Genomic DNA, 57,671 nt, shown 5'->3' with positions numbered 1-57,671 from the left:
GAACAAAAAGAATTCCAGTGGGGTAGGGCCTTCATTGGTACCACCACCTGCCTGTGGCTGATCGATCACAACTTTATGATCACGAATATCAGCATTAATCGCCCAACCGGCTGCCATATTGGCAGTCACTGAGATCGTTTTTAAACCCATCGATAGTCCTCACCGATCAATTAAATTAGAGCAAACTAATTTAGATGTTTTTTTGACAATCAACAAGAACAGTTAGCAATAAAAAAGGCTGTTCTAAGAACAGCCTTTTTCTAACTTAGATACAGATAAGATTATCCGACCTTTTCACCTTTAGCCTGCAAATCAGCATGATAAGAGGAGCGCACCAACGGACCACAAGCGGCATGTTTGAAGCCCATCTCTTTCGCCAATCGACTGAACTCATCAAACTCTTCCGGCGTAACAAATCGTTCAACCTTGAGGTGACTGCGGCTTGGCTGCAAGTACTGGCCAATCGTCAGCATATCCACATCATGAGCTCGCAGATCTTTCATAACCTGAATAATCTCTTCATTAGTCTCGCCAATACCCACCATCAAACCGGACTTAGTCCGTACATCAGGGTTCTTAGCTTTGTATTTTTTCAATAACTGCAAAGACCATTCGTAGTCAGAACCAGGGCGCACAGCTTTATACAAACGCGGCACCGTTTCCATATTATGGTTGAATACGTCAGGTGGCGTCTCTGTCAGAATATCAACCGCAATATCCATACGACCGCGGAAATCGGGCACCAGTATTTCCATCTCAATGGTTGGTACCTGCTTACGGGTTTCAGTGATACAGTTGGCAAAATGCTGAGCACCACCATCCCTTAGGTCATCGCGATCAACCGAGGTCACAACGACATAGCGCAGCTCCATGTCGGCAATAGCATCGGCCATCTCTTTCGGCTCGTTTTCATCCAGCGCATTTGGACGACCGTGAGCAACATCACAGAAGGGGCAACGTCGGGTACAAATATCACCCATAATCATGAAAGTGGCGGTACCGTGGCTAAAACATTCACCCAGATTAGGGCAGCTTGCTTCTTCGCAAACGGACGCCAATTTGTGCTTACGCAACTTGTCCTTTATACGCTTAACCTTAGCATTCGATCCCATGCGCACTCTCAGCCAGTCCGGCTTACGCGGCATGTCTTCTTTTTCGGTCGGTATTACCTTGATAGGAATACGATCGACTTTATCTGCACCCCGGAGCTTAACACCTTGCTCCACTCTCTTCTTCGCTGTTTCTTTGTTGTTATGTTCTGACATCTAGGATCAATCCAGAGTTTGCGCCCGGGTTATTTGGGTATACCCAAGCTTAGTGATCAAATGGTCGAGAAGTCGCTCTGTCGCTTCGTTCTGATCAAGATCCGAAACCAGCATTCCCAACTGTGTCATTTCCATTCCGGCATAGCCGCATGGATTAATTCTTAGGAAGGGTTCAAGGTCCATAGCCAGGTTGAGTGCCAGACCATGAAAAGAACATCCCCTCCTTACCCTTAGCCCCAAAGATGCAATTTTGCTATTCGCAACATACACACCGGGAGCATCAGGTTTTGCATAAGCCTCTATCTGAAAATCAGCCAGCGTTTCCACAACGGCATCTTCCATAATGGAGACCAGCTCGCGAACCCCAAGTTTCTTACGCTTCAGGTTCAATAACAGGTAAACAATGGCCTGCCCCGGACCATGATAAGTTACCTGCCCCCCACGATCGACCTGCACAACCGGAATATCACCTGTACCTAACAAGTGCTCCTCTTTACCCGCCTGCCCCTGAGTGAAAACGGGTTCATGCTGTAATGACCAGATTTCATCGAGCGCGTTTTCATCACGCTCATTGGTGAAAGCCTGCATCTTTTGCCAGGTTGGCTCGTAGGGCTGTAAACCCAGATTACGTACAATCAGCTGTTCAGTCAGCATCAGATAACCATCTTCACTCGATCAGATGCGATCAGTGCTTCATGAATAGCACGTAGTTGCTCCACACCCTGCGCGGTGATTTTGAAGCGTACTGACTGAAATGTGCCGTTGCGGCTATCCTGCACAGACACGGTTGCCAGATCTAAATCCGGCGCATGCAACTTAACAATCTCGATAACAAACTCGCGAAAGTTATCACTGTTGGTACCCACAACCTTGATTGGGTAGTTAGGGCATGGAAATTCAATCTTAGGTGGTTCTTTCTGAGTATCGGTCATACTGTTTATTTCGGTTATTTACTTCCTGTCATCAGTGCTCGCTGAAAACCGGAAAAAAGAGTGAACATTCGCATCCAGACTGGGCCTTTATTGCCCTCTCCTATCTGCTGACCATCAATTTCCACTATTGGAATTACACCGCGGGTTGAGCTGGAAACCCAAACCTCATCGGCGGCCAATAAACGTTCATAGTCTATATCTATCTCTTGATATTGAATGCCGTGCTGATCCGCAAGCTCCAATATCAATTCCCGGGTGATACCACCCAGAATTTCTGAGCTTCGCTTAGGTGTATAGATGACTCCACGCTTCACCAGAAAAAGGTTACATGCAGAACCTTCAGTTAACTTTCCATCACGTGAAAACAGCGCTTCCTGAACACCCTCATCCTTCGCCTGCTGTAAGACCAGAATATTGGGTAACAAACAGGTCGATTTGATATCACAACGATGCCAGCGCAGATCCTCTGTTACGATCGCTTTTAAGGGCACAACTTCATCTACCCCCGCCTGCCAGACATCTTTAATATCTGTACAGCACGCAAAGATAGTTGGTTCCAGTTCATCACCATAAGCATGGCTGCGTTTACCGGCACTGCCTCGGGTCACCTGTAGATAAACAGACAGATTACCTCCTCCATTGAGGGCAACCAGCTTATCCATTATAGCCTGCCAATCCTGTGCATTTTTAATGCTCACAGCTCTCAGGCTGTGAGCCAGACGATCAATATGCTCCTGCAAACGAAAGCCAACACCCTGATAATAAGGAACAACTTCGTAAACACTATCACCAAACAAGAAACCTCGATCAAAGACCGAAACCTTTGCTTCCTCTTCGGGGATAAACTGACCGTTGAGATATACTGTGCTCATATCACCTAAACACAAATGCCCACATCTAGTGATTATAGATGTGGGCATCCTTGCAAATTTAAAGGCCTGACAGCCAAGTAATCACTAACCTAGCAAGCTGCTAAAAAATAGCAAAATGGCATGCCAGATACGTTTGAGAAGACCTGCTTCAGGTATAGCTTCCAACGCAACCAGTGGCACCTCTGTCACAAGCTCACCATCCAATGTCACTCTAACCTGACCTAGTTCCTGACCTTTCTCTATGGGTGCTTTAATCACTCGATCAACATCCATCGTCGCCTGAAGCTTATCAGCCTGACCACGCGGAATCGTTACAGAGAGCGACTCATTAATGCCAATTTTCAGTTGATCTTGAACACCCGACCAAACCTTGGTGGTATTGAGCATGACTCCTGACTCATAAAGCTTATGAGTACGGTAATAACGGAAGGCATAAGAGAGCAGTTTCTGACTTTCACGTGCACGCGCTTCTTCATCTTTAGTCCCCAATACAACAGAGATCAAACGCATGCCGTCACGCTTTGCCGACGCTACTAAACAGTAACCTGCTGCATCGGTGTAGCCGGTTTTCATGCCATCAACCGTTTTATCTCTCCAGAGCAGCTTATTTCGATTCGGCTGGCGAATATCGTTGTAAGTAAAATACTTTTCAGAGTAGATACTATAAAGGTCGGGGAAATCATTAATGATCGCTTTTGCCAGTGTTGCCAGGTCAGCCGCAGATGACTCATGCCCGTCGGCTGGCAACCCCGTAGCATTTAAGAAATTAGTATTTTTCATACCTAACAGATCAGCATGCTGATTCATCAGGTCCGCAAAAGCGGGTTCACTGCCAGCAATATGCTCCGCTACGGCTACTGAGGCGTCGTTCCCGGACTGGATGATAATCCCCTTCATCAGATCACCCAGACGTACTTGAGTGCCTTCACGAATAAACATACGCGAGCCCTGAGTTCGCCATGCTTTCTCGCTGATAAGTACCAAATCCTCTAGACCCACATTTCCTTTACTTAGTTCATATTCAAGAATGTAAGCCGTCATCATTTTGGTCAGACTCGCCGGTGCGAAAGGCTTATCCGCATTTTTGGAGGCGATAACCTTCCCCGTATCGGCATCCATAACCAGATAGGCAGTGGCGGCAATTTGCGGCTCGGCAGGAATAAGACGCGCAACGGCATGAACCTGAATAGCAAAGAGCGTTAGTACTAACGCGTAGAAATATTTAGAAACCTTATTAAACATTGTCATCCAGTATTACTGTATTGATTTAAAGTGAAGTCCACATATCGCCGCGAACAACTGTACTTAAGCCCTTATGGGAAGTCTACCAAACGTGAGCCCGGATAGCCCATCTGCTCAACCTGATTAACTAAATCAGGTACGGAGGTAGAACTTTTCAATGGTCCTACTTGCACTCGGTACAGCGTTCGACCGCTATTCGTTGTTGGTCTCACCTGAACGCTGAGCCCCGCCAATAAAGGAGATAACTGACTCTGAACAAACTCTGCGGTATTGCGGCTGGAATAAGCACCTACTTGCAAATAACGCCCAGAGGCCGTATCCGGTAACGAATTTTGTACTACCACGGCGGTTGTACCCGCAGCTTTATGCCAAGCGTGTGGATCTATTGCTTCCAGGCGAACACGTGCCGTGCCTTTCTTTAGCATATCCAACTTAGAAGCAGCAGCATAAGACAGATCAATTAATCGGTTGCCATGAAAAGGGCCCCGGTCATTAACCCTAACGATAACCTGACGGTTATTATCCAGGTTGGTCACTTTCAAATAGGTAGGAATAGGCAAGGACTTATGCGCGGCCGACATCTTATACATATCGTAAACCTCACCATTAGAGGTTTTATGACCGTGAAATTTCTTCCCGTACCAGGAAGCGGTTCCCACTTCCCGGTAACCCGCGGCACTATTCATTATATGATACTGCTTGCCTAAAACAGTATAGGGGCTTTTATTCCCGCCACGGCTTTTAGGCTCAACCTTTGGAACAGCATCTTTGACATGCGAGACATCAACAGGCTGGTCCGGCGCTTTATCATGACGCATCGAATAGCGGCCATTATTCGTACTGGTTGACGAACAACCTACAATAACTAGCGAAATACAAAGTACAACTAACTTGCGCAACATAGCACCGTCTCTTAGTTACTCTTAGTCTGCATGGCCACTGATTTAACAGTCGCTTTCTCATAAGCGTCTTTGATCTGTTGACTTAAGCGATAAACAGCCATGGCATACAACTTACTGTGGTTGTAACGAGTTATAACATAGAAGTTATGCAGACCTAACCAGTATTGCTTATCATCACCGATCTCCATTTGCATCAGGATCGCTTTCTCTTCCGGGGATAAGTTCAGTTGCGGTTCTACACCACGATCGACCCATTCAGCGAGCGTATTTTGCGGAATCAAACCCTTGCGACCAACGCTGTACCAAGCTTCATCAGCGGCCTTAGTGAAAGAAACTCCACTGATGACAGGCTGCCCGGGTTTCCATTTATGTTCAGCAAAGTAATTGGCCACGCTACCAATCGCATCCGTTTTATTGCTCCAGATATCACGCTTACCATCCTGATCAAAATCGATGGCAAAATTACGATAGCTTGAAGGAATAAACTGTCCAAAGCCCATCGCTCCAGCATAGGAGCCTTTTAGAGAAGTAAAATCGACCTTCTCCTCTTTGACGAGATGCAGGTACTCTTTCAGCTGCCCGAGAAAGAACTTACTACGGCGAGGATAATCAAAACCCAGTGTTGCCAAGGCATCTAAGACACGATAGCTACCCATAATCCGACCATAGCGGGTTTCCACACCGATAATCGACACAATGATTTCAGCTGGAACACCGTATTTTTGTTCCGCTTTAGCAAGACTCTCTTGATTGTCCTGCCAAAACTTAACGCCTTGCTTGATACGCTTAGGCTCAATAAAAATCTTACGGTACCCCCCCCAGGTCAGACGTCGTTCTGCCGGACGGGAAATCGCTTTCAGAATTGAAGTCTGGCGCTTTGCTTCGCCAAGCACTTTTCTCAAATAGGCTTCATCAAAGCCTTCTGCTTTCATCTCTTCGATAAACACTTTGGCTTCAGGATAATCCAGATAAGAACCGCCCCTCACTGAAGCCAGTAGTTCCTCTTGAGTCATCCGCTTTGATGCAGCAGGCATTGCGGCTTTCTTCTGAGCAACTGAAGTGTCAGCCTTGTCTGTTTTGACCTGCGGTTTAGCAGATGACGAGGCCACTTCTTTTTCAGCGGTTGCTGTACAACCCATAAGTAAAAGTCCGGTAGTTACTAAAACCGATACAACTGAACTACGCTTCATCCCTGATCTCCTTAATTTCCAATACCAACATAAACATCTCCTCAAGCCAGAGCATACAGATAAAACTCAGACTCAAAAGTTCAAAAATTCGTTACTTGAGCAACATCGTTCGATAACTGTGAACCGACATAATAATACCAAACCCGGCCATCAAGGTTACGATAGACGTCCCACCGTAACTCACCAATGGTAACGGCACTCCCACTACAGGTAACAAGCCGCTCACCATACCGATATTAACAAACACATAGACAAAGAAAGTTAAAATCAAACTGCCCGCCAACAAACGCCCAAAACTATCTGGAGCACGTGCAGCAATAACTAACCCACGAGCAATAATCAACAGATAAAGTGTCAACAGAACTAATACACCAATCAGTCCCATCTCTTCAGCCACCACCGCAATGATAAAATCCGTATGCGATTCCGGTAAAAAGTCCAACTGTGACTGCGTACCGCTTAACCACCCCTTACCAGAAACACCGCCAGAGCCGATTGCTGTTTTCGACTGGATAATATTCCATCCTGAACCTAAAGGATCACTTTCCGGGTCGAGAAAAGTAAGTACCCGCTGTTTTTGATAATCTTTCATCACGGCCCAAAGGCCTGGTAAAGCTGCCGCTGCAACACCTAAAGCAGAGAAGATGTAACGCCAACGTATACCCGATAGCAACAATACAAAAATACCCGAAGAAGCAATCAGTAACGAAGTTCCCAGATCCGGCTGTTTCATAATCAGAACGGTAGGCAGTCCTACTAACACCAAACTGATAATGATATGCCTGAAACCTGGCGGCAAAGGTCTGTGAGCTAGATAGAATGCAACGGTAAGCGGCAGCACAAGTTTCATGATTTCAGAAGGTTGGAAGCGAAAGCCCGGGAGCGCGATCCAGCGCTGTGCACCCTTTGCACCTACACCAAAGAGTATGACCCCCACCAGCAACGCGACACCTATCACATAGAGCCAGGGTGCCCAACGACCCAGAAATCTGGGGGTTAATTGTGCCAAAACGATCATGACAAAAAAACCGGCACCCATACGGATCGCCTGACGGGTCACATAGCCCATATCCTGACCGGAGGCGCTGTATAGAATAAATAAGCCAAAACCACATAATGCAATTAACAGAAGCAGTAGCCAACCATCCAGGTTCGTATAGCTCCAGAGGCTTGGCCGTTGGCGCAGATGATCATGCGCTTCCGGCATGTAGCGCTCAAACTCTCTTCCCATCATCGTAGCGCCACCTCACCCTCAATCTCCTGCTCAGGGTCTTTACCCAGAAGGTAGGCATCCATAACTTTTCGCGCAATAGGCGCGGCAGTACTGGACCCACCACCGCCATTTTCTACGATGACAGCAATGGCTATTTTAGGGTCTTCAATCGGCGCAAATGCGACAAACAACGCATGATCTCGATGGATTTCAGCCAGCTTTTCCGCATCATATTCTTCATCCTGTTTGATGCCGACAACCTGAGCAGTACCGGTTTTCCCAGCAATCTCATAGGCTGAATTGGCACCAGAGCTACGTGCAGTACCTCGCTTGCCGTGCATTACTTCACGCATCCCTTTAATGATGTCGTCCCAATGCTTCTCATTATTCAGTTTCACATCAGCCAAGGGACGCTTTACCCCGCTGATATCAGGCATAGACAATACTTCCGCCCCGGCATCATCTAATGACTTAATACCTTTCAGCATCCTTGGCGAGTGCCATTTACCACGATTTGCCACTACAGCAGTGGCCGTTGCCAACTGCAATGGGGTCGCGACAAAGAAGCCTTGCCCGATACTCATATTCAGAGAATCACCGGTATACCAAGGCGTTTTACGGGCCCGTTTTTTCCATTCTCTTGAAGGGAGAATAGCCCCAAGGGCTTCTGGCAAATCCAGACTGGTTACCTGACCAAAACCAAATTTACCCAGATAGTCAGACATAGGGTCGACACCCATCTTATGTGACACATCGTAAAACCAGACATCACAAGACTGCGCGATTGAATCATACATATCCACACGGCCATGCCCGGTTCGTTTCCAGTCGCGGTATTTCCGTCCACCTTTAGTCAGGGTGTAAAAGCCCGGATCAAAGATGGTGTAGCTAGGCTTCACCACCCCCGTATCGATAGCCGCCAGCGCAACAATCTGCTTGATCGTTGAACCTGGAGGATAACCGCCACGAATCGCCCGGTTAAATAAAGGCAGATCTCTGGATTCCCTCAACGCTTTATAATCTTTCGATGAGATGCCTGTAACAAACAGGTTAGGATCATAAGCAGGTGTAGAAACCATGGTAAGAATTCCCCCGGTTTCCGGATCTATTGCCACCACGGAGGCACGCCGGCCTTCCAAAAGCTTCTCAGTAATCTGTTGTAGTCGAAGATCCAAATGCAAAACCAGATCCTCTCCGGGTTTAGGATCAGTCCTTTCCAGAACGCGCATAACCCTGCCCCGGGCATTGGTCTCTACCTTCTGAAAACCGACCTCACCATGCAACTGATCTTCATAAAACTTCTCAATACCCAGCTTCCCTATGTAATGGGTTGCCGCATAGTTGGTTTCATCAACACGCTTCAGCTCTTTTTCGTTAATGCGCCCTACGTACCCCATAGCATGAACCAAAGACCGCCCGTAGGGGTAATAACGAATTAACTCAGCTTCAACACGTATACCAGGCAGGCGATGATAATTCACCGAAATTTTGGCGATCTCTTCTTCGGTTAAACGGAATCGGACGGGCACCGACTGGAATGGACGACGGCGCTGTTTTAAGCGTTTTTTGAAACGGCTGATTTCACGCTCGGTTATCGGAATCAGCTCACTAAGATCCGCCAGGGTTTTATCCAGATCTTTCATCTCCTCTTTAAGGAGTGTCACTGAATAACTGGGACGGTTGTCAGCTAATAAAATCCCGTTACGGTCATAAATCAGACCCCGTGTAGGGGGAACCGGCTGCAATTGAACCCGGTTATCTTCTGACATAGCTGAAAATCGTTCATGCTCAACCACTTGCAGGTAATACATCCTGCCAGCAAGTACGCACAACATCAGAACAACCACTATAAACGCTAGAGTCGCACGAAAACGAAACGTACGACTCTCTTTGGAATGGTCTTTTAGGCGCTCTGCAGCCATATCCTATCTGATCTTCTACTTGTGATAAGGGTGTCCCTGAATGACTGTCCAGGCCCGATATAATTGTTCCGCCAACAACACTCTAACCAGAGGGTGAGGCAAAGTTAACGCGGACAACGACCATTTCTGATCAGCCATAGCCAAACAACGACTATCCAAGCCATCAGGACCACCAATCAACAGGCTGATATTGCGCCCATCCATTCGCCAGTCCTCGACTTGAGCTGCCAGCTTTTCGGTCGACCAGTTCTTACCCAGCACCTCAAGAGCGATCACACGATCACCTTTAGGAATGGCCGCAAGCATCTGATCCCCTTCCTGCTTTTTCGCCCGGGCGACATCGCTACTTTTTCCACGATGCCCCAAAGGGATTTCGATCATGTCAATCTGAAAATCCGACGGTAAACGTTTAGCGTACTCGTTGTAGCCTTCGTTTACCCAAGCAGGCATTTTTCCGCCAACAGCTATGATCCTGATTTTCATAGAAAGTTCTATGCGTCTGCATCAACGCCCCAAAGGCGCTCTAAATCGTAGAAGGAGCGGGCATCTGGCATCATGACATGAACAACCACATCTCCCAGATCGACCAAAATCCAATCACTTGCGCCTTGCCCTTCTGAGCCCAGAGGCATTAATCCAGCCTCTTTCACTTTAACAACAACTTCTTCAGCAACTGCTGCGACATGTCGTTTCGAGGTGCCAGAAGCGATAATCATATAATCGGTAACCGTAGAACGACCACGTACATCAAGGTCAGTGATTTCTTTGGCTTTCATATCTTCCAGTGCACCATGCACCAGTTCTAAAATTTTCTCAGTTTGCATTAGTTCGCTTCAATTGACGGGCTGATAATTCAACCCTGTTTGTCATCTAAACCGTAAAGACGGTTTTCAAGAATAAATTGGTAAACACTGTCTGGTAGAAGATAACGGGCAGATTCACCCCGGGAGATAATTCCCCTAATCTGCGTCGCTGATATCCCCAGCGGTGTTAGTTCATGAAAAATCACTCTACCTGCAGCGGTGGAGAACAGATCTTCCAGTTTCTCGGTCTTATGTTGCTGCGTGAATTCAGCTATTACCTCTTCCTCAGGAAGTTCATAGCCAGGCCGTTTAACGACAATTAAATGCGCATAGTCAGTGAACTGATGCCATCCATGCCAACTCGGTAAGGTCTGGTAAGAATCCATTCCCATCACCATGCAAATCGGCCTGTCTGGACCGAACTCCTCTCGCAGAGACTGCAAAGTTAGCAATGAGTACGAGGGCTGTTCAGTTCTTATCTCACGTTCATCAGCGTTTAACCCAGCTTCATTTTGCACCGCCTGCTTGACCATCATCAAACGCTGTTCAGACGTACGCCCTGGCGCTTGTTTGTGAACCGGGGCACGCGCAGGCATTAAGTATACCTGCTCAACCCCAGCCCACTCTTTTATCTCAAGGGCCGTGCGCAGATGTCCATTATGGATAGGATCAAAGGTCCCTCCCATAAAAATGAAAGCGTCCGCACTCATATCAGTATCACTGACGGATGTGCCCGTCCCCAAGCACCACATACTTCTCAGATGTCAGACCATCCAGCCCCACAGGGCCGCGTGCATGGATCTTATCGGTAGAGATACCAATTTCAGCTCCCAGGCCATACTCAAAACCGTCGGCAAAGCGCGTCGATGCATTGACCATGACCGAACTGGAATCCACTTCGCGCAAAAATGCACGCGATTTAGTGTAATTCTCAGTAATAATGGAATCTGTGTGATGCGAGCCGTAACGGTTGATATGCAAAATTGCTTCATCCATTGTATCGACAATTTTCACTGCCAAAATTGGCGCTAGATACTCGGTAGCCCAGTCTTCGCTGCTCGCTTGATTCGCAAATGGAACAAGCTCACAGGTACGTTCGCAGCCACGCAGCTCAACACCTACCGCCTGATAACGTTCAGCCAGTTCTGGCAATACTTCAGCAGCGATCCCAGCATTAACCAGAAGCGTCTCCATCGTATTACATGTTCCATAGCGATGAGTTTTGGCATTCAACGCAACATTAATCGCTTTACCTTTATCCGCCGCATCATCGATATACACATGACAGATACCATCAAGGTGTTTGATAACGGTCACTTTGGCATCGCGACTAATTCGTTCAATCAGCCCTTTACCGCCACGAGGTACGATAACATCAACATATTCAGGCATGGTGATCATCTGTCCAACCGCCTCACGATCGGTAGTTTCTACCACCTGAACTGCATTTTCAGGTAAACCGGCAAGTTTAAGGCCTTGCTGGATACATTCAGCAACAGCTTTATTTGAGTTGATCGCCTCCGAACCACCACGCAGGATAGTTGCATTTCCCGATTTCAGACAAAGGCTCGCCGCCTCGACTGTTACGTTCGGGCGTGATTCATAAATAATGCCAATCACCCCGAGAGGCACTCGCATCTTCCCAACCTGAATGCCACTTGGAAGAAATTTTAGATCATTAATGGCGCCAACCGGATCAGGAAGAGCAGCTACCTGACGCAAGCCTTCGATCATTGTATCGATGCGAGCATCAGTGAGTTCAAGGCGATCCAGCATCGCGGCATCCAAACCATTGTTACGACCATTTTCCAGATCGATAGCATTAGCTTCACGCAGTGCCGGTCGGCTGTTATCGATTGCATCAGCCATTGCCAGCAACGCCTGATTTTTCAGGTTAGTGTCTGCTTTTGCTACTAAGCGAGCTGCATCACGTGCATTCTCACCCAGTTCGATCATATATTCTTGTACGTTCATAGCCGTCCTTCCTTCGATAAGCCGCCTATTATAACCCCGTAAACTATCTGAACCATAGCCTCGGCGTAATAGATATTCACCCACCCCCTAAACTGCTGTTATTATCTGCTCCTGCATATCTTTTTGAGCCGACCCAATCCGTGAAAAACGACAACAAAAACCACAACTCCAACTTCAGACGTAACCTGACGGTGTCTGTCGGTTTGGTATTGCTTGCGGGCTTTTTGTTGAGCGTGTTTTACACGTCCGTGGCCTCTTCCCGCCAGGCTAAAGCCGAAACACTCATAACTGGGCAGCAACTTAGTAAACAAAGTGAGCTACTAATCCGGCCGCTGCTCCTATCTTCCGACCGCGTAAGCCTTAACTACCTACTCAATGAACTTAATGAGTTGGAGCAGGTTGCTGGTATTGAGGTCGTCGATGCGAAAGGTTTCGTAGTGGCACGCGCGGGTATTAGTTCAGAGCTAACCATTAAAACTCGCCTGCTACAGCAGGAAAAAACTATTGGTAGCACAACACTCTGGCTTGATTCATCCGTATCTAAGCAAACACTTCTCCGTCAGCTATGGCCAATTGGCATCATTTCGCTATTCACCGCTCTGATCGCCTTATTAACCTTGTGGTTTAGCTGCCGTCAGTTTGAACTTAATGCGGGAAGTGAGACTGAAACCATTCAGCAAGAGCAGGTCAGCTTTAAAGAAGCCCTTGCCCAGCAGGCAAATGATTATTCTACTGAAACAGAGAATCACACCACTGATATCGAAGATGAAAAGCAGTATTTCGAGCGGACTCCCCCACCCTCCTCACCAGAGAATGAAAGTAGCCCGCCACACTTCGACCAGCAACAAGAAGAACAAGCTGAGCAAGAACAGCCTCAAGATCTTCTGCAGACAAACGCATTAGTTGATCTTCTTAAGCCTGAGGCGTCCGCAAACCCGCAGATGCCTAAATTTGAGCATCATCCTGAAGACCTCCCAGAAGATGAAGCCCAAAAGCCTGACGAGGCGCCACTGGTCATTGAGGAAGAGGAGATTCACGACAACAGCATGGCTGAGCAAGCCTCTTATCCTCTTTCCGAAAACCCTCTACTGAAAAGCCTCAACGATAGAGAAGAGGTACAACTTGACCTGTATTCATTTGAGCATGAGTTAGAACTGATCCTTGCACCTCAGGATGCTATTTATCTGTTCTACATCGACAGCCATACCGCAAGCTCTGAGAATATGCATGCCGATGAAAAAGCGACACTGCTAAATGTCTACCACCATCTGGCTAAACAGGTTGCGCGGATCTATAACGGTGACGCTGAGTTACTGGACAATAAAGACATCTTATTACGGTTCGAATTAAGAGATGATGGAGATAGCCATGGAGTCAACGCGGTTTGCGCAGCCATGCTCTTCAGCCTTCTCTATAAAGGTTTCAATCAGTCCAGAATTCGCGGTTTCCAGCCTGTTCTTAGCTTACAGATGTCACTGGCAAGAGGACATCACGATAAGCACAACCTAGTGCAGGAAGAAGCACATTTTCTCACCCGTACGACATCAAGTAATGAGCTGATCAGCCACACTGCTTTAACCGAAGCACCAAAGCTGAAAGAAGCCATGTTTGAAGAGGCCGATATCCGTCGGGAAGATGAAGACAAGGTACTGCTATTAAAAGTAACGCCTAAACACCAGGCCCTGCTTCAGAAACAAGCAAACCATTTGTTAACCAAGATTTTTTCTAGAGGCTAGAGGCTAGAGGCTAGAGGCTAGAGGCTAGAGGCTAGAGGCTAGAGGCTAGAGGCTAGAGGCTAGAGGCTAGAGGCTAGAGGCTAGACAATTATTGGTAGCTTATAAGTCATTTCTACAATTAGCTTTCATGAAGAAAAACCCCGTTTTTACCGCTTTTCTTCACCCGGTACATACGCTCATCTGCCACCCGAATCAACGCAGCCAAGTCTTCTCCTTCCTCAGGGAATACCGCTCCACCCACTGAGCAGCTTACACTTAATCCTTCAGCCAGGTGTTCATAGCTTTGATTCATTACATCCAAAAGTCGCTCAGCTAATCTTTGCGAGTTAGCCCCTGACTCGGGACACTGGACTATCATGGCGAACTCATCTCCACCAATACGTGCTACAAAGTCCCCCTCCCTGAGCGCCACAGTCAACCGATTAGCCACCTCAACAAGCACTAGGTCTCCGGCCTCATGTCCAAAATTATCATTAATCGCCTTAAAGTCATCCACATCGACAAAAAGGACTGTGAGACACTTGCTCTTACTGGCAACATCATCAAGAATCTGCTGCCCTTTTTTCATGAAAGCCTTACGATTTGGTACACGGGTCAACTCACAATGATGCGCTTCGTAGGCCATTGCCAGATGCTTCTCCTGAACCTCCGCAACCTCAGCAGCAGTATCCTCAAGCACCCTTTCAACCTGGCGCTTTTCAATCATCAGCGCAACAAAGCGGTTCATTACCCTGTGATAATGAAAAGCCGCTAGCACCACAAACGGCATAGCCAGCAAACCAATCAGCAGCGTATTCATCAGTTGATTAATTCGCTCCTGCATAACCTGCCCAACGCTCTCAGTATATTGTTTGTTCTGCTGCTGCATTATGCCAAAGGCCGCTAACGCAGGCTGATCATCAACACGAACATAACGATCTATCTCAGCTGGACTTTCACCTCTGTGAATTGCCTCAGTCGCAACCTCAACATTTTCTTTGTATTGGGATAGAGTTCCGCTGATGACACTGAGTGCACTAAGCTCTTCAGCATTGAGATCGAGATCTGAATACTTATTAATAACCCGCGAAGACTGTTCCAGATCCTCCCCCAGCTCCTGGAGAAGTGTCGTATCTTTACGAAGTACATAATTCTTGAAATTATGGATAAACCCACCGTAACCAATCGCCCGGTGAAGTTCAGAAAGAGTAGAGGAGCGTGTTTCAGAGACAGAGCTATATTCTTTCCAGGCGTACAATACCCCAGAAGACAGGTACAGTAACACACCGCCCATGAGGAGAATTCCTATGGACAATGTGCTTGCTAAAGCTGCGATCCGCCGACCATACCGCTTGCGCAGTAAACGTCCATCCATGACGCCAAAACCTATCGTTTTCAATAAACCACAAATTTACTACGGCTTATTATAATAAGCCGTTTGAATTCAGCTGCAAGGATTAATTTGTAACAAGGTTATTCTACCGCGCAATTATAGTAAGCCAGATTCAAACCTTCAGAATCTACGCGGCGTTGCATACCTGCATTTAAACGCATAACCCCTTCAGCCTTACCCCCTAAGACATGATAGAGTTGCGTATCACTCGTTTGAATCGGAACAACTTCCTTATCACCCGGGACCACAAAATCGGCCCAGCAATTGATTTTGGTTTGTCGGGTCGATTCATCTTCAAAAGTGACGACAAACGAGACATCCAGATAACAGAGCGAACCAATCCCCACAACCGTTCGATCTGTGCAAACAGGTTTGAGTGCCGACACATCCAACTGATAAGGCTGTTTCTTCTCCGAACCATCAAGTTGTTGTGGCGTAAGAAAAGCGTTAAAGATCCATCCCTGAAACTTTCGATTACTGTTTTTAACGAAGAATATTTCTGACCACTGCCCTGCCCTTTGGGTTTCAAGCACCAACTGACCGGCATCCACTTGCGCCACCACTTTCCAGTTTTGCCCTGGCCCCTTTCGGACATTGACCTTATCGGCGTTTACATTGAAGTAATCTAGCGCACTAGCATTAGCACTTAGGATACAAAACAATGAAAAGAGCAGTGGCGCAAAATTCTTCATTCCTTATTCCTTATTCCTCAGGCTGCTCAGCCTCTTGCTGTTTGGAATCTACTTCAAGACTGTCAACACGCTGATATCCACGTGGCAGCTTATTACCTCGTCTGCCACGTTCGCCACGATAATGTTCAATATCGGATGGTTTAAGCCGTAAATGCTGCTTACCCGCATGCACCATCAACGTATCATCCTTACTCAAAGTCGCTAAAGCTACAACCAGTTCCTCACGTGCCGCAGCGCGTGCCGACGGGATATTGATTATCTTATTCCCTTTACCTCTGGCAAGCTCCGGAAGCTCGGACACAGGGAACACCAGCAAGCGCCCCTCATTTGTTACCGCAGCCAGCAGATCAGTTTCAGGGGTAGCAACTTTAATCGGCGAAATTATGTTGGCGTTTTTAGGCAAGGTAAGCGCTGCTTTACCGTTTTTAGTTTTACTGGTCAGGTCACTGATTTTGGCAACAAAGCCATATCCAGCATCTGAAGCCATCAGTATTTTATCTGCATCTTTCCCGGCCACAGCCGCATCAATAGTCGACCCTTTTGGAAGGGTTATCCTACCCGTCACCGGCTCGCCCTGACCTCGGGCAGATGGAAGATTATGTGTTTCGATTGTAAAACTTCTTCCTGTCGTATCTAGCAGAATAGTCGGCTGATTTGTTCGCCCCTTGCAGGCAAGTTTGAAGGCATCACCAGACTTATAATTAAGCCCCACCGCATCAATCTCATGCCCTTTAGCCGCACGAATCCAGCCCTGCTTAGAGATCACTACGGTTACAGGATCCGAAGACAGAAGATCTTTCTCACTGAATGCCTGCGCTTCTTCACGCTCTACGATTGGCGAGCGACGGTCATCTCCGTACTCTTCAGCTGCATCTTGAATCTCTTTTTTGATCAGCTTACGCATCTTCGCGTCAGAACCCAGAATACCTTCCAGCTTCTTACGCTCTTCTTCCAACTCGTTCTGCTCAGACTGGATCTTAAACTCTTCCAATTTTGCCAAGTGACGAAGTTTAAGGTCCAGAATCGCATCTGCTTGAATTTCAGTCAGGCCAAAACGCTTAATCAGCTCCGCTTTCGGGTCCTCCTCATGGCGGATAATCGCAATCACCTCATCAATATTGAGGTACGCGACCATCAAACCTTCAAGGATATGCAGGCGATCCAGAACTTTAGCTAAGCGGTGGTTTAGGCGCTTGCGTACAATCTCTGTGCGCCAGCTCAGCCATTCAACCAAAATCTGGCGAAGATCCTTAACTTGTGGCTTACCATCCACACCGATCATATTCATATTCACACGGTAAGTGCGCTCAAGATCAGTAGAGGCAAACAGGTGAGCCATTAACTGCTCAACATCAACACGATTCGAGCGCGGGATAATCACCAAGCGGGTTGGATTTTCATGATCCGATTCATCACGCAGGTCGCTTACCATCGGCAGCTTTTTCTGCTGCATCTGAGCCGCAATCTGTTCCAGAATTTTAGCGCCCGATACCTGATGAGGCAGCGCCGTGATAATGATTTCACCCTGCTCTTTCGTGTACACCGCACGCATACGCACCGAGCCACGCCCGGTTTCGTATACTTTTTTCAGTTCTCTACGGGAGGTGATGATCTCCGCATCGGTTGGCATATCAGGGCCAGGAACGATCTCGGTAATCTCATCCAGATCAGCACGCGGGTTATCTAGCAAGTGAACACAAGCCTTAGCCACTTCACGGAGGTTGTGCGGCAGAATATCGGTCGCCATACCTACGGCAATACCCGTTGTACCATTCAACAACACATTTGGTAAACGCGCTGGCAAAATCGCCGGCTCACGCATAGTGCCATCGAAGTTAGGCACCCAATCAACCGTACCTTGACTGATTTCAGACAGTAAAACTTCGGCATAACGGGCTAAACGGGATTCGGTATAACGCATCGCTGCGAAGGATTTAGGGTCATCCGGAGAACCCCAGTTACCCTGACCATCCACCAACGGATAGCGATAACTGAACGGCTGAGCCATCAACACCATCGCTTCATAACAAGCTGAGTCACCGTGCGGGTGGAATTTACCTAACACATCACCCACAGTACGTGCTGACTTCTTGTATTTAGCAGACGCTTTCAAGCCAAGCTCGGACATCGCATAGATGATGCGACGCTGAACCGGCTTCATGCCGTCACCGACATGAGGCAACGCACGATCCAAAATTACGTACATGGAGTAATCCAGATACGCTTTCTCGGTAAAATCTTTTAACGCGAGGCGCTCAGTGCCATCTTCGAAGGTTGTTTGTACCGTCATAATTCACATTACACTCGTAATAAGCTCAACTCGCTGCTGTAACGCAAACCTAGCAACCAGCTGTAAAAACTATCCTGTTTCTCTGCCTACAGTGTTTCATCACAGAGAAAACTAATACCACTTTCAACGTCTAAACGTCTGCCAAGTTACCTTTGCTCTGCAACCAGTCTTTACGGTCACCTGAGCGTTTCTTAGCTAACAGCATATCCATCACTTCATTAGTGCCATCACCTGGCTCTACCGTTAACTGCACAAGACGTCGAGTATCCGGTGACATGGTTGTCTCACGTAGCTGAAGTGGGTTCATCTCACCCAAACCCTTGAATCGCTGTACGCCGATTTTGGCATTCTTACGATCCGCTTTAATGCGCTCGATAATGCCATCTTTCTCGGCATCATCCAGTGCGTAAAACACCTCTTTCGCCACATCGATTCGATACAGCGGCGGCATAGCCACATAAACGTGACCCGCAGTTACCAGCGGCTTGAAGTGACGCACGAACAATGCACAAAGAAGGGTGGCGATATGCAGACCGTCTGAGTCCGCATCGGCCAGAATACAGATCTTGCCATAACGCAGACCCTCGAAGTTTTCTGAAGCAGGCTCCACACCAATCGCTACCGAGATATCATGGATCTCTTGTGAACCTAGCACCTCAGTTGGATCAACTTCCCAGGTATTCAGGATCTTACCGCGTAGCGGCATAATTGCCTGAAACTCGCGATCTCGTGCTTGTTTAGCAGAACCTCCCGCAGAGTCACCCTCTACCAAGAACAGTTCCGATTGCATCGCATCGCCACCGGAACAATCGGCTAACTTGCCTGGAAGTGCCGGCCCCTGAGTGACCTTTTTACGTACCACTTTCTTGTTAGAGCGCATGCGACGCTGAGCATTAGAGATAATCACTTCAGCAAGCTGTTCACCCTCTTCTACATGACGGTTCAGCCATAGAGAGAAAGCATCTTTAATCGTACCGGAAATAAAGGCCGCGATTTCGCGGGAAGACAAACGCTCTTTAGTCTGACCTGCAAACTGCGGGTCCTGCATTTTTGCAGAAAGGACGTAACAGCATTTATCCCAAACATCATCTGCGGTTAACTTCACACCACGAGGCAGAAGATTACGGAATTCGCAGAACTCGCGCATCGCTTCTAGCAAGCCTGTGCGTAAACCGTTTACATGGGTACCGCCTTGAGCCGTAGGAATCAGATTGACATAACTTTCACATGTCATCTCGCCACCTTCCGGCAGCCACTGTACGGCCCACTCGACCGCATCGAGCTCACCCTGTAGAGAACCTGAGAATGGTTCAGCTGGCAGCACTTCAAATACCTGGGTTGTACCTTTCAGGTAATCAACTAAACCATCTTCGTAATACCACTCTTCCTTCTCACGTTTAGCGCCGGTCAGATCGGTAAAAGTCACCTTCAGCCCTGGACACAGAACCGCTTTAGCACGCAGATTATGCTTTAAGCGCGAAACGCTGAATTTATGGGTATCAAAGTATTGCGGATCAGGCAGGAAACGTACCGTAGTACCAGTGTTACGCTTACCGCAGGTATCAATCACTTCGAGATCAGATACTTTCTCACCGTCCGCAAAGCCAATACGATAAACCTGACTGTCGCGACGTACCTGAACTTCTAACAACTTAGATAAGGCATTTACAACCGATACACCAACACCATGCAAACCACCGGAGTAGTTGTAGTTATCATTATTGAACTTACCACCCGCATGCAGTTTACACAGGATCAGCTCGACCCCGCTGACACCTTGCTCCGGGTGAATGTCCACCGGCATACCTCGACCATCATCGGTTACGCTTAAGGACTGATCTTTATTCAGAACCACATCAATCTGTTTAGCGTGACCGGCAAGCGCTTCATCCACCGAGTTATCGATGACCTCTTGCGCCAAATGGTTTGGACGATCCGTTTCCGTGTACATACCCGGACGACGTCTAACCGGGTCTAGACCACTAAGAACTTCTATGGAACCAGCGTTGTATTGCTTGGACATCAAATACTTTCCTGTCGCAAAACTTTATCTATGAATCAACGTTTAACGATATTTAAATCGGTTGTGCTTCGGGCAGATCAATACGCCCTTCTGCAAATGCCATAATGGCAGGAATCAGGTTTTCAAACTGTTCAAAACCGTGACTACCACCAGGCTGAACAAATTGCGGTGATGCAGAAAATTTCTCGACCGCTTCTCGGTAATCTAATGTTTCATCTGCCGTTTGGGTTAATAGCAGATAAGCTTCTGGCCGCTCGATCTCTTGGCAATTTAATGCCAACAATTGCGTCAAATGTTCTTGGGTAAGCTCGTACTCTTTACCAGAATACAGATTCACATTAGGCCCAAGATACTGAGGCAACAGTTCAAACGGTCTTACCGATGGATTAATTAAAACCGTACGGACATGATCATAATGCTCAGTTAGCCATGTACTGTAATAACCGCCGAGCGAACTGCCTAATAAGATGACGGTTCGCTGTTGGTTTTGCTCTACAAGAGCGCGTAACTGCTGCATAGCCTCTGCGGGCCAATGGGATAACTCCGGTATCATCACCTGATCGCCAAGACTTTTACCCTGCAGATATTCGACAAACAACCTCGCCTTCATCGATTGCGGCGAGCTGTTAAAGCCATGAACATAAATATAAAGCGGTGTATTCATTCTCTTCCTCTGGAAAAGAACTTACCGGAGGGGAAAGCTAGGCGCAATAGCCAGTAAAGCTATGCGGGTAATCTAATCACTTGTTGGCTAATTTTCCCGCAAGAATGGAGCTGATAGCGGCCATAAGCAGGGCCCGCTAGCTTAGGATCATTTTCTACTTCGGAGCTATCTGTCTGAGCTTTAAACTGCGCGGCAGTTGCTGGTACAGAGAAGAGCTGAATATCTCCTCTCTGAAGCTCCCAGCTTTGATGCACATGGCCAAAGATAACGCCTTTGACCTGTGGATAAAGATCAACAATCTGCCAAAACTGCTCAGCATTAGCCAAACAGATCTCATCCTGCCAGCGGCTTTGCACAGGCACAGGGTGATGATGCAGAACTAAAAGCACATGTTGATCGGCCGCTGTCTGACTTAATTCGGCTTTTAAAAAGCTCAATTCTGTCTCAGAAAGCGAACCACTACCTTTGCCGTCGGGATTGGAACTGCTATCTAGAAAGATCAGTTTCCAACCGCCAAATGTTTTAACTCTCTGAGCTAATTCTGTACCGGTAAAGCGCGCCATCTCCTCTGGCAGGTCGTGATTACCCGGGATCCAATAGGCAGGGTACGGAAGACAATCAACGTAAGAGACTAAACGTTCATAGGCTCGAGGCGCATGATGAGTAAGGTCACCGGTGAGCAGCAAGGCATCTGCAGATTGAGATTCAATCTCCACCAGTACTTGCTGAAAACGTTGCTCGACATTGACTCCTTTCAACAACATATCGGGTTCTTGTTGCAGATGCATATCACTGACTTGGAGCAATAAGATAGGCGCAGTGTCAGCCACTAAAGACCGTCTCCATTGAATAACCATGACTCAAACACTCACTCAGCCACTCACCCAAATATTCGTTTAACTGAACTTTCTCATCCGGTTGATGCATATTACGGTTTGGATAAGGATAAACACCGGATAACTGTTTACGCTTCTGCATACAGATCACTTCGGCCATCGCAGCGTCATGATAGAGGCGAACCACCAGCCCCGGACTATCCAACCAGGGAGAGCTTTTCTCATAACTATGACTCACCAGGAGTGTCGATGTGTATTTGAAACGTTCATCAACCCGAAGACGTAAGTAAGCCTGATGTTCAGGCCAGCTGACCTTGAACTCACGCTCATCACAACTATCCAGATCCGGCAACAGCTTCATGATGCGATGATAGTTCGCCTCACATTGTGACATCTGCCTTGTCAGATCAGGTATATACTTACGCTTCATTACTCACTTAACTCTCTATTTCCAAGCTACCTAGCCCCAGCGCTGATCCAACTCAGCCTGGTTTAACTCTAACCACTGCAGGGCAATAATTGCAGGTGCATTATTAATTCTACCACTTCGAACCAAAGCATAGGCTTCCTTTACAGGTAGGGTATGTACTTTAATATCTTCCCCCTCTTCCTCTAGTCCATGCAAGCCACCAATTCCCTCAGAATCGACCTGAGCACAGAGAAGGTCGATATACTCACGGGTGGCGCCCGTACTCGGTGAAAAGCGAGTAATATGCATAATCTCGCCCAGATCAGCCCCCGCTTCCTCAACAGCTTCCCTTCGGGCTACATCATGAGGTCCTTCACCCGGCTCAACAATGCCTGCAACCAACTCCAGCATCCAGGGGCCTTGTGGATCATCATAAACGCCCACCCTAAACTGCTCGATCAACACAACACTTTGTCTGCGAGCATCGTAGAGCACCACACAAACAGCGTCATCACGCCAAAACAACTCCCTTTGGATGAGAATTTCCTCACCGGCAAACGTTTTATGCCGAAGGTGAAGCTTGTACATCTTGAAGAAACCATCGTACAAGGTTTCCTTCTTCTCTATGCTGAAATCTTTTTGACCATAATCCGGTTGCCATTGTTCAGACATATTTTTGATCCCTGTCAGGCCGATTAGAAAAACCAACTATAGCAACGACTGGAATATGCACCAGCGCCTCGTTTATAATTGGTTGATATATTATTATTCTTTAAAAGAATACTTGGTTTTTCAGGAATAACAAAAAGCAGATGCGCCCCCTGGCTGAATACTTCCCACTGCTAGGCTGGCTCAAGGACTACCAGCGAGAAACATTCATCAGTGATCTGATGGCCGGAGTCATTGTAGCCATCCTACTTATCCCGCAAGCAATGGCCTATGCTCTTTTGGCAGGCTTACCCGCGGAGTATGGGTTATACGCCAGTATTGTACCTCTCTATCTTTACTCATTATTAGGTAGCAGCCGCTCCCTTGCAGTAGGCCCGGTTGCTATTGCTTCGTTAATGGTAAGCACAGCAATCAGCCAGGTTGCTGAACAGGGCAGCGCTGATTATCTGAATGCGGCTATTAATCTTTCATTTTTAGTTGGCATTATTTTGCTCGTGCTTCGCAGCCTTAGGCTCGGCTCTGTCGTAAATTTTATTAGTCATTCGGTTTTATCAGGCTTCACCAGCGCTGCCGCCATTGTGATAGCCGTAAGCCAACTCAAACATATTGCAGGCCTTGATACTCCTCGCGCATCGACCTTAGACCAGAACATTGAGAACCTGCTACAGCATAGCCAAGACACGAACTTAACCACTGTTTTACTGGCCGGCTTTGCCTTTTTCACTCTTTGGTACTGTAAGAATAGCCTTTGCTGCCATCTACAAAGAATGGCGATGCCTGATTGGCTGGTTCAACCGATCTGTAAAGCAGGCCCCATGTTTGCCGTACTATTCGGCACCCTGATTGTTTGGCAACTGGATTTAAAAACTCAGGCTGGTGTGACTACCGTCGGAATGATCCCGCAAGGATTGCCTGGGCTTAAAGGTATCCACCTTGATCTGGAGCTTTGGAAACAGCTCTTCACCCCTGCCCTGCTAATCGCGCTGATAGGATTTCTGGAAAGCGTATCTGTTGGTACAGCACTCGCCAGTAAGCGCCAAGAAAGGATTGATCCAAATAAAGAATTGATTGCTCTGGGAGCCGCTAATATTGGCTCCGCATTAAGCGGAACCTACCCTGTCGCAGGCGGATTTGGCCGTTCGATGGTTAACCACAGCGCAGGCGCGCAAAGTACGGTTGCCTCGCTTGTCAGTGCTACACTGGTGGCAATTACCGTGGCTTTTTTCACCCCTCTATTCTATTACCTGCCGAACACAGTATTGGCAGCAATCATTATCATGGCTGTTATTCCGCTGGTGGACCTACAAGCCTTTAAAACCAGCTGGACCTTCAATAAAGCGGATGCTTTGACGCTATCGACAACCTTTCTGATGGTGCTATTTCTCGGTGTAGAACTCGGAATACTAATGGGAATAGCCATATCCATAGCCTTACTTCTGTACCGCTCCAGCCAGCCACATATTGCGGTTGTCGGCAGGGTCGGCGCTAGCGAGCATTTCCGTAACGTTACACGTCACGATGTTGTGACCGATACGAGCACTCTGGCATTGCGTGTTGATGAGAGTCTGTATTTCGCCAATACACGGTTTGTTGAAGAATTCATACTGAAGCACTGTGCGGATAACCCCGAAATCAAGCATGTCGTGCTAATTTGCACAGCAGTGAACTTTATCGATGCCAGCGCACTGGAAACTCTGGAGCAACTGGTAAAAAACCTTAGAGATGATGAAGTTGTTCTGCACTTGTCAGAGGTTAAAGGCCCTGTGATGGACCAGCTTAACAGCACCCGCTTTGTCGAGCAGATGGGTCAGGGGAAGATCTACTTCACAACAGACCAGGCGATGCGTGAACTGGCCGGCATTTAAGCCTGACGCTTATCGTCCGAGCCAGATACCGATAAACCCGTTGTTCTTCTTCTCGATACAAACAACGCGCTATGAGTATGTTTTTTTGCCTCTTTCTTAGCCATCGCAGCGAGCTCTGCAACTTCATGGAAACTACCACAACGGTATGGGTCAGGATGGACAACACCGATAGCAAGGCCCAACAATGGAAAAAATGAACGTACCCCTTTACGGTCTGTGGACCACAACCCCTCATTTTGCAGATCTTTAGGTGAGTAGAACCCTCTGACCTCTTTATCAAACTCGCGCAGAATTCTTTCGCAACTCATTTGCCAGTCAGGGCTTCTAAAGATCACCACAAAGTCATCACCGCCTATATGCCCGATAAAGTTATTCGCATGCGAAGCGTGACAAGTTAAAAGCTCACCCAACAGACGAATAACCTGATCCCCTTTTGAGTAACCATAGCTGTCATTAAATGGCTTAAAGTTATTCAGATCAAAATAGGCAACATAGAAATCGGCAGTCCGTTTTAACAGGGCTTCGAGCTCCTGATTAATAGGGACATTGCCGGGCAACAAAGTCAATGGATTCGCATAGCGGGCATTCTGAATTTTCAATTCGGTTATGCGTTTCAAAAGATCTCTTAGGTTACCCATCCCAAGATAACAGCCGTCCTGAGTAATAATGATATCCTGCTGCAGTGCACTATGTTCCTGCCCGGTAACTAATCGCGACACATCAACCAGGCTCATATCGTTTTCAACCAAAAGGACATCGTCAGATAGAATTCTGGAAGCCGGTTTTTTCTCATAGAGCGCGCGACCATATTGCGTTGAGAACAACTCAAGTAGGTCTGATTTGCGCACAACACCTAAAGGGATCCCATCCTGAACAACGGCTAAAGCACTCATATCTGAGTTTGCCCTGAACAACTCGCTAACCGCCAGTACTGTGTCGTCGGGAGCGACGGCTGGCGCCTGTCGCAATAAGGCCAGAGCCGTTTCGTTTGTTTCCGATTCAGCGATGGATTCTGCAACCTGAATTTCATTGATCGCCAGTGGTGTCCAGGTAGGCTGTGGTTCAGGACTAGGATAACCAAGATAGAAGCCCTGACCGATGGATATGCCTAACTCCATCAGGGTCTGGACCTCTTCCCTTCGCTCAATCCCTTCCGCAATGACTTTACAACCCATTGCACTACTGATGTTGCAGATGGAGCGTACAAATTCCCGCTTCACAGCATCAGTATCGATACGGGAAACGAAATGCCGGTCGATCTTTACATATTCAGGGTTTAACTCTGACCAAAGTTTGAGTCCGGAGTATCCGGTCCCCAGATCGTCAACAGCAACCTGGAATCCCATATTGCGATAATACTGGACGGCACTGTTTGTCAGCCCATGTTGATCAAAAGGGTGCTGCTCGGACAGCTCGATAACAATATCCTGGATCGAGATACCCAGCTCCTGAAGAAGTTCAGACGTAAACCCTTCTGTATGCTCGGGTGTACCTAGCAAGGAAGCGCTGATATTGAGGAATAATTTCCCACCCGGCTTTAACTCTGCAAATTTTTCTATCGCAAACCGACGACAAAGCAATTCGAGCGTATGAAGAAGGTTATTTTCTATCGCTGTTTGAAAGAGCGCGCCAGGCGATGCCATAACACTGCCAGCAGGGCCTCTAATCAGAGCTTCATGCCCTATCACCTCATTTTTTTTCATATCCACAATGGGCTGGAAATGAGGAAAAAGGGATTCTGTTTCCAATATTTCTAACAGCAACTGGCGACGAGTATCGGCACCGACTTCATCAGTTGAAGGCAACATTACAAAACCTAGCGGGTATCATTACTATCCCGGTAGCCTAGCTTTTGTATATTACATTTGAGTGAAAATGTTTATCTAAGCAGCAGGCAAACTACCAAAACCTATAGAGCCTAGGTTTGCTCGGCATTAAAGAAACGAAGCATCTGAATCTCTTCGGCCCATATCGTCTCATCAATGGTTTCCAGTACTAACGGAATCCCACGAAAACGATCATCACGCATAATAAACCTAAAGACTTCTAAACCGATCTCTCCCTGTCCAAGGCTATGATGACGATCCAGATTGGAAGACAAACCACCTTTGGAGTCGTTCAGGTGCATACCTTTTAGATATTTGAATCCGACAATCTCTTCAAAGCTTTGAAAAACTTCTGCACAACTTTCTTGAGTACGAATATCGTAACCCGCTGCAAACATGTGGCAGGTATCGATACACACACCTACCCGGCTTTTATCTTCTACTTGATCAATAATTGCTGCTAATTGCTCAAAGCTAAATCCCAGATTACTACCCTGACCCGCCGTGTTTTCAATGACGGCGATTACAGAATCAGTTTGAGCAATTGCCCAGTTCAGGGAATCTGCGATCCTCGAAATACACTCATCTTCACTAATCTTGCGCAGATGGCTACCCGGATGAAAGTTGAGATAAACCAACCCTAGCTGCTCGCAGCGCTGCATCTCATCGAGAAAAGCATCACGAGATTTCTGCAAAGCTTCCTCTTCAGGATGCCCTAAATTAATCAGGTAGGAATCGTGCGGAAGGATCTGTTCAGGAGTAAACCCCAAGGCCTGGCAATTTTTCTTAAATGAACTGACCGTCTTGTTATCTAACGGTTTGGCTACCCATCTACGCTGATTGTTAATTGTTATGGCAAAGCGTAGAATGTCCCCATTAACAACCGACAGGGGATAGCCAGAATGAAAGCTTATTCATACATCCGATTCAGTAAACAATCACAAGCTCAAGGAGATTCACTCAGGCGACAAACGGAAGCTATCCGCTCTTACTGTACTAAGAATAACCTAACCCTATCTACTCAAACCTTCGAAGACTTAGGTATATCAGCATGGAAGGGAGCTAACGCTGATACTGGTGCTCTGGGTGCTTTCATCAAAGGGTGTGAGAGTGGAGCTATCCAAACCCCCTGCTCATTGCTTGTAGAAAACCTTGATAGGTTATCCAGAGAGCATGTACGTAAAGCATTCGGCCTACTACTACAGCTTCTGGATCTTGATGTAACTATCATCACCTTGATGGATGAGAAGGTTTACTCCCCTGACTGTGATCAAATGGACCTCATGGTTGCTTTGACCTACATGAGCCGAGGGGCTGAAGAATCACAAACTAAGTCAGATAGGGTTAGGAAGGCGAAACAAGCTAAGAGGGAGAAAACCTTAGCAGGGGAAGTTAAGTTCACTGGTAATTGTCCTAAGTGGTTAAAGCTGAATAAAGACACTCAAACCTTTGAAGAGATCCCAGAATTTGTGGAAACCCTTAAACGTATCTACGACATGAGATCAAAAGGCTATGGAATAGTTAAGATCTTGAAGACTCTCAATGAAGAGGGAATCAGAGCATTCGGTTTGAAGATAGTTAAGGATGAGAATGGTGAACCCGTCAAGGATAAGACAGGGAAGGTTAAAAAAGTTCCTTCAAAATGGTCACAGACTACCGTTGTAAATTATCTTAAGTCTAGAGCTGTTATCGGTGAATACCAACTGAAAGAGAGGGGTGTACCTGTCGGTGACCCTATCACTGATTACTTCCCTACTGTGATTGATCCTGAGCTGTTCTATCGAGTTCAAGACACCTTCACCAAAGTAACTAAAGGCAGGACTACAACCTTCAGAAACGCTCTCACAGGCCTCCTAAGCTGTCATGTTTGTGGAGGTCCAATTAAGTTTGATCATGTACCACCAAAGAAAGGAAGGAAACACGCTCCTAATCAATATCTACGCTGTAAGTCTACCTATGAAAGAAAGACTACCTGTTTCAAGGGAATGATTAATTACTCTGGTGTTCTTAGCTCTGTGATAGCTATGACAGCTTACCTGAACTTCAATAAGATCAATTCAGAAGATTATGAAGCCCTTACAGCTAAACTTGCAGAACTGGAAACAAACAGGATAGATACAGAAGCCAAACTTAATAACCTATCTGCTGTTATTCAGGCTGGTGTTACTGCTCCCAACTTTGTTAAAGATGCCAACAGGCTATCTAGTAGTCTAGATGAGATCAAAACAGATATTGATAGCACTAAAGCTAAACTATCTAGCGTTGAACCCTCTGAAGCTATGAAATCGATTGATTCATTAGATCTAGAATCAGAACAGGGAAGGCGTGATTTAAACTTATTTTTAAAGCAGTACATTAAGAAGATTGAAGTTACGAAAAATGATGTTTACGTCACCTTCCTGTCACAGCAAATCCCCGACCCAATACGCGCTCCTTTAGGGGCAAACTATAACAATCCAGAACTTCTGTCTGACTATATTGATAAAACTGATTTAGCTCTGAACATTGAAGATTATTTCGAATTCGATCCAGAGTGAAATTAGTATAAAAACACCTAAAATCTATTAAAAACTTATTGCGAATGATTATTATTTACTTGACAAATCGCAATATCCATTGTACAATATATTATGACCTATTAATTTTAATCTTTATTAATGGGTTGTTCCTATTAAGTCATATTTAGGGATTAACATACCCCCTCTTAGCATTCATCATCAAATATCTTTTATAGATATCCTCAGCTACTGAGGGGGATCTTTTTACACCATTCTATTCAACTTACCTCGTACCTACGGGGTATTTCCGTTTCTATTTTAATCAATCTATTGCGAGGTTATAACCATGACAGATAAACGGACATATCAGAAAGAGTACCAAGCCAAATACGCTATTGGCACAACAGTTAAAGCTGAAGATAAAAAATTCATCTACAAGATAGCTGAACTCTCTAATACAAGTAGCTCTGAGATTATCAGATCAATTATTGAGAAAGGGCTTAAAGAATTAAGAGGTAATCAATAATGGCACGACAGAACTTATACGTACGTATCAAACCTGAATTAAAAACCTTCCTAAAAGAATATGCAGATTCACAAGATATCAGTTCATCTCGATTAATCGAAAACATGATTGAACTTCTTAAAAATGCAATAGATAAAGAGGAGGAAGAAAACAATGGAAAAACCTAGTCGTGAATTTACTTACAAAGGTAATACTTATTCTCTTTCTGCTCCTGTTCCCCGTGTAGGAACACAAATGGTTAACAACAAATGCCAGGAGTTACTTGATAAATACATCAACGGAGTCTCTGAGATATCACAATATGGGAATGAATCCTTTGGTGAAATCGGTTCTACTCAATACGTAAGATTTAAGACTGACAATCCCCATTCACTAATAGAATTTGTTCGATCTCACTCATACCTAGAACCTATCAACGGTGAAGCTATCTTTGCAGGTACAGGACTAATCAATCAGGTCAAATTAATCAAACCTAATGACCTTGTGAAGAAGGAAGTGGAAGCCCTTCAGACAGAAGCAGAGGCTCTTGTACGTGAAGACGTAGAAGGTTTTAAGAAAGCCCTATCAGAGGCTAAGAAAGCCTATGTGGAAGACTATGAAGCTTTCAAAGCATACCAACGTGAACAAGAACGTTTAGCTATTGAAGCAGAAGCAGAAGAAGACGAATTCTTAAGGAGTTTACAGTGATGAATTACAGAGAAAGCATCAAACAGCATTTACAGGAACAAGCAGAACAGTATGAGAGGGATCTTCAGAAACAGATTACAGAAGCTAAACAAGCTGAAACAGAACGTAAGAGAGTATTTAAAGCTAAAGCTGAGAGAGCACGTTCAGAACTTCTTCATAAAGAGAGATTACAAACGCTTCTTTCTGATAACTTATCTTCTTCTAGAACTGACCTTACTTCTGATAACGATATATCTCAGCGCATAGGCCAAGAGGTCATGAAGCGAATTCGTAAGAATAAACATATCACTCCTGACAACAAAGAATCTGAGTTACCTTTAATTATTGAAAGCTCTAAATCTACTGACCTGATTAAGTCAAAAGGCCACTATCAAGAAGTTAAAGTAGTTAGAGCAAATCCATATCAGCAATATAATGATTTAGAATTACTGTCTCAAGATCAATTAAAATCCCTGATTGAAGATCTTAATGGTGATAAAATTATTAACATGAATTCAAAAGCATTCAGAGAAGCTGTGAGAGCCTCCAAGAAAGCCTCTTAATTTAAATTAGATAGATTCATTAGGTTTAATTAAAACCTCTTATAGAGCCTTACAGAAGCTCTCAGAACACCTGTTAATTTCCTATTAAATACTCCTTTATTGATTTAGCTGATCCACCCTTTCTTAGCTATTCAAAATAAAAAATACCTGATCGAGGTTGAAAACTATAACTTATTCAGTATTCATGCACCTTTCAGAGATACTAAACAATACCAGAAACAATTAACATATTAATTAAATCACATGTAATAGCCATAAATAACAATCTCCTTACATTGTGCCAAAAGCCCTCTTAGTAGAACTCGCAACTACTTTGGGGGCTTTTTTATTTGTCTTAAATATTTTCCTATAGGCATAAAAAAAGGCCACCCATATGGCAGCCTATTCACATTAGGGAGGTGTAACGATATTATAATTTAGCTTCCATCTTCCTCATCTTAATCAGCTTGTACCCATAGGCTCTGGAAATATCTGCGACCTTGGCGCTATCTGCCACATTATTTCCAAGATCTATCTGCTGATAAAACTTCTTAACCTTCTTGGCCCCTTCCTCAGTCTGTTGACGACCATTGTACTTGCCAGCATCCTGTGCTCTTTTAATTCCTTGTCTCTGTCTACGAAGCCTATCTTCCTGATCCTTGCGGGCGGTGGTAGCAAGAATATCCATCAACATGCGGTTAACCGCTTTCAGAATATCGCCTGTAAAAGATTGATCATCAGCTTGTAGTGCTGCAAAGCTGGTAGGTAAGTCCAGAGACACAACCAACAGCCCCTTATCCTCAATAGTACGTTTCAAAGTACTCCAATCTTCAGCCGTTAACCTTGTCAGTCTGTCCACTTGCTCAACTAACAGTACATCTCCTTCTCCGGCTGTATTAATCAGCTCAATTAGCTTTGGTCTATCTAGCTTCGTTCCTGAAGCATTCTCAACAAAGTATTCAGCAATTTCGAACCCTTTCTCCTGAGCAAACTTAATTAATACTTCTGCTGCTCTAGTTGCATCTTGTTCTTCTGTAGAAGCTCGTAGATATGCATATACTTTCATGAAAATGTCTCCCTTAAATCTCCTAAGCTATCTATAGTATAATGTGTCTACTTAAGATTGCAATGCAATCTATAAAATACATATTTCTGGTGAATTCTATCTGTACACTAATGGTATACCCATGGTGACAGGTGATTTGGTGTAACCTAAGCTGATACACCTTCCACAAATACTCCTGAAGCTTCTACCAGCCATTGAGCAGTCCACCAGCAATAATATTGAAACTGGATCAAGTAACACTCAGAGAAGCTCAGGAGGTGATACAGGAAGATCTGTGAAGGCTGGTGTCATCTTTTTGATTTTGTATCTAATTTCACAAAGACCGTATGCAAGGGCTAAACACCCAAACACGTAAGAGGGTGATTATCTTTTTTGAACAAGGGAATTATCAGGAATCTGAAAAGGGGGGTGTAAATTTTGGGGGAGATTTGGGAATTTGAAATATGGGGAGATTGTAGTTCGAACTACTTTTAGAGAGGTATTCTGGAGTAACTATACAAGAATTGTACAAACTTGATCACACATAACAGAGGATCACCAAATAACTGTACAATTTATAAGGATTTAAGAAATAACGTTAAAAGAGAATAGATCAGGAGAGAAGAGTAGTAGTGACCCGAAACCGTATTCTTTAAAATATGTTATAGAAGCTTTATAAGATATTTCAAAGGACTCGAATGTTTTATTTGGTTACTATGACTTTACCTACTTGGCTTGAGGAAAGCTGTTATAAAATCTTTAGGAAAGATCTTTGAAATAGAGTAGATCAGAAGAGAACCATAGTAGTGATCCAAAACCGTATTCTTTAAAATACGTTATAAGATATTTAATAAATATTTAATAAGAACTTGAATGTTTTATTTGGTTTCTATGTGTTACTTACTTGGATTGATTAAAGACGTTATAAGTATTTATTAAGTAGTCCTTAATATAGTTTAAGCCTATTTCCGACCCTTGTCAAGCTTTTTTTAGTCTTAGTCCTGAGGCCTCCTGTAAGGCCCTGTAAGAGGTTTTCGCCTTCACCTATACAAACACTAGGGTAAAACACAAAAACTCCTCAGAGAGGCTTACAGGAGCTTACAGAGGCTCTCAGGGGTATTAGAGACCCTAATCGGAGCTGTCAGAGGCCCTCAGAGGCTCTCTAAGGGGTTTTGAGAGGTTTTCATGTCTTAGGGGGTCTTACAGCGGCTTACAGGAGCTTAGGGTGGAATCACCCCCTGCATGTACTGCCTTGCTAAAACAACCAAATACGCTGGTTCTTTGTGAACAAGGCAAACGCATTTGCGCCAATATGGTTCGCATTGATAGGGGCATTTTGCACGCCACCGCTGGCACTTACATGAGCACCTACATAGTATGGTTTTAGATCGGTCATCACTTTTTAGCCTGATTATTAACGGCGCAACCATATCAGCTAAGAAGAATGACCGAAAGTCATTAAGCCGCAGAATCAGTGAGTTGATGTTGATAGTTTAGATTAGGCAGTGACTCTGTTGTCTTAACCTCAAGCACGGGGAGTGTTTGATACCAGTGCCTGACTGCACGTCTTCCCTGAGCCAGAAACCGCTCTAGCTCAGAGTAATATTCCACAGGAATAATGGCATGAAGATATTGGGTACCTTCGGGGCTCTTTAAAACGACAACACTCTGAGGCTCTGATCGGGAAGCATCCAACAATAATTTCAGATGCTCAGTTGATATGTCTGGCGTATCACAGGGCAGCACTAAGAGGTGAGTACAGCAAGCACCAAAATAATGCATAGCCGATTCAATTCCGGCTAGCGGGCCCTTTTCCGGAGCATGCAAATCTGCACAAGTGGGATAACCTAAGTTTGCATAAATCTCTTCATTGCGATTACAACTCAGCACAATATCCTGTGTCAGGGGTTTTAAGCAATCCAGTGTCCAGCACACCAATGGACGCCCTTTGTATTGCTGAAGGCCTTTATCAAGCCCCTCCATTCGCACCGCTTTCCCACCAGCCAAAGCGACTGCAGCGAGCTTGTATTCACTGACAGTTGTTCCCATAGTCTCCACCTTAATACTGATATCGCTGTTATCAGCAGCAAGATATAGACCAACAAACCTTAACCCGGGCTTTGCTCTTGCAAGATTAACATCAGGACATTCAGCAAATCGTGACTATATTTGTGCAGATCAGTCTGATGTTTTTTTATCGCTTTCACATCCCCTTTTAAGGCCGCTTTGCATGCTAACTCACCGCTTACATGGACTTTCTCATGAAGATCATCCAGATTGATAAATGCTTTCGCTTCCCCATACTGCTCTCTACCATGTTTATCCAACCATGAGCCAAAGCGACATTTGCTTACATCAAATTCAGGTAGTTCTAACTCTTCCGGTTCCTCTGCAGCGACAAAGCGGTCAACCTTATGCAACCAGGCTCTATGTTCTATTTCGGCGAACAGTAAAGAGATATCATCGCGACTAATCGGCCCTTGCTCTTGCCACTCTTTTGGCGGATTCCAACTACTGATCCAGTCAGGTATTAATGCTGCCTTCATCGGTTTAGCAATCGCAAAACCTTGAGCAAGATTGCACCCTAATTTGATCAACATTTCCCCATGGGCAATCTCTTCAACACCTTCAGCAATAACGCCACGACGAAACGCTGTCGACATTCCAACAACACCCTCAAGGATTGCCAGGTCATCCGGGTCATCCAGCATATCCCTCACAAACGTACGATCGATTTTTAAATTAGCCGCCGGCAAGCTCTTCAGATAAGTCAAAGAGGAATAACCGGTGCCGAAATCATCTAAAGAGAAGCTAACGCCTAGTTCATTACATCGTTGCATAACTTTGGAGACCAGCTGGATATCCTGCAGGGCGCTACTTTCCAGAACTTCAAGTTCAAGACATTCAGATGCGACGCGCGGGAACTTTTTCAAAAGGGCTTCTAGTCGCTCTACGAAATTGTCTTGCTGTAATTGCAGCCCACCAATATTGACACTGACTGATAGGTCATGACCCTGAAAACTCCAGGCATCCATCTGGCGTAAAGCATCTTCGATTACCCATTCGCCAATCTCAATGGCGACAGGTTTATCCTCAATAACGGGCAGAAACTGCCCCGGCATCAACAATCCATCTTCAGGGTGATTCCAGCGAATCAGCGCCTCTAAGCCGATCACATCTCCACTATGCATATTTACTTTGGGCTGGTAGTAAAGTTCGAACTCCCGTTGACGCAAACCCAGCTCTATTCTTTCTACTGTTTCTCTTTGTCCACGGAGGCTTCGATCATGCTCCATATCAAAGAAGTAATAGCGATTCTTACCTTCCAGCTTGGCCTGATACATCGCCTGATCAGCTTGTCTTAATAATTGATCACCATCAACATCCTCAGCCTGGGGATAAAAAGTCACTCCCAAACTAGCAGATACCTGCAGGACAACATCATCAACAAGCACCGGAACAGAAATCGCGTGCAGAATTCGTCGTAGCAGAGGGATTGAATCCATACTTGAGTTAATATCGAGCATTACCGCAACAAACTCATCCCCGCCCAAACGCGCGATCGTATCCCCTTCCCTTAAAAGGGTTTGGAAACGCTGACCAATCTCGACGAGTAAAACATCACCCACATCGTGACCATACTGATCATTAATCTGTTTAAACCCATCCAGGTCGATATACACCACAGCCAATGTCTGTCCACGGCGTTTTTGCTGGTGCATTGCCTGGCTTAAGCGATCTGCCAGGAGCACACGGTTAGGAAGGTTGGTCAACTTATCATGGTAGGCATTAAACTCGAGAAGCAGTTGCTGCTCTTTCTGAGTAGTGATATCGGTGCATACCCCAATCCAACGATAGGGGCGACGGTTTTCATCCAGTAAAGGTAGGGCATGATCACTCAAATAGAGGTAGTGACCTTTCTTATGCTGGATCCTATATTCATATTTTATTGGCTGGGTAGAAGTCCGATGCCTTTCAACGGCATCGCCTAACAGATCTTTATCTTCTGGATGAATAAGATTGAGCCAGGCAGAAATATCCTGGGAAATACTGCCTTTGGGATAGCCCAAAAGATCATCTATATCGCCGAACCAATGCAGTGAATCGGTCTCTACATCCCATTCATAGATCAGATCATAGGCTGCCTCTCCAGCAATTTTGAAACGCTGTTCGCTTATGCGGAGGGCCTTTTCAATATTTTTTAGCTCTGTAATATCAACAGAAATACCGCATAAAGCGTAGATATCCCCGTCTTCTGAGCGTAGGGGTAATTTAGTTGATTGATAAGTTGTAGTCCCCCCTCCCGGCAGCGTATTCACCTCCTCAACTTTGAGAGTCTGACCATCATCCAGCACCAAACGGTCATTGTGCTGAATATTTTTCGCGGTTGGGTGATCAAAAAACTTATCATCCCCAAACCCCACGATATCTTCCATGGCCGCGCCCCATAGCTCTCGCACCTTGCGATTTGCAAAGAGGTAATGCCCCGCTTTATCTTTCAGATAGATATAGGCATCGACGCTATCCAGTATGGTGCGAAACTTTTTCTCACTGATCTCCAATTGCCGCTGGGCTTCAACAATTTCAGTAATATCTTGTGCGATAACTAGAATCTGGTTATTTCCATCCGCATCCTTGAATGGTTTTTTGATCGATTTAAAATGCCTGACTTCTCCAGAAGCTGTATCAGTACTATCTTCCATAACTACTTCAGGCTCGCCCTTTTCCATTATGGCCAGGACATTTTCACGAAAGAAGTCTGCCATCTCTTGAGGAACGCCAAAGTCAGCATCGTTTTTACCGACCATCTCTTCCGGAGTGGTGTTATATAAACGCGCTACCGTATTGTTACCTAAGAGAAAATTACCTTTGTGATCTTTAAGTACAAGCACATCTGGCATTTCATCAATAACTGTTCTCAGTAAAGTCTCACGCTCATTCAGACTCTTAAGCGATGCTTGCAATTCAGACTGGGCTGTTTCCGCTCTTTCCTGAGCACTGACTGTTCGTTTTAAAGCAATGTTCATCACAAAAAACGATAAAAGAATAGCAAAAGCGCTCAAGGCGTAACCGATCCGCATGGGCCAGACAAAAGCCCCCACTTCAGGTAAAGAACCGGTTGCGATCGCAGCTAATTGCCAACTGCCGACGGGCAGTTGTAACTCAGCAAATACTGCCGCATCTTCAAACAAATCAGCACGACCGAAGAAGGTCTCTCCCTCTTCACCTAAAGCATCCCTGCCTCTGATAGCAACCTCTACTGGCAGATCAGTACCGATGAGCTGGCTGTTAATGTACAGACTTTTCTCATCGATCAGCGCACTGACCAACCCCCAAAACGTGTTTTTACCTTGAGGGTTTTCAATAAAAACGGGCATTCTCGCTATAAATGCCGATCCCCCCTGCACCAAATCAACAGGGCCACTCAATACAATCTGGCCGGTCTTTTTAGCACGCTCTGCGGCAACAAACTGTTCAGGAACCTTCTTCAGGTCCAGCCCCAGAGCAGTCTCATTGCCCTCAAGGGGATAGATCATCTCCAAAACCATCTCTGGGGCAGCAGACACACTCAGAAGCTGGTTGTGTTTATACAAAATAGATTTTGCGGCCTGAGCAAACTCGCGCTGACTTAGCTGAGGCTTAGTCGCAACAGCCGCCACTAACCCTTTAGCGAGCTGCAAATCACTTAGCAGATTGTTTTCTATACGATTTTTTACGGTATAAAGATGATTTTGTAAGGTCGCCCGTGTTTCAGTTTCCAGACGTTTAGCGATCAGGGACTCTACATAGACAGCACCTGCCGCAAGAATGACAAGCAAGAACAGCGACAGGACATTAATGACAGGAAACAACCGTTTCATAAGATTCCTATTCGAGTGGGGCTTAGCAATACAAGTGTAGATTCTGCTCAGATAAAATCGAATATCGCCTTAATCATCCTTTGATTTTTTGAGCAGCCTCACAACAATAACTTTAACTAAGTAAAGGCTCACTGATCCAGATTAATCATATTGTTCTTTAGTGCCTGTTTAAAAATCCTGACGCAATAGCAATAAAGCTTGCATCGTCGTTTCTGAAACATTGTAATTCCACTCTTACTTTTAATAGTTGAAAGATTAAAAAATGCTAATGCATGTTCTACTAGTCGAAGATGACCCCCTTCTCGGCCAGGTCATTGAGATTAAATTACAAGAACGCCAATACCAGGTTGACTGGATTCAGAGCGGCTCGGCAGTACTTAGTACCGTACGTAACTTACATCCAGACATCATTATTCTGGATCTTAACCTTCCCGATATTGACGGTCTGGAGATACTCAAAAGGCTCAGAGCCGAAAATATTTCAACGCCAGTACTGATCCTTACTGCGAGGCATGCCGTGGAAGAGCGTGTCAACGGATTAGACCTGGGCGCTGATGACTATTTAACAAAGCCTTTTGAAATGGATGAGTTAGAAGCGAGACTCAGGGCAGTTCAACGTCGATTACATGGCAGAAGTAAAGAGGAGATTACCTTCGGTGATATCAAGATAGATTCTGCAGCTCGCCAGGTATTCTTTAAGGGAAGTCCAATAGAAGCCAGTCGACGCGAATTCGACCTGTTAGTTCTTCTATTGAATAACACCGGCCGAGTTATGACCCGGGCAAAAATTGAAGCAACGCTGTACGCCGATGATGTAGAAAGCAACGCACTCGAAGTCCACATCCATAACCTTCGTAAGAAACTTGGCAAAGAATTAATCTCTACTGTAAGAGGGGTCGGGTACTATGTTGCCGAACGCTAGAAAATCAATCCAGAAGACCATTCTGTGCTGGACGATCGCCGTGATTATTTTCGGTGGAGCCTTATCACTTCTTAGCGCGGTCTATACAACCAAGCACGAATCAACCGAGGTTTTTGACTCGACCCTGATTCAGGCCATTTCGCTTTTGGACAAATTGCTCCCCCATGAACCAAACGATTATACGGCAGTACTGAATAAATGGGTTGCTGAACAAAGTCAGATACATACGGCAACTTTGACCGATTACCTGAGCAAGAATCTGGATGATGATGAAGAGGAGGAGTCGCTCACTTATTTTAGTGAAGGCTTGGCCATCATCATTCAGGACCAACAGGGCAATCTATTGTTCAGTTCCCTACCCGACCATAGCGTACCGAAGGATTTAACGGTCGGGTTTTCACAGCACGTTTCCAATGATGAAGAATGGCGGGTTTTCTCACTGTTTGATGAACAGCGGCAACTCTGGTTCTCCAGTGCACAAAGTATGCCCTTAAGAAAAATGCTAGAGATGGAGATTAGTACTAGCTTTATCTCCCCTCTGATCATCGCCGGAATCATTCTTACGTTACTGGTGATTCTTATCGTTAAGAAGAGCCTGGTGCCACTCAATATACTTGGCCGTGATTTGCATCTGCGCGATGCAAACGACCTCACCCCTATTCCAGAGCAGGGACTTCCGTTTGAGCTACAAAGCCCGGTATCGTCACTCAACATGCTATTTCAACGGGTAGACACTTACATTGAGCGAGAAAAACGTTTTACCGATAATGCCGCTCATGAACTACGTACACCGTTAGCAGCTTTTAAAGTCAACCTTGATCAGGATGATCCAGGCCGCCAAAGTGTCATCAAGATGGAACGGCTTATCAATCAGCTCTTAGAACTCGCACGGCTAAACCCCAAGAATGAATCGGAACTCAATTCAACCCTATTTTCTCTGAACGACAACATCACCAATGTTATCGCAGAGCTTTATCCGATTGCAGTCAATCGTCAGATGGATATTGAGCTAAAGTCAGAAACTGAAGCACCGCAGAATATGAAAGGAGAGCCCGTGCTGGTTAGCCTTCTGTTACGCAACCTGATTGAAAACGCAATTAAGTACAGTATTGCTGGTGATAATATTGTTGTGACTTTAACTGCAACCGACTCAGGTAATTCCATCCAGATTGTGGATCATGGCAAAGGGCTGTCCGATACCCAGAAAGAGCAGGTGTTTGAGCGTTTCTATCGGGCAGACACCAGTGATAGCTCTGGAGCAGGACTTGGCATGACGATCGTGCAAAACATCCTGGATCTTCATAATGGTTCTATCCGGCTTAGTGACACACCTGGCGGCGGACTGACAGTCTCCCTTCACTTCCCCATATAGTCATTTCTACCATCTGAGGATTCTTAAGACTCTCTTAAGAATCCTCAGTAATACTCTACCCAGCTCCGGATTGATGCGGATTCAGGTGCCCCTGTCCACGCAACTGAAGGATCAGCATAAAGAGTTGGAGACTCTCAATCCGGCAGCTTTGCACTTCTCTTTTCTCAGTATTATTACTGTCAGCTGATCAAGATTATTTCCCAATTTGATTGAGCGCTGAAATGAAGTCCTGCACATTTCCTTTAGCAACACTGTCTGTATTTGCCCTGTCCATAACATTTACAGAACATAGCCTGGCATCCAGCGATAAGTGGGATCCCTGGCTTGAAAGCGGTGTTTCCATTGGCACCGACAATTCCAGCCGAGGCGAAGCAGCATTACTCCTGCCGATATATCAAACTGATAGTGGTCTTTTATTCACTGAACTGCGCGGCAAACTTTTCGACGCTGGAAGCAAAGAGGGTAACCTGGCCCTGGGCTACCGAAAGATGATCAACAATAGGTGGGCCATAGGCATGTGGGTCGGAAGAGACATTCGCACCTCTGAATACGGCAACCGCTTTCATCAGGAGGCCTGGGGCCTGGAAGCTCTGCACCCCAACTGGGATTTTCGCATTAATGCTTATAACGCCCTCTCCTCTGCGCAAGCCTACCCCCAACCCGTAGAAGCTGAGCTTATTGGTAATCAGCTTTTTATAACCAGCGCTGCTGAAGTGCCTTTATCAGGGTATGACTTTGAGCTGGGACACAGGTTTTCAGTTTTATCTGATCAGGATATCTGGCTGTATGCAGGGGCGTTTAGTTTTGATGATGAGCTTGTAAGCACTCCCGTTGAGGGGCCCAAACTGAGAGCTGAATGGCGCTGGAATAATATTCTTAATGATATCCCCGGATCTTCGCTTACCGCCGAAGCCGGATATAGCCACGATAAAGTTCGGGATGACAAGTGGGAAGCGGGCCTTAAGCTCACCATCCCGCTTGGAGGAAAGGCCAAGCGTTCGATCCCCCTTTCGGCTCTGGAAAAAAGACTGCTCTCGGCCGTTGAGCGAGATACAGATATTGTTGCCGCGCCTTCAGGTACCGAGTCTGTAAAAGATAAAGCCACCGAAGTGGCATTAAACTCCGTTGAGTTTACAGATGACGACACCAGCTTCCAGCAAGCGATCACTAACACACAAAACAGCCTGATAATTCTGGATGGTAGTAAAGGCCCTATTACAGGGGGCCAGATCACTGGCGCTCACCAAACCATTTTGGGCGGAAGCGGCTCCGTAGCATTACGGGGCTCACGCTCAGGCGGTTTCGGTTATTACAACGCACCGGGGTCCAGACCACAGATACAACATACCGGTAACACCCCCATTTTTCAGGTTGATAACGGTAACCACTTTATCGCTTTGGACTTAACCGGTGCGGGTAAAGCTTCAGGTTTAACCTTTAACCAAGGCTTTAGCGATCGGAACAATGCCGACCAGACGGCAGGAACGATCATTACCAGCCCGCAAGCTTTAGCCTTCAGCAACCTTTCCATTGCCGATACAGGTGGTGCTGGCATCTATTTAGGCGGAGCGTCGACATTGAAACTTCGCGCTGATCAGATCGCATTCAATCGTATTGGCGGTAACGGCATTGATTTCACTGGCAACGGTGGCTTAAGAAACGTCGACAATATCATCTTTGATAGCTCTTTCAGTAACATCACAATGGACGAAATCACAGGCGCAGGTTTTGATTTCTCAGGAAATTTGAAAGGCTTCAAACGTGGGGACTTAAAGCTCAAGTTTGATGATATCGATTTAGCGAATATAGGAACGACTGGCATTCGCATGAGCGGTTCGCTAGATAATTTTTTCAATGGCTCTGCTTTAGCCTATGTGAGCTTTAAAAATATCACTATCAATAATACGGGCGATCAAGGCATGGACATAGGCATATTAGATGAATTTGATAATGGTAGTTCAGATGCCACTGTAATTTTCGATGGAATTCGTATTAGTAATACCGGTAGCGATGGTATCGATCTCCGTGGCTCATTTGATGAGTTCGATAATGCAACATCAAAGCTCAAACTCTTCATGAATAATATCCAGCTATCCAACATCGGCACTAAAGGCTGGGGGACAGGTATTGATTTTGGTGCTTCCACCGACGAGTTTATTAACAGCAGTCTGGACGCAGAAATAACCCTTTCAAATATCACAATCGATCAGGTAGCAGATTATGGGATCAACTATAACTTGCTGCAGGACTTCTCTAGCAGCAAAGTAAAATACAGCCTAGCTTTAGATAATATCAGCATTAAAAATACAGGCACTGTGAATAACCTGGCAGCGGCCATCGACTTTTCGGGTTCGAGTGATGACTACAGCAATTCCGATGTTGAATACCGCTTAGCTTTAAGCAATGTACAGATTGAGAATGCTCAGGATGCAGGTATAGATTTTGGTTTCTCTTTTGACGATCTCAGCAATAATACCGGCAGTACAACCCTGGTTATGGAGAATATTTCGATCACCGGTGTAACAAATGGACCTGGAATCGATTTTAACGGTTCATTTGATCGCTATACCAATATGGCCAACGGTGTTTATACGACGGACGTTTTGTTACGGGATATCTCTATCAGTAACACATCTCAGGCAGGCATTAGCTTTAACAACGCAGGGGACAGCTCTGACACCATCCGCAATATAACTCTAGAAAATATCAGGCTTAACAATACGGCAACGCCAGCACTAGATCTCACAGGCATGACTGGCTTAAATTTCAGCCAGTAAAATAGAGCTCTATTTTATAGGTAGGTACCCTACCATCCACTTTTGGCTGTGGGTGGTAGGCATAGCTGAAGCTATAGGAATGGCATTAATAGGTTTACAGCTTACAAGCACCACCTAAACAATCATCAAACTCCATGGATTCAAGCTCCTGGCGATTTTCTTGAGCCGCTTTCAGCCGTTTGAGCATCTCACCCTCTTCACCAGCACTCTCTTCTACACCAGCTTTCTCAAAGACACCCAGCAGCAGGTTCAATTCTTCTAATGTAAATTCGTTCACGTTATCCCACCTGTGTTTGTATACTTATTCTGGCAACAAATGCTCAACCAACATCTGTACATTACGCTGCCCTCTGAACTCATTCACGTCTAGCTTGTAAACCACACGCACCTGAGTCCGGCTTTCATCTGGCCATAAACCCATGTCAGCATTAAACTGAATGGCATCGATAGCTAGCCCTGAAGATGGTTCCATCAATACCATTTTCAAGTGCCGCTGCCCAACAACTCTTTGTTGCAATAATGAGAACTGCCCCTCAAAAAGAGGTTCAGGGAACTGATGCCCCCAAGGGCCGGCATCCCTGAGCATTTCAGCTAACTCCAGCGTCATTTCCTCTGAAGTTAATAATCCATCGGTCAGAACCTGCTGCTCGAGATCCTGCTCTGATAACTGTCGTTTAACTTCCTCATCAAAAGCAGACTGAAACAACTCAAGATCTGAAACCCTTATTGTCAATCCAGCAGCCATTGCGTGACCACCAAATTTTTTCAGCAACTGAGGATATCTGGCTGCGATCGCATCTAAACCATCCCGGATATGAAAGCCAGAAATTGAACGTGCAGAGCCCTTAAGCTCGCCCTCATCACCTTGAGCAAATGCAATGACCGGGCGATGGGTTCGTTCTTTGATCCGCGACGCAAGAATACCTATCACCCCCTGATGCCACTCCTCCTCATAGAGGGACAGACCGAAAGGTAATTGCTGCTCATCTAGCTGGAGCCTTGCCAATAACTCGAGAGCCTGCTGCTGCATCTCTTGCTCGATACCTTTCCGTTCCTGATTCAGCTCATTCAGAGTTATAGCCAACTCTTTTGCCTTTTCCGCAGAATCGGTGAGGAGACATTCAATACCGATGGACATATCTTCTAATCGCCCAGCCGCATTAAGCCTCGGAGCGATAGCAAAGCCCAGATCAGAGGAGGTCGTTTTATGTTGCTGCCTACCCGACACTTCGATTAAGGCTTTGAGGCCTGGGCGGCAGTAACCTGCTTTTATCCTCTGTAACCCTTGATAAACAAACACTCGGTTGTTTTGCTCCAACGGTACAACGTCCGCAACCGTACCCAAGGCAACCAGATCCAGAAGAGACGCTAAATTCGGGGCTGGCCTGGCAATCCGTTCAAACCAGTTCTGGTTCTGTAAAGCCCGTCGCAAGGCGATCATCACATAAAAAATGACCCCCACCCCACAGGTACTTTTCGCGACAAATCCGCAATGGGGCTGGTTCGGGTTTACAATCGCACACGCCTCTGGTAACTCAGATCCAGCTAAATGATGGTCAGTCACAATCACATCAATTCCAGCCTGATTAGCCGCGGCTACGCCTTCGATACTTGAGATACCATTATCGACGGTAACGATCAGACCTGGGCTTAGCTTTTTCGCTTCTGCAACGATTTCCGGACTTAATCCATAACCATATTCAAAGCGGTTTGGTACCAAATATCTGACATCGTCTAGCCCCATCATACGAAGCGCTAAAACCGCAACAGAGGTACTGGTCGCCCCGTCACAGTCAAAATCACCAACAATAAGAACCGATTCCTGTTGCGTTACTGCTGCAACCAGCCGGTTAACAGCCTGATCAATACCAGCCAATCCTTGATCAGGAAGGAGCTCACTGAGCTTTCGCCCCAAGCTATCCAGATCCGTGATACCTCGACTCGCATAAATTCGGGCCAATACGGGATTGACCTGATTAAACACCGGAAGTGAAGGGTCGACGGACGTTCGTTGGGTAATCTGGATCTGTTTCATTCAGTTAGCACATTCATTTTAGAAGGTAGAGGCAAAATCTGGTCTGTCTTGTCGGTATAGTAATAAGCCAACAAACCAATCCATTCTCTGACAGCTAGATTTAAATCCGCCATATTTCGGTTCAGGCTAGGTCGCCAACGATTCTCCGCAACACGATAATCAACAGGGTATGGAACCACATCGATACCCGCCTTTCTGAAGACCCCGACAGACCTCGGCATATGAAACGCTGAAGTGATTAGTAGCCAGGAGCCTTGTGAATCAGCTCCAAGCTCATTAATAAGTTCACGGGTGTAAAGCGCATTCTGATAAGTGTTACGTGAGTCACGCTCAATAATCAAACGTCCAGCCAAGCCCTGCTCGCTCAACCAGTTCTGAGCCACATCCGCCCCACGATAACCCGGGCGAAATATAGAGCCTGAACCTCCGGTATAGATCACTTGCAGTTTTGGGTTTCTAAGCATCAACGCAGGGAGGACCATCAGTCGCTCAGCGCCACTATTAAATTCGTTACTACCGTGTATCCCCGATAGCTCAGCATCCTCACCTCCTCCCAGCACAATAATACCTGCCAAAGGTTGCTCTAAAGAAGATAGATTTGGTTTGGAAAAATAGGATTCTAGTGGTTCCAAAGCATGATTAGCTACCGGATACTGGCTAACCACTATCGTGAGAAGAACACTACACCAGACTAAAAAAACACCTAGGGCTTTCTTCCATAAAAACAAACCCAGAGTCAGCATCAGTAGTAATAAATGATCAGGCTGCACGATAAACCATAAGAGCTTAGATAGATAAAAGAACAGATCCGTCACGCAGCCTTCTCCTCAGATCATAAACAGATACAAAAAACCCGACTTAAGCGTCGGGTTTTTAGACTAACATAAGGGTTTATTCTGTGTGAACGTGCGAAGCAACAAACTGTTGAACGGTTGCCAGATCATTATCCAGAACCTCCACTTGCTCTTCTCGCTCAAAAAGGTCAACCATATGTGCAGGCAGTTGTGGCGATTCCAAGCCCGCTTTAACAACCGGCTCTGGGAATTTCACAGGATGCGCAGTCGAAAGTGTAATCATAGGAACTGACTTATCACGATTACATTCACGCGCAGCTTTCACACCGATGGCTGTATGCGGATCCAGCAGGTACTCAGTTTCCGCAAATACCTGTTTAATGACATCACAGGTTGTTTCATCATCTACTGCATAGCTATCAAATAGCTCGCGAACCTTTTCCCAGCGAGCAGGATCAAGTTCCACAGACTCTTTTGAGAAACGACTCATCAGATCAGAGATCTCTTCACCATTACGATCATATACATCAAACAACATACGTTCGAAGTTTGAAGAGACCATGATATCCATCGAAGGAGACAGCGTGTGTACCAGATCCCCTTTAGACATATCGTTACCAGCAATAACACGATGCAGAATATCATTTTTGTTGGTTGCGACTACCAGCTGCTTAACTGGCAAGCCCATCTGTTTTGCCAGATAACCTGCAAAAATATCGCCGAAGTTACCCGTTGGAACAGAGAAGCTTACTTCTCGGTGCGGTCCACCTACAGCCAGGGCTGCAGAGAAGTAATAAACGATCTGCGCCATGATACGCGCCCAGTTGATCGAGTTAACTGCACCAAGCTTCATTCCATTCAGGAAATCCTGATTGGCGAAACTGTCTTTAACCATCTGCTGACAGTCATCAAAATTGCCTTCAAGGGCAATATTAAAGACATTGTCTTTAATAATGGTTGTCATCTGACGGCGCTGGACTTCTGATACGCGGTTGTGCGGGTGAAGAATAAAAATATCCAGATGTTTACTATGGCAGCAGCCTTCAATCGCCGCTGAGCCTGTATCACCAGACGTTGCTCCCATAATTACCAGGTGCTCACCGCGCTTTTCAAGCGCATAGTCCATTAGACGACCGAGTAACTGCAAAGCAAAATCTTTAAACGCCAACGTAGGGCCATGGAACAGCTCGAGTACCCATTCATTGGTGCCGAGTTCTTTCAGGGGTGCCACCGCGATGTGATTGAAACCAGCATAGGTTTCATCGATCATTTTCTTCAGATCCGCATCATCGATGCAATCTGAAACAAACGGTTTAATCACATTGTAGGCCAACTCGTTGTATGGCAGACCTGCCCAGGATGCGATTTCATCCTGGGAGAATGTTGGCAGCTGTTCTGGAACATAAAGGCCACCATCACTCGCCAAGCCTGCCAGCAAGACTTCTTCAAAGTTCATTGCTGGAGCTTTACCACGGGTAGAAATATATTTCACGAGCTCAACTCCTTAGCTGTCAAAGTGCTCAACGCGAATACGAGTCACGCTGCCACCGATTTCAGCTAGCGCTTCAATTTGAGCAATAGCGTCGTTTAATTTCTGCTCCAGGACAGACTGCGTCAGGATAATCACAGGCACCTGATCTTCAGAAGTTTCTTTCTGGATAATCGCTTCAATATTGATTCCCTGTTCACCCAGAATACTGGTAATTTTCGCGAGCACTCCCGGCTTTTCTTCTGCATTCATACGCAGGTAGTAAGCAGATTCTGTTTGCTCAACCGGTAAGATTGCTGCATCAGATAGCTCACTAGGCTGGAACGCAAGATGAGGAACACGATTATCGCGATCAGCTGTCAGGGTACGAACCACATCAACGATATCAGCTACAACCGCAGAAGCCGTTGGTTCTGCACCTGCTCCTGGGCCGTAATACATTGTCTGTCCTACAGCATCACCGTCAACAAGCACAGCGTTCATCACACCATTAACATTAGCGATCAAAGCAGTTTCTGGAATCAAAGTCGGGTGTACACGCAGTTCTACACCGTTTTCTGCACGGCGCGTAATACCCAGATGCTTAATGCGATAACCTAGCTCTTCAGCGTACTGAACATCATCACGGGTAATTTTACTGATCCCTTCAGTAAACGCTTTCTCAAACTGCAGAGGCATGCCAAATGCCAGAGAAGCAAGAATAGTCAACTTGTGGGCTGCATCAATACCTTCAACATCAAAGGTTGGATCAGCTTCAGCATAACCCAGCTCCTGCGCCTCTTTTAGCACATCATCAAAGTCGCGGCCTTTATCGCGCATCTCTGTCATGATGAAGTTGCCAGTACCATTAATGATACCCGCAAGCCAGTTAATCTTGTTCGCAGACAGACCTTCACGGATCGCCTTAATGATCGGGATTCCGCCTGCGACTGATGCTTCAAATGCCACCATGACATTTTTCTTCTGCGCAGCTTCAAAGATCTCATTACCATGAACAGCAATCAGCGCTTTATTCGCTGTTACAACATGCTTGCCATGCTCGATAGCAGTTAAAACGAGCTCTTTCGCCACGTCATAACCACCAATCAATTCAACAACAACATCAATTTCCGGATTACGAGCGACTTCTAAAACATCGCTGGTCATCTGGGTGCCTTTGGTATCGCAGTCTGGATTAATGCGACGCGCACCAATCTCTTCAACAATAATCTTACGTCCTGCCCGACGAGCAATCTCTTCGGCATTACGCTTCAGCACATTAAATGTGCCACCACCGACTGTACCAAGCCCGCAGATACCTACTTTAACCGGTTTCAAACCTGCACCTCGCATGCTGTTGAACTAAATTAAACCGTAATAGCACCAGAATTGGCCTCTAAAAATACGGTCTATAAAAAATAAGTCGGCTATTATAGCCAAAAGCGGTCATCAGCTCTATCTTTGAACTCTATCCAACGCAACAAAAAAGGGAGCCTCAGGCTCCCTTCAAGTAAAACCACCTTGAATTAGTTAATTCCAAGCATTTTAGCTAACTGCTTCGCTGGAACATAACCAGGCACAAGTTTGCCATCCGTCATTACCAGAGCAGGAGTTCCGGTCACTCCCATACTTTGACCAAGAGCCATCTGTTCAATAACCGGCGTTTTACAATCTGAACCCGCAAGGCTTCTGGTCAATTTAGCCTGATCCATAGCATCTCGGCGCGCATCTTCATCACCGGCACACCAGATTGCATTCATCTGCTTATGAGCAGTAGACCCTTGCCCCGCTCGAGGGAAGGCCAAATAGCTCACTTCGATACCCATCTTATTCAGTTCAGGTATTTCTCGATGCAGCTTTACACAATAAGGGCATGAGATATCGGTGAACACATGAATTCGCGCCTTAACTTCACCTTCTGGAGAATACGTCACTTTCTCTTGCTCTGAAATCTCTGCAAGAATTTGCTTTCGCTCTGCGCTCTGCGCATCACTTATCTCTTGCTTCTTAGCATCAGTTACATTGACCAGACCCGCCTCTTCTGAAAAGCGAACCATCTGACCGATCATAAAAGACTCTGCCTTAGGATTTACATAAAGAATATCACCGTTGCTAAGAACAACCTCGGAAACATCTGGCATAGGAGAATCAGCAACGGATTGCACAGTTAAGCGCGGAGCAATTTGCTGTAATACTTTATCAACAAACTTTTTTGCATCTTCTGTAGCATGAGCCGTTGATACAGCACCGATCAACAAAAACAGCGCGCCAATAACTTTATTCATATTTACCCCAAAGATTAAACTATTTTACCAACATCAGAATACGACCATCCAACAGACACAAAGTTCCCACAAAGTTCATCACCCCCGCGGATGATGCTCCTGATGCAATGACTGCAACCGCTGTTGTGCAACGTGAGTATATATCTGCGTCGTTGAGAGATCACTATGCCCCAATAGCATCTGGACCACCCTTAAATCCGCTCCATGATTGAGAAGATGGGTCGCAAAAGCATGTCTGAGAACATGTGGTGAAAGTGTTTTATCAATACCCGCCGTCAGTGCATGACGCTTAATTCGATGCCAAAATGTCTGACGGGTCATTTGCTGGCCTCGTCGGCTAGGAAACAGCACATCACTGACATCATGTGTAAACAAGGCAGGTCTGACTTCGCCCATATAACGCATAACCCAGTGAATAGCTTCCTCTCCCAAAGGAACCAATCTCTCTTTGCCTCCTTTACCCATAACACGAAGGACCCCTTGATTTAGGTTGATCTCATGAAGGCGAAGCGCAACCAATTCAGAAACTCTTAACCCCGTGGCGTAAAGCACCTCTAACATTGCCCTGTCACGATACTGCACCGGATCAGACAGATCCGGCGCATCAAGCAACAACTCTACTTCACTTTCGGTCAGTGTTTTAGGTAGGGGCCGACCTTTTTTGGGGCTATCAATCAGCAACAACGGATCCTCAGATATCATCTCCTCGCGAAGAAGATATCGATAAAAACCACGTAGACAAGATAGCATTCTGGAAGTGGAACTGGCTTTGCGGCGTTCTTTAACTCGCCAGGCCAGATATTTTTGAATATCAACCCGACAGCACCGTTTCATGATAACGCCCTGGTCGGTTAGCCAGACTGAAAATTGGACAAGGTCGCGACGATAGGAAGAGAGGGTGTTATCACTTAACCCCTTTTCCATCCAGATAGCGTCCAGATAGATATCAATTAACTGAGCATCTTCAGTATTAATTTTAGGCTTTAAGTGTTTCGCCATACTAATAGATTTAGCCCAACGCTGAAGGGTTAGTAGTAAAGCTTAACACTCTGTATTTTATCCGCCGCTATAGGATAAGTCGCAGTACCCCTACCTGAAACCAATCGATGCTCAACAGTAACAATGTTATTTTTTACTGAGACCAATCGACCTTCAACCTTCCGTCCAAAATAGGTGTATAAAACAACCGGTTTACCCAAATGACCTGAGAGTTCCGGAACCTCAACAGACTTAAAGGATTTTCCACCGTTCGCTTTAAAGCGTGCCAAAGAACGTGAACGCTTTTCAAACTCAGGAACAACATCCGATTCCGCCTGCTGCTCATCGATGACCGACTCTTCACCAAGAACAAGATCTGAATCGGCTTCCGTTTCCTGCAGTTCTCTTAGTAACCTTTCCCCTTCCGGGTCAGGCTCCGACCATGCCAGCCCATCAAGCTGAACAGGCTGACCGTTAAATTCCACATAAGGGCTCAACAAATTTATGAGATCTGTAGGCTGCTGCACCATAGCCATTGACTGGACGCCAAAACCATCAGGCAGGTCAACACGTAAGTATGCTGAAGCTCCTGGGTTATTCAGTAGATCAAAGGAATCAAACAACGGGGTAGGGATAGACCAACCTTCATATTTCAACCGTTTTTCGAGCAGACCTTTATATCGCTCTCTATACGCATCGACTTCTGTTTTAATCTCTTTGGCACAAAAACGGTTTTTACGCACATTGTAGCCGCGATCATAAAAGCGCATTTCAACTCGCTTCAGTTGCGGCTGAGCAAACATCATTGTCTGCATATTCAAGTTATCACTAGCTACAGCAACCGACATTGACATTGACATATCTGCCATTGAATAGGCCTTTGATTGCATGTCGAAGTTAAGCTGCCTGTCTATCGCATCGAAACTATATTGGAATGCAACATCACTGATAATATCGGAATATCCCATGTTGCGTAGGTCCGCCACGCTGAAGTAATCACGATTACCGCAAGCAAGCACTTCATAACTTTGTCCCGCACCCACCTGCCTTTGCATATCCTCAGCCATTCGCCCCCAATCCTGCATATAGCCGCTTTGCAGATTAAGGTTAATGCCCTTCAAATCGACATTAAAAGACTCTGGAAGCTCACCCTTAGATAACTTACTCTCTAAATCCAGTAGAAAACCCCATGAGGGAGCCTTAAGCGTTGCAGCATCAACGACTATTTCCCCCTCCATGCCGGTAGGCCGGAAAGTAATACCCTTCAAGCCAAGCTCAGAGCTGCCCAGATCGATATGCACATCCCTATATTCCATGGCAGCAAAAGGCGCTATCTCTTTAGCAAAGTCATCTGCGACGGTACTTACCTTCCACCAGACAAATCCATAAGCCCCCGCAAACAAACCTACAGGAAGCCCAATAATAACTAACAAGGTAACCAGATTTTTGATCAATTTTCGTGGCATAGTGGCTCCGATCCACTTCCCTCATAAACGGAACTCATTAACAGTTTTTTATTATGGTCGCGAACCTAGCACTCTGTCCAACCCTTTCGCCAGCTGCAGCAACTTACGGGCACAAAAAAAGCGGCATTAAGCCGCTTTTTGAAGTTCAACAGAGTTAGCTTAGTTAAGCTTCTCTTTGATACGTGCAGATTTACCGCTACGCTCACGCAGGTAGTACAGCTTAGCCTGACGAACGTCACCACGACGCTTAACTTCAATGCTGTCTACAGTCGTGCTGTAAGTCTGGAAAGTACGCTCAACGCCCACACCGTGAGAGATTTTACGTACAGTGAAAGCAGAGTTTACACCGCGGTTACGCTTACCAAGCACAACACCCTCAAACGCCTGCAGACGTGTACGGTTGCCTTCTACTACTTTTACCTGAACTACAACAGTATCGCCTGGTGCAAATTCTGGTACTTCTTTATTCATCTGTTCAGCTTCAAGCTGCTGAATAATTAGGTTCTTGCCGCTCATCGCTTGCTCCTAAACATTCAACCTTCGGACCCTTGGGTCTCCCGGATAAAATCGGTTAACAATGATTGTTGTTCAGCATCTAACTCAAGAGACTCAAGCAGATCAGGTCGACGATTCCACGTCCGTCCTAATTGCTGCTTCAGACGCCAGCGTCTGATCTCTTTATGGTTACCGCTTAACAACACCTCAGGTACCTGCATATCTTCAAACTGTTCCGGGCGCGTGTAATGTGGACAGTCCAGCAAACCGTCATGAAATGAATCTTCCGTAGCAGAGTCCTGATGTCCTAAAACACCGGGTACTAATCGAGAAACAGAGTCGATCATAGTCATTGCTGGCAGTTCACCACCACTGAGGACAAAATCACCCAGCGACCACTCTTCATCAATCTCAGTTTCAATCAGACGCTCATCAATACCTTCATAGCGTCCCGCTACAAGAATCAACTTCTCACGCGAAGCCAGCTCCTGCACCCCCTTATGATCCAAACGGCGCCCCTGAGGAGATAAGTAAATAACTTTAGCTCCATCCCCAGCAGCAGCTTTCGCCGCATGAATGGCATCTCGGAGGGGCTGAACTTTCATCAGCATTCCGGGCCCGCCACCATAAGGGCGGTCATCTACAGTTTTATGCTTATCGTGCGCAAAGTCTCTGGGACTCCAGCACTGCATCTGTATCAGACCATTTTTTACCGCTCTCCCCGTAACCCCGTAGCAACGAATTGCTTCAAACATCTCGGGAAAAAGCGTCACCACGCCGAACCACATGGTTCAGAACTCTGGGTCCCAATCGACCCGCATGGTACCTGTTTCCAGGTTAATCTCTTTAATCACCTGATCTGGCAAATAGGGCAGCAGACGCTCTTTTTGATCAATACTGTCTGCTGTGCCTCTTACCACCAGTACATCATTAGCACCGGTTTCCATCAGGCGAACCACCTTGCCTAACAATTGGTCAGACTCGGTATAAACAAGTAGGTTTTCTAACTGGCTCCAGTAGAACTCACCCTCTTCCAATGCCGGAAGCAGGTCAGCATTGACCAGGATATCCATACCGCAAAAGTTGCGGGCAACATCACGATCATCTACTCCAACCAATTTTGCAATCAGCCCTTTGCCATGTTTCTTAACAGAGTCCACCTCTAGCGGTTTAATCTGCCCGTCAACTTTCAATAGCCAGGGAGAGTAATTAGCAATGTTTTCCATCGGATCAGTGTTGGAGAAAATTTTCACCCAACCTTTAACCCCATAGACTGAAGTAATCGAACCGACAATGAGATGCTCATTATTAGAAGGATTACCCATCACTTAATACCTGATTCAAAAACCAAAAATTACTTAGCTGCTTTAGCTTCTTTTACCAGCTTAGCAACGCGATCAGAAAGCTGTGCGCCTTTGCTCTGCCAGTATTCAACACGATCAAGATCGATACGAAGACCTTCTTCCTGACCACGTGCAGTTGGGTTAAAGAAACCAACACGCTCAATAAAACGGCTGTCACGCGCATTACGCGAGTCCGCTACTGAGATGTGATAGAAAGGACGCTTCTTAGCGCCACCACGAGACAAACGAATTATTACCATGCGTTAGACCCTTTTATTGAGTGGGTTTTGATATCGCCCACTGTTTGATGAACCGAACTGTTTATAACGCAGTTCGGACCGAAAAAATCAGGGCGGCAATTCTACGCGAATTTGCCGCCCTGATAAAGCCTTTTTGCTTATTTAATATGCAATTATTACATCCGAGGAAAACCGCCAGGGCCACCCATGCCACCCATACCACCTGGGCCTCCGCCCATTCCTGGTGGAAGCATCCCTTTCATGCCACGCATCATTTTTGACATACCGCCTTTGCCACTGAACTTCTTCATCATCTTTGACATCTGCTTATGCTGTTTAAGCAGGCGGTTTACGTCCTGGATCTGGGTACCTGAACCCACAGCGATACGTTTTTTACGGGAACCTGAAATAATATCGGGTTTACGGCGCTCTTCCGGAGTCATGGAGTTAATAATCGCCTCCATCTGATGCATACCCTTTTCGGCATTAGCCGCATCAGCAGCCTGAGCTAGTTGCCCCATACCTGGCAACTTGTCGAGCATACCCATCATGCCGCCCATATTCTTCATCTGAGAGATCTGTTCACGGAAATCTTCCAAATCAAAGCCTTTGCCTTTCTTGATCTTCTTGGCAAATTTCTCGGCTTTCTCTTTGTCTATTTTCTGCTCTGCTTCCTCAATCAAAGACAGAACATCACCCATCCCCAGAATACGGGAGGCGATACGGTCAGGGTGAAACGGCTCTAATGCATCAACTTTTTCGCCGACACCCAGGAACTTGATTGGCTTGCCCGTAATCTGGCGAACAGAGAGTGCCGCACCACCACGGGCGTCACCATCGGTTTTGGTCAGAACAACACCGGTAAGCGGCAATACTTCATTGAATGCCTTGGCGGTATTCGCAGCATCCTGACCCGTCATTGCATCAACAACGAACAGGGTCTCTATCGGATTAACCGCTTCATGCAGGCGCTTAATCTCACCCATCATGTCTTCGTCGACATGCAAGCGGCCCGCAGTATCCACCAGCACGACGTCATGGTGCTGAATACGTGCGTGAGCAATTGCGGCATTGGCAATATCAACCGGATCCTGATCCGCAGTTGATGGGAAGAAATCAACCTCTACCTCACCCGCCAGGGTCTCAAGCTGTTTAATCGCCGCTGGGCGATAAACATCAGCCGATACAACCAGTACTTTCTTTTTCTCACGCTCACGCAGGTGACGACCCAGTTTCGCAACAGAGGTGGTTTTACCCGCACCCTGTAAACCTGCCATCATAACGACTGCCGGAGGTGTTGCCGCCAGGTTCAGCTTTTCATTCGCTTCACCCATGACTTTGATCATCTCTTCATTGACGATCTTTACAAACACCTGCCCCGGAGTCAGGCTTTTGGTCACTTCTGTGCCAACAGCACGTTCTTTAACGCTGTTTACAAATTCTTTAACAACAGGCAGTGCGACATCCGCTTCAAGCAGCGCCATACGCACTTCACGCAATGTTCCTTTAATGTTGTCTTCTGTCAGTTTCGCCTGACCAGTGACGGAGCGAAGCGTTTGCGTAAGTCGTTCTGATAAATTCTCAAACATGTCTTGCCTCAAACTTCCCGCAATGATGACTCTGAAGGGCCTATGGTGCGGAAAAACAAATAATCCGATTAATAATCGACGCATTATACAGCACTCAGGCCGCGCATAGCAGCCCCCTTCTATCCAATGCCGTTCTATGCCAAACTAAGCGTCCACCAAAGCGCTGTTCTGCAGGAACATTGGACAGAAGAGACCATCATGCTACCCATTTTCACACTTGTTGCCGTTTTGCTTTACTCCGCAGCTGCTTTTCTGCAGTGGCAGGTTCTTAAAGGCTTACGTCAACCGTCTCAATCTTTCAGCAAACTACTGGGAGTTGGCGGGGTTGCATGCCACACAGTCGCTATTTATCTGGTACTTCATCAGCCAGGAGGTATTAATCTTAGCGTACTCAGTGTGGGTTCACTCATTTCCTGGCTAGTCGCCGGGATCGTCCTTCTAAGCAGCCTCCGTCAAAATATTGAAAACCTGTTTATTGGCTTTTTCCCTATGGCGGCCATCACTGCACTTGCAGCATGGCTAACAGACACTGGGACAGGAAAAGCCTACGACGCAGGTCTGATCGCACACGTATTATTATCGATTCTTGCTTATAGCATTTTTACTATCGCGACCCTTCAGGCCATTCTGCTCTCTCGACAGGTATATGCGCTTAAGCATCATCACACTCGCGGTTTGGTTTCCTCTTTACCACCGCTTCAGACCATGGAACGTCTACTTTTTGAAATGATCTGGACAGGCTTAATACTATTATCAGCCTCTCTGATTACGGGATTCATCCTGTTTGACGATCTCTTTGCCCAGCACCTTGTGCATAAAACTGTTCTTTCTCTGGTTGCCTGGTGCCTGTATGCGATCCTGCTTTTCGGTCGAATCAGCTTCGGCTGGCGCAGTAACACAGCAGTTCGCTGGACTCTGACGAGTTTCATCACTCTTGCACTGGGTTTCTTCGGCAGCAAAATGGTGATTGAATGGTTCATTTAACCGATCTAACCAGCAACAATACTTGAGTCTATTATTAAGCTGATTTGCTTGACAGTGCTCAGATCACAATTAAGAATGTCACTCCATTCATAATATAGGCATACAGTCTTGGAAGACGCATCGATAGGATTTCTCCTTGGAGTCCTTTGTTTCTTGATTCTCTGTTCCGCATTCTTTTCCAGCTCTGAAACCGGCATGATGTCGCTTAACCGTTATCGGCTAAAACATCTTGTAAAGAAGAAACACCGTGGAGCCAAAAAAGCCAGTAAACTTCTTGAACGCCCTGACCGTCTGATCGGCGTTATCCTAATCGGCAACAACTTTGTCAACATTCTGGCTTCAGCAATCGCAACGGTTATCGCGGTTCGCCTTTGGGGGGATGCAGGTATCGCTATCGCTACCGCTGCCCTGACTGTTGTTATCCTGATTTTTGCCGAAGTGTCACCAAAAACAATGGCGGCCCTTCATCCTGAAAAGATAGCCTTCCCTGCTTCATATCTGCTGTCTCCGCTGCTTAAACTGATTTATCCTTTGGTGTGGATTATTAATGGCATCACAAATACCTTCCTGAAACTATTTGGTATCAATGTGACCGGTGATAACAATCACCATTTAAGTACTGAAGAGTTGCGTACCTTAGTACACGAAGCAGGCGCACTATTACCGCAGAATAACCAGAACATGCTACTCGGTGTTCTGGAGCTATCTGAAGTCACCGTAAACGACATCATGATTCCGCGAAATGAAGTGATCGGAATCGACCTCGATGATGATATTGATACCATCATCTCTCAACTGAGCCGCACTGAGCATACCCGCTTACCCGTCTACCAAGGCGAGCTAAACAAGGTTGTCGGGCTTCTGCATATGCGTAACCTGGCTCAGGTTTTTCATGAAGGTCAGGTATCAAAAGCTGCGATTTTACAGGTAATTCGTGAACCTTACTTTATCCCTGAAAGCACACCACTTCAGACTCAGCTTTTGCACTTCCAGTCCCATAACCGGCGTATCGGTCTGGTCGTAGATGAGTATGGCGATATTCAGGGCATCGTAACTCTGGAAGATATTCTGGAAGAGATTGTCGGCGAA

The 57,671-nt window shown here is 46.0% G+C and carries 52 protein-coding genes and 1 pseudogene (2 of these 53 only partly in view); 12 read left to right on the top strand and 41 right to left on the bottom strand.

Going from position 1 to position 57,671, the window contains the following annotated elements; translation table 11 throughout:
• The 14 genes from MED92_RS12960 to MED92_RS12895 all read right to left on the bottom strand — a co-directional run.
• Window positions 1-150, bottom strand: the start of a protein-coding gene (locus MED92_RS12960) for an OsmC family protein (RefSeq protein ID WP_007022010.1). Its footprint begins 285 nt before the window's first position; the window shows 150 of its 435 coding nt (coding positions 1-150); the start codon lies at window positions 148-150; its stop codon lies beyond the left edge, outside the window.
• A 131-nt stretch (window positions 151-281) separates the two neighbouring features.
• A complete protein-coding gene (gene lipA / locus MED92_RS12955) occupies window positions 282-1,265 on the bottom strand; it encodes a lipoyl synthase (protein ID WP_007022009.1) in 984 nt (327 codons plus the stop codon).
• 6 nt (window positions 1,266-1,271) lie between these two features.
• On the bottom strand, window positions 1,272-1,919 hold the full coding sequence (gene lipB / locus MED92_RS12950; RefSeq protein ID WP_007022008.1) for a lipoyl(octanoyl) transferase LipB: 648 nt from the start codon (window positions 1,917-1,919) through the stop codon (window positions 1,272-1,274).
• A complete protein-coding gene (locus tag MED92_RS12945) occupies window positions 1,919-2,197 on the bottom strand; it encodes a YbeD family protein (RefSeq protein WP_007022007.1) in 279 nt (92 codons plus the stop codon). The genes lipB and MED92_RS12945 overlap by 1 nt, the downstream gene beginning before the upstream one ends.
• 14 nt (window positions 2,198-2,211) lie before the next feature.
• Window positions 2,212-3,069, bottom strand: a complete 858-nt coding sequence (locus MED92_RS12940) for an aminotransferase class IV (protein ID WP_007022006.1) — start codon at window positions 3,067-3,069, stop codon at window positions 2,212-2,214.
• A gap of 84 nt (window positions 3,070-3,153) precedes the next feature.
• The gene (locus tag MED92_RS12935) at window positions 3,154-4,317 is read right to left on the bottom strand and encodes a D-alanyl-D-alanine carboxypeptidase family protein (RefSeq protein ID WP_007022005.1); all 1,164 of its coding nucleotides are present in this window, start codon (window positions 4,315-4,317) and stop codon (window positions 3,154-3,156) included.
• Window positions 4,318-4,382: 65 nt separating this feature from the next.
• A complete protein-coding gene (locus MED92_RS12930; protein WP_007022004.1) occupies window positions 4,383-5,213 on the bottom strand; it encodes a septal ring lytic transglycosylase RlpA family protein in 831 nt (276 codons plus the stop codon).
• 11 nt (window positions 5,214-5,224) lie between these two features.
• Window positions 5,225-6,403, bottom strand: coding sequence for a lytic murein transglycosylase B (mltB, locus tag MED92_RS12925; protein ID WP_007022003.1), 1,179 nt, complete (start codon window positions 6,401-6,403; stop codon window positions 5,225-5,227).
• Window positions 6,404-6,494: 91 nt separating this feature from the next.
• On the bottom strand, window positions 6,495-7,637 hold the full coding sequence (rodA, locus tag MED92_RS12920; RefSeq protein ID WP_007022002.1) for a rod shape-determining protein RodA: 1,143 nt from the start codon (window positions 7,635-7,637) through the stop codon (window positions 6,495-6,497).
• Entirely contained in the window at window positions 7,634-9,538 is a 1,905-nt protein-coding gene (gene mrdA, locus MED92_RS12915) for a penicillin-binding protein 2 (protein WP_007022001.1), read from the bottom strand. Before mrdA ends, rodA begins: the two co-directional genes overlap by 4 nt.
• Before the next feature lie 15 nt (window positions 9,539-9,553).
• A complete protein-coding gene (gene rlmH, locus MED92_RS12910; RefSeq protein ID WP_007022000.1) occupies window positions 9,554-10,021 on the bottom strand; it encodes a 23S rRNA (pseudouridine(1915)-N(3))-methyltransferase RlmH in 468 nt (155 codons plus the stop codon).
• A gap of 8 nt (window positions 10,022-10,029) precedes the next feature.
• On the bottom strand, window positions 10,030-10,362 hold the full coding sequence (gene rsfS / locus MED92_RS12905; protein WP_007021999.1) for a ribosome silencing factor: 333 nt from the start codon (window positions 10,360-10,362) through the stop codon (window positions 10,030-10,032).
• 29 nt (window positions 10,363-10,391) lie between these two features.
• Window positions 10,392-11,051 carry a nicotinate-nucleotide adenylyltransferase gene (gene nadD / locus MED92_RS12900; protein WP_007021998.1) on the bottom strand — a complete coding sequence of 220 codons (660 nt, stop codon included), beginning with the start codon at window positions 11,049-11,051 and terminating at the stop codon, window positions 10,392-10,394.
• 7 nt (window positions 11,052-11,058) lie between these two features.
• Entirely contained in the window at window positions 11,059-12,315 is a 1,257-nt protein-coding gene (locus MED92_RS12895; protein WP_007021997.1) for a glutamate-5-semialdehyde dehydrogenase, read from the bottom strand.
• Between the two features lie 140 nt (window positions 12,316-12,455).
• On the opposite strand from MED92_RS12895, the gene MED92_RS18665 reads away from it, so the two are divergent.
• Window positions 12,456-14,051, top strand: a complete 1,596-nt coding sequence (locus MED92_RS18665; protein WP_007021996.1) for a hypothetical protein — start codon at window positions 12,456-12,458, stop codon at window positions 14,049-14,051.
• Window positions 14,052-14,169: 118 nt separating this feature from the next.
• On the opposite strand, the gene MED92_RS19345 is transcribed toward MED92_RS18665, so the two are convergent.
• From MED92_RS19345 to MED92_RS12850, 8 genes are all read right to left on the bottom strand, one after another.
• Entirely contained in the window at window positions 14,170-15,324 is a 1,155-nt protein-coding gene (locus MED92_RS19345; RefSeq protein ID WP_007021995.1) for a GGDEF domain-containing protein, read from the bottom strand.
• Window positions 15,325-15,503: 179 nt separating this feature from the next.
• On the bottom strand, window positions 15,504-16,115 hold the full coding sequence (locus MED92_RS12880) for an SH3 domain-containing protein (protein ID WP_007021994.1): 612 nt from the start codon (window positions 16,113-16,115) through the stop codon (window positions 15,504-15,506).
• Between the two features lie 10 nt (window positions 16,116-16,125).
• Window positions 16,126-18,405, bottom strand: a complete 2,280-nt coding sequence (gene parC, locus MED92_RS12875) for a DNA topoisomerase IV subunit A (RefSeq protein WP_007021993.1) — start codon at window positions 18,403-18,405, stop codon at window positions 16,126-16,128.
• A 130-nt stretch (window positions 18,406-18,535) separates the two neighbouring features.
• Window positions 18,536-20,428: a DNA topoisomerase IV subunit B gene (parE, locus tag MED92_RS12870; protein WP_007021992.1), complete on the bottom strand. Its 1,893-nt coding sequence runs from the start codon at window positions 20,426-20,428 to the stop codon at window positions 18,536-18,538.
• A 52-nt stretch (window positions 20,429-20,480) separates the two neighbouring features.
• Window positions 20,481-21,092 carry a YqiA/YcfP family alpha/beta fold hydrolase gene (locus MED92_RS12865; protein WP_007021991.1) on the bottom strand — a complete coding sequence of 204 codons (612 nt, stop codon included), beginning with the start codon at window positions 21,090-21,092 and terminating at the stop codon, window positions 20,481-20,483.
• A 59-nt stretch (window positions 21,093-21,151) separates the two neighbouring features.
• A complete protein-coding gene (locus MED92_RS12860; protein ID WP_007021990.1) occupies window positions 21,152-21,922 on the bottom strand; it encodes a metallophosphoesterase in 771 nt (256 codons plus the stop codon).
• Window positions 21,915-22,358, bottom strand: a complete 444-nt coding sequence (locus tag MED92_RS12855) for a DUF1249 domain-containing protein (protein ID WP_007021989.1) — start codon at window positions 22,356-22,358, stop codon at window positions 21,915-21,917. The genes MED92_RS12860 and MED92_RS12855 overlap by 8 nt, the downstream gene beginning before the upstream one ends.
• Window positions 22,359-22,388: 30 nt before the next feature.
• Window positions 22,389-23,009, bottom strand: a complete 621-nt coding sequence (locus MED92_RS12850; RefSeq protein WP_007021988.1) for an NUDIX domain-containing protein — start codon at window positions 23,007-23,009, stop codon at window positions 22,389-22,391.
• A gap of 140 nt (window positions 23,010-23,149) precedes the next feature.
• Between MED92_RS12850 and MED92_RS12845 the strand changes: the two genes are divergently transcribed.
• On the top strand, window positions 23,150-24,871 hold the full coding sequence (locus MED92_RS12845; protein ID WP_007021987.1) for a SulP family inorganic anion transporter: 1,722 nt from the start codon (window positions 23,150-23,152) through the stop codon (window positions 24,869-24,871).
• On the opposite strand, the gene MED92_RS12840 is transcribed toward MED92_RS12845, so the two are convergent.
• Window positions 24,868-26,679 (bottom strand): GGDEF domain-containing protein, encoded by a 1,812-nt coding sequence (locus tag MED92_RS12840; protein WP_007021986.1) that lies wholly within the window; start codon window positions 26,677-26,679, stop codon window positions 24,868-24,870. The genes MED92_RS12845 and MED92_RS12840 overlap by 4 nt on opposite strands.
• 110 nt (window positions 26,680-26,789) lie before the next feature.
• The gene (gene nfo, locus MED92_RS12835; RefSeq protein WP_420170119.1) at window positions 26,790-27,587 is read right to left on the bottom strand and encodes a deoxyribonuclease IV; all 798 of its coding nucleotides are present in this window, start codon (window positions 27,585-27,587) and stop codon (window positions 26,790-26,792) included.
• 12 nt (window positions 27,588-27,599) lie between these two features.
• On the opposite strand from nfo, the gene MED92_RS18660 reads away from it, so the two are divergent.
• The 5 genes from MED92_RS18660 (at window position 27,600) to MED92_RS12815 (ending at window position 30,950) form a co-directional block, all read left to right on the top strand.
• On the top strand, window positions 27,600-29,234 hold the full coding sequence (locus tag MED92_RS18660; protein WP_007021984.1) for a recombinase family protein: 1,635 nt from the start codon (window positions 27,600-27,602) through the stop codon (window positions 29,232-29,234).
• A 307-nt stretch (window positions 29,235-29,541) separates the two neighbouring features.
• On the top strand, window positions 29,542-29,721 hold the full coding sequence (locus MED92_RS12825) for a hypothetical protein (protein ID WP_007021983.1): 180 nt from the start codon (window positions 29,542-29,544) through the stop codon (window positions 29,719-29,721).
• On the top strand, window positions 29,721-29,888 hold the full coding sequence (locus MED92_RS19015; protein ID WP_007021982.1) for a hypothetical protein: 168 nt from the start codon (window positions 29,721-29,723) through the stop codon (window positions 29,886-29,888). The genes MED92_RS12825 and MED92_RS19015 overlap by 1 nt, the downstream gene beginning before the upstream one ends.
• Window positions 29,875-30,408: a hypothetical protein gene (locus tag MED92_RS12820; protein WP_007021981.1), complete on the top strand. Its 534-nt coding sequence runs from the start codon at window positions 29,875-29,877 to the stop codon at window positions 30,406-30,408. The genes MED92_RS19015 and MED92_RS12820 overlap by 14 nt, the downstream gene beginning before the upstream one ends.
• Window positions 30,408-30,950, top strand: a complete 543-nt coding sequence (locus MED92_RS12815; RefSeq protein ID WP_007021980.1) for a hypothetical protein — start codon at window positions 30,408-30,410, stop codon at window positions 30,948-30,950. Before MED92_RS12820 ends, MED92_RS12815 begins: the two co-directional genes overlap by 1 nt.
• Before the next feature lie 409 nt (window positions 30,951-31,359).
• On the opposite strand, the gene MED92_RS12810 is transcribed toward MED92_RS12815, so the two are convergent.
• The 4 genes and pseudogenes from MED92_RS12810 to MED92_RS18655 all read right to left on the bottom strand — a co-directional run bounded on the left by MED92_RS12810 (window position 31,360) and on the right by MED92_RS18655 (window position 37,835).
• Window positions 31,360-31,995: a recombinase family protein gene (locus MED92_RS12810; protein ID WP_007021979.1), complete on the bottom strand. Its 636-nt coding sequence runs from the start codon at window positions 31,993-31,995 to the stop codon at window positions 31,360-31,362.
• 1,243 nt (window positions 31,996-33,238) lie between these two features.
• A pseudogene (locus MED92_RS19010) lies at window positions 33,239-33,370 on the bottom strand (deoxyribonuclease IV); the annotation flags it as partial.
• Between the two features lie 62 nt (window positions 33,371-33,432).
• Window positions 33,433-34,023, bottom strand: a complete 591-nt coding sequence (locus MED92_RS12805; protein WP_007021977.1) for a molybdenum cofactor guanylyltransferase — start codon at window positions 34,021-34,023, stop codon at window positions 33,433-33,435.
• 59 nt (window positions 34,024-34,082) lie between these two features.
• Entirely contained in the window at window positions 34,083-37,835 is a 3,753-nt protein-coding gene (locus tag MED92_RS18655; protein ID WP_007021976.1) for an EAL domain-containing protein, read from the bottom strand.
• Window positions 37,836-38,097: 262 nt separating this feature from the next.
• Here MED92_RS18655 and MED92_RS12795 point away from each other — a divergent pair, with 262 nt between their 5' ends.
• From MED92_RS12795 to MED92_RS12785, 3 genes are all read left to right on the top strand, one after another.
• Window positions 38,098-38,757 carry a response regulator transcription factor gene (locus MED92_RS12795; RefSeq protein ID WP_007021975.1) on the top strand — a complete coding sequence of 220 codons (660 nt, stop codon included), beginning with the start codon at window positions 38,098-38,100 and terminating at the stop codon, window positions 38,755-38,757.
• A complete protein-coding gene (locus tag MED92_RS12790) occupies window positions 38,741-40,129 on the top strand; it encodes an ATP-binding protein (RefSeq protein ID WP_007021974.1) in 1,389 nt (462 codons plus the stop codon). Before MED92_RS12795 ends, MED92_RS12790 begins: the two co-directional genes overlap by 17 nt.
• A 221-nt stretch (window positions 40,130-40,350) precedes the next feature.
• Window positions 40,351-42,906 (top strand): inverse autotransporter beta domain-containing protein, encoded by a 2,556-nt coding sequence (locus tag MED92_RS12785; RefSeq protein ID WP_007021973.1) that lies wholly within the window; start codon window positions 40,351-40,353, stop codon window positions 42,904-42,906.
• 94 nt (window positions 42,907-43,000) lie between these two features.
• Here the strand turns inward: MED92_RS12785 and MED92_RS12780 are convergent, their stop codons facing one another.
• The 13 genes from MED92_RS12780 to ffh form a co-directional block, all read right to left on the bottom strand.
• Window positions 43,001-43,183 (bottom strand): hypothetical protein, encoded by a 183-nt coding sequence (locus MED92_RS12780; protein WP_007021972.1) that lies wholly within the window; start codon window positions 43,181-43,183, stop codon window positions 43,001-43,003.
• A 24-nt stretch (window positions 43,184-43,207) separates the two neighbouring features.
• Window positions 43,208-44,941, bottom strand: a complete 1,734-nt coding sequence (gene recJ, locus MED92_RS12775) for a single-stranded-DNA-specific exonuclease RecJ (protein WP_007021971.1) — start codon at window positions 44,939-44,941, stop codon at window positions 43,208-43,210.
• Window positions 44,938-45,756 (bottom strand): YdcF family protein, encoded by an 819-nt coding sequence (locus MED92_RS12770; RefSeq protein WP_007021970.1) that lies wholly within the window; start codon window positions 45,754-45,756, stop codon window positions 44,938-44,940. The genes recJ and MED92_RS12770 overlap by 4 nt, the downstream gene beginning before the upstream one ends.
• A 76-nt stretch (window positions 45,757-45,832) precedes the next feature.
• The gene (thrC, locus tag MED92_RS12765; RefSeq protein ID WP_007021969.1) at window positions 45,833-47,227 is read right to left on the bottom strand and encodes a threonine synthase; all 1,395 of its coding nucleotides are present in this window, start codon (window positions 47,225-47,227) and stop codon (window positions 45,833-45,835) included.
• A gap of 12 nt (window positions 47,228-47,239) precedes the next feature.
• A complete protein-coding gene (locus MED92_RS12760; protein WP_040662903.1) occupies window positions 47,240-48,541 on the bottom strand; it encodes a homoserine dehydrogenase in 1,302 nt (433 codons plus the stop codon).
• 188 nt (window positions 48,542-48,729) lie between these two features.
• Entirely contained in the window at window positions 48,730-49,488 is a 759-nt protein-coding gene (locus MED92_RS12755; RefSeq protein WP_007021967.1) for a DsbC family protein, read from the bottom strand.
• A 78-nt stretch (window positions 49,489-49,566) separates the two neighbouring features.
• Window positions 49,567-50,487: a site-specific tyrosine recombinase XerD gene (xerD, locus tag MED92_RS12750; protein WP_007021966.1), complete on the bottom strand. Its 921-nt coding sequence runs from the start codon at window positions 50,485-50,487 to the stop codon at window positions 49,567-49,569.
• Window positions 50,488-50,516: 29 nt separating this feature from the next.
• Entirely contained in the window at window positions 50,517-51,932 is a 1,416-nt protein-coding gene (locus MED92_RS12745; RefSeq protein ID WP_007021965.1) for a hypothetical protein, read from the bottom strand.
• Between the two features lie 159 nt (window positions 51,933-52,091).
• The gene (rplS, locus tag MED92_RS12740; RefSeq protein WP_007021964.1) at window positions 52,092-52,448 is read right to left on the bottom strand and encodes a 50S ribosomal protein L19; all 357 of its coding nucleotides are present in this window, start codon (window positions 52,446-52,448) and stop codon (window positions 52,092-52,094) included.
• A gap of 17 nt (window positions 52,449-52,465) precedes the next feature.
• The gene (gene trmD, locus MED92_RS12735; RefSeq protein ID WP_007021963.1) at window positions 52,466-53,215 is read right to left on the bottom strand and encodes a tRNA (guanosine(37)-N1)-methyltransferase TrmD; all 750 of its coding nucleotides are present in this window, start codon (window positions 53,213-53,215) and stop codon (window positions 52,466-52,468) included.
• Window positions 53,216-53,218: 3 nt separating this feature from the next.
• Window positions 53,219-53,752 (bottom strand): ribosome maturation factor RimM, encoded by a 534-nt coding sequence (gene rimM / locus MED92_RS12730; RefSeq protein WP_007021962.1) that lies wholly within the window; start codon window positions 53,750-53,752, stop codon window positions 53,219-53,221.
• Between the two features lie 29 nt (window positions 53,753-53,781).
• On the bottom strand, window positions 53,782-54,030 hold the full coding sequence (rpsP, locus tag MED92_RS12725) for a 30S ribosomal protein S16 (RefSeq protein ID WP_007021961.1): 249 nt from the start codon (window positions 54,028-54,030) through the stop codon (window positions 53,782-53,784).
• Between the two features lie 155 nt (window positions 54,031-54,185).
• Entirely contained in the window at window positions 54,186-55,598 is a 1,413-nt protein-coding gene (ffh, locus tag MED92_RS12720; RefSeq protein WP_007021960.1) for a signal recognition particle protein, read from the bottom strand.
• Window positions 55,599-55,724: 126 nt separating this feature from the next.
• Here ffh and MED92_RS12715 point away from each other — a divergent pair, with 126 nt between their 5' ends.
• Window positions 55,725-56,582 (top strand): cytochrome C assembly family protein, encoded by an 858-nt coding sequence (locus tag MED92_RS12715; RefSeq protein ID WP_007021959.1) that lies wholly within the window; start codon window positions 55,725-55,727, stop codon window positions 56,580-56,582.
• 108 nt (window positions 56,583-56,690) lie between these two features.
• On the top strand, window positions 56,691-57,671 hold the 5' portion of the coding sequence (locus tag MED92_RS12710) for an HlyC/CorC family transporter (protein ID WP_040662685.1). The gene runs 294 nt beyond the window's last position; only the first 981 of its 1,275 coding nucleotides appear in the window; it begins with the start codon at window positions 56,691-56,693; the stop codon falls past the right edge of the window.

The sequence above is a fragment of the Neptuniibacter caesariensis genome, from assembly GCF_000153345.1.
Classification (GTDB): domain Bacteria; phylum Pseudomonadota; class Gammaproteobacteria; order Pseudomonadales; family Balneatricaceae; genus Neptuniibacter; species Neptuniibacter caesariensis.
This window is presented reverse-complemented; position numbering and strand designations above follow the sequence as displayed.

Coding starts and splice junctions, on each gene's coding strand:
- rodA (WP_007022002.1), bottom strand. CDS start 7,637: ATGATGGGAAGAGAGTTTGAGCGCTACATGCCGGAAGCGCATGATCAT.
- MED92_RS12880 (WP_007021994.1), bottom strand. CDS start 16,115: ATGAAGAATTTTGCGCCACTGCTCTTTTCATTGTTTTGTATCCTAAGT.
- MED92_RS12785 (WP_007021973.1), top strand. CDS start 40,351: ATGAAGTCCTGCACATTTCCTTTAGCAACACTGTCTGTATTTGCCCTG.
- MED92_RS12805 (WP_007021977.1), bottom strand. CDS start 34,023: ATGGGAACAACTGTCAGTGAATACAAGCTCGCTGCAGTCGCTTTGGCT.
- nadD (WP_007021998.1), bottom strand. CDS start 11,051: ATGAGTGCGGACGCTTTCATTTTTATGGGAGGGACCTTTGATCCTATC.
- parC (WP_007021993.1), bottom strand. CDS start 18,405: ATGACGGTACAAACAACCTTCGAAGATGGCACTGAGCGCCTCGCGTTA.
- MED92_RS12850 (WP_007021988.1), bottom strand. CDS start 23,009: ATGTCTGAACAATGGCAACCGGATTATGGTCAAAAAGATTTCAGCATA.
- ffh (WP_007021960.1), bottom strand. CDS start 55,598: ATGTTTGAGAATTTATCAGAACGACTTACGCAAACGCTTCGCTCCGTC.
- mltB (WP_007022003.1), bottom strand. CDS start 6,403: ATGAAGCGTAGTTCAGTTGTATCGGTTTTAGTAACTACCGGACTTTTA.
- MED92_RS12715 (WP_007021959.1), top strand. CDS start 55,725: ATGCCGTTCTATGCCAAACTAAGCGTCCACCAAAGCGCTGTTCTGCAG.
- MED92_RS12865 (WP_007021991.1), bottom strand. CDS start 21,092: ATGAATACACCGCTTTATATTTATGTTCATGGCTTTAACAGCTCGCCG.
- rlmH (WP_007022000.1), bottom strand. CDS start 10,021: ATGAAAATCAGGATCATAGCTGTTGGCGGAAAAATGCCTGCTTGGGTA.
- xerD (WP_007021966.1), bottom strand. CDS start 50,487: ATGGCGAAACACTTAAAGCCTAAAATTAATACTGAAGATGCTCAGTTA.
- MED92_RS12795 (WP_007021975.1), top strand. CDS start 38,098: ATGCTAATGCATGTTCTACTAGTCGAAGATGACCCCCTTCTCGGCCAG.
- lipA (WP_007022009.1), bottom strand. CDS start 1,265: ATGTCAGAACATAACAACAAAGAAACAGCGAAGAAGAGAGTGGAGCAA.
- MED92_RS12895 (WP_007021997.1), bottom strand. CDS start 12,315: ATGAACGTACAAGAATATATGATCGAACTGGGTGAGAATGCACGTGAT.
- MED92_RS12935 (WP_007022005.1), bottom strand. CDS start 4,317: ATGACAATGTTTAATAAGGTTTCTAAATATTTCTACGCGTTAGTACTA.
- MED92_RS12840 (WP_007021986.1), bottom strand. CDS start 26,679: ATGTTGCCTTCAACTGATGAAGTCGGTGCCGATACTCGTCGCCAGTTG.
- MED92_RS12845 (WP_007021987.1), top strand. CDS start 23,150: ATGCGCCCCCTGGCTGAATACTTCCCACTGCTAGGCTGGCTCAAGGAC.
- MED92_RS12855 (WP_007021989.1), bottom strand. CDS start 22,358: ATGAAGCGTAAGTATATACCTGATCTGACAAGGCAGATGTCACAATGT.
- MED92_RS12815 (WP_007021980.1), top strand. CDS start 30,408: ATGAATTACAGAGAAAGCATCAAACAGCATTTACAGGAACAAGCAGAA.
- mrdA (WP_007022001.1), bottom strand. CDS start 9,538: ATGGCTGCAGAGCGCCTAAAAGACCATTCCAAAGAGAGTCGTACGTTT.
- trmD (WP_007021963.1), bottom strand. CDS start 53,215: ATGTGGTTCGGCGTGGTGACGCTTTTTCCCGAGATGTTTGAAGCAATT.
- MED92_RS18655 (WP_007021976.1), bottom strand. CDS start 37,835: ATGAAACGGTTGTTTCCTGTCATTAATGTCCTGTCGCTGTTCTTGCTT.
- MED92_RS12930 (WP_007022004.1), bottom strand. CDS start 5,213: ATGTTGCGCAAGTTAGTTGTACTTTGTATTTCGCTAGTTATTGTAGGT.
- MED92_RS19345 (WP_007021995.1), bottom strand. CDS start 15,324: ATGGGCGGTGTGTTACTGTACCTGTCTTCTGGGGTATTGTACGCCTGG.
- MED92_RS12820 (WP_007021981.1), top strand. CDS start 29,875: ATGGAAAAACCTAGTCGTGAATTTACTTACAAAGGTAATACTTATTCT.
- MED92_RS12790 (WP_007021974.1), top strand. CDS start 38,741: ATGTTGCCGAACGCTAGAAAATCAATCCAGAAGACCATTCTGTGCTGG.
- MED92_RS12745 (WP_007021965.1), bottom strand. CDS start 51,932: ATGCCACGAAAATTGATCAAAAATCTGGTTACCTTGTTAGTTATTATT.
- MED92_RS18660 (WP_007021984.1), top strand. CDS start 27,600: ATGAAAGCTTATTCATACATCCGATTCAGTAAACAATCACAAGCTCAA.
- rpsP (WP_007021961.1), bottom strand. CDS start 54,030: ATGGTAATAATTCGTTTGTCTCGTGGTGGCGCTAAGAAGCGTCCTTTC.
- rplS (WP_007021964.1), bottom strand. CDS start 52,448: ATGAGCGGCAAGAACCTAATTATTCAGCAGCTTGAAGCTGAACAGATG.
- MED92_RS12755 (WP_007021967.1), bottom strand. CDS start 49,488: ATGAATAAAGTTATTGGCGCGCTGTTTTTGTTGATCGGTGCTGTATCA.
- MED92_RS12945 (WP_007022007.1), bottom strand. CDS start 2,197: ATGACCGATACTCAGAAAGAACCACCTAAGATTGAATTTCCATGCCCT.
- rsfS (WP_007021999.1), bottom strand. CDS start 10,362: ATGCAAACTGAGAAAATTTTAGAACTGGTGCATGGTGCACTGGAAGAT.
- parE (WP_007021992.1), bottom strand. CDS start 20,428: ATGTCCAAGCAATACAACGCTGGTTCCATAGAAGTTCTTAGTGGTCTA.
- rimM (WP_007021962.1), bottom strand. CDS start 53,752: ATGGGTAATCCTTCTAATAATGAGCATCTCATTGTCGGTTCGATTACT.
- MED92_RS12810 (WP_007021979.1), bottom strand. CDS start 31,995: ATGAAAGTATATGCATATCTACGAGCTTCTACAGAAGAACAAGATGCA.
- lipB (WP_007022008.1), bottom strand. CDS start 1,919: ATGCTGACTGAACAGCTGATTGTACGTAATCTGGGTTTACAGCCCTAC.
- MED92_RS12825 (WP_007021983.1), top strand. CDS start 29,542: ATGACAGATAAACGGACATATCAGAAAGAGTACCAAGCCAAATACGCT.
- recJ (WP_007021971.1), bottom strand. CDS start 44,941: ATGAAACAGATCCAGATTACCCAACGAACGTCCGTCGACCCTTCACTT.
- MED92_RS12940 (WP_007022006.1), bottom strand. CDS start 3,069: ATGAGCACAGTATATCTCAACGGTCAGTTTATCCCCGAAGAGGAAGCA.
- MED92_RS19015 (WP_007021982.1), top strand. CDS start 29,721: ATGGCACGACAGAACTTATACGTACGTATCAAACCTGAATTAAAAACC.